This is a genomic window from Dietzia sp. 111N12-1 (genome assembly GCF_001658045.1).
Taxonomy (GTDB): domain Bacteria; phylum Actinomycetota; class Actinomycetes; order Mycobacteriales; family Mycobacteriaceae; genus Dietzia; species Dietzia kunjamensis.
Window position 1 is genome coordinate 1 of sequence record NZ_LSSV01000049.1, and the last position, 56871, is coordinate 56871.

The following is a 56871-nucleotide window of genomic DNA, read 5'->3' on the forward strand; positions in this document are numbered from 1 at the left end:
GGTTCGAATCCCATCGGGGGTACAGGGGAGATGTCCCGGTTCGTCGGCAACGACGAGCCGGGACATCTCGCATTTGTGGCCGTGGCAGGATCACCGGGGTGACCTCTCGCCGTGACCTCCTCCGCCTGGCCGTCGGTGGCGGGTTGACCCTCGCGGGGCTCACCGCGTGCGGCCCGGGAGGGGGGTCGACGACGACGACACCGGCTCCGACGGCGAGCGACCCGCTGACTCCCCCCAGTCCGATCCGTACCCCCACACCGGACGCTCCGCCACGCCGCCTCATCGCGCTCTCCTCGGCCGACCTCGACGTCCTGCACGCCCTCGACCGTGAGCCCACCGCCGCGTGGGCCGTCGACGGGACGGGCCCGCGACCGTGGCGCGACCACCCGGCACCGCCGTCGCCGGAGTGGGACGGCCCCGGACTGCCGAGCCTGCGGTCGCTGCTGCCGTTCGGGGTGGACGCGTTCGTCCTGGTCGCGGCCGACGTCACCGGGCCCGAGCTCCGTGGGTACGAGCAGCTCGCCACGGTGATCGTCGACCCGCAGGGGAGACCCGGGTGGCGGGACCACCTCGATCTCGTGGCCGGGGCCGTCGACCGCGATCCCACCCCGGCAGCCGAGACGGCCAAGAAGGCGCTCGAGGAGTGGTCGGAGGGGCAGCGTCGCCTCGGGGTGGACGCCCTCGTCGTCGTCATCGGCACCGGCGCGCGGCCCGACACCCCCGTCGCCACCCTCGCGGCGACGTCGCCACTCGGCGCCGAGATCCGTGCGCTGGGCTTCGACGTGGACTCGCGCCCCGACCCCGTTCCGTACCGGGACCTCCGGCGGCCGGGCGTGCAGGTGGTGCGGGTGGACCCGCGCGACGACGATCTCGTGGCCGCGGCGCGCCAACCAAGCGTGGCCAGCCTGCCATGGGCGCTCGAGCGGCTCACCCGCGGCCGGCGGCCCGCGTAGGGCCGGCGCGGCGGCGTCCCTGTCGACTAGAGCCGTTTGTGGATCGCATCGGCGGCGGCGAGCAGATCGGCCGCCCACTTCACGCCGGGGCGGCGACCGATGCGGTCGACCGGGCCCGACACGGAGATCGCGGCGACCACCGTGCCGGCGGCATCCCGGATCGGCGCGGAGATCGAGGCCACGCCCGCCTCCCGCTCGGCGACCGACTGCGCCCAGCCGCGCCGCCGGACGTCGGCGAGCTGGCGCTCGGTGTACGTGGCGTCGGCGAGCAGGGTGCGCTGGGTGGCGGGGTCGGCCCACGCCGCCAACACCTTCGCGCCCGAGCCCCGTGTCATGGGCAGGATCGCCCCGACGGGCACCGTGTCCCGCAGTCCCGTCGGTGGTTCCGCGGAGGCCACACAGATCCGGCGGTCACCGTCGCGCCGGTACACCTGCACGCTCTCCTCGGTCACCTCGCGCAGGCGGGGCAGCACGGAGGACGCGGCCTCGGCCAGGGAGTCCGACACGTGCGCGGCGAGCTTGGCCAGACCGGGCCCCAGGCTCCACACCCCGGCGTCGTCACGGGAGAGGAGTTGGTGGATCTCGAGCCCCACCGCCAGCCGGTGGGCGGTCGCGCGAGGCAGGCCCGTCCGCTCGCAGAGGTCGGCCAGGACGCACGGTTGCTCGGCCACGGCGTGGAGCACCGTCATCGCTTTGTCGAGGACCCCGATCCCGCTATACTGTCTCACAGTTCGACTATATCGTCCTACATGGTGAGAATCCATCGGATCCCATCAGGACGTGGAGTGGAGGCGTGATGAACGAGACCGTGTCCGGCGGCACGCGACCGCGGACCCTGGCCGAGAAGGTCTGGGACGACCACGTGGTGGTCGAGGGCGAGGGCGAGGGCGGGTCCCGGGGGCCCGACCTGCTGTTCATCGATCTCCACCTCGTCCACGAGGTCACCAGCCCTCAGGCCTTCGACGGTCTCCGCCTGGCCGGACGCCGGCTCCGCCGCCCGGACCTGACCCTGGCGACCGAGGACCACAACGTCCCGACCGACATCGTCGGCGGCGCGGTCAATCTCATCGCCGACCAGACCTCGCGGATCCAGATCGAGACGCTGCGTTCCAACTGCGAGGAGTTCGGTGTCCGGCTGTACCCGATGGGCGACCTCGAGCAGGGGATCGTCCACGTCGTGGGTCCGCAACTCGGCCTGACCCAGCCGGGCATGACCGTGGTATGCGGTGACTCGCACACCTCGACGCACGGGGCGTTCGGTTCCATCGCGATGGGCATCGGCACCTCCGAGGTCGAGCACGTCATGGCCACCCAGACGCTGGCCCTGCGCCCGTTCAAGACCATGGCCGTCACCGTCACCGGCGAGCTGCAGCCCGGCGTCACCGCCAAGGACCTCATCCTGGCCGTCATCGCCCAGATCGGCACCGGCGGCGGGCAGGGCTACATCATCGAGTACCGCGGCGAGGCCATCGAGAAGCTGTCGATGGAGGCGCGGATGACCATCTGCAACATGAGCATCGAGGCCGGTGCCAGGGCCGGCATGGTCGCCCCGGACCAGATCACCTACGACTACCTGCGCGGTCGCCCGCACGCGCCCGCGGGTGACGAGTGGGACGAGGCCGTGCGGTACTGGGACGGGCTCCGGACCGACGAGGACGCGGTGTTCGACACCGAGGTCGTCATCGACGGTGCCGCCCTCACCCCCTTCGTCACGTGGGGCACCAACCCCGGCCAGGGCGTGCCCCTGGGTGCGGCCGTCCCCGACCCCGAGTCGTTCACGGACGAGAGCGCGCGCATCGCCGCCGAGAGCGCACTGGAGTACATGGACCTCGAGGCCGGCACCCCCATGCGGGACGTGCCGGTGGACGTCGTGTTCGTCGGCTCGTGCACCAACGGCCGCATCGAGGACCTGCGCGCCGTCGCCGAGGTCGTCGACGGTCACACGGTGGCCGACGGGGTCCGGATGCTCATCGTGCCGGGCTCGATGCGCGTGCGCGAACAGGCCGAGGCGGAGGGCCTGGACAAGGTCTTCACCGCCTTCGGCGCCGAATGGCGCCAACCCGGCTGCTCCATGTGCCTGGGCATGAACCCGGACTCGTTGCTGCCGGGCCAGCGGTGCGCGTCCACATCGAACCGCAATTTCGAGGGCCGCCAGGGCAAGGGGGCCCGCACCCATCTGGTCAGTCCGTCGGTCGCCGCGGCCACCGCGGTGCTCGGACACTTCGCCTCACCCGTCGACCTCGAGCCCGCGAAGGGGGCCTGACACCTCATGGAGCCGATCACCACCCACACCGGCATCGGCGCCCCGCTGCGCCGCTCCAACGTGGACACCGACCAGATCATCCCGGCCGAGTACCTCAAGCGCGTCACGCGCACCGGCTTCGAGGACGGACTCTTCTCCTCCTGGCGGGCGAAGGAGCCCGACTTCGTCCTCAACCGGGCGCCCTACGACCGCGCCTCCGTCCTGGTCGCCGGACCGGACTTCGGCACCGGGTCCTCGCGCGAGCACGCCGTGTGGGCCCTGATGGATTTCGGGTTCCGTGTGGTCATCTCCTCGCGGTTCGCCGACATCTTCCGCGGCAACTCGGGGAAGTCCGGTCTCGTGGCCGCCCAGGTCGAGCAGGAGAACGTCGAACTCCTGTGGAAGGTCATGGACGAGCGACCGGGTATCGAGCTGACCGTCGACCTGGGGTCGCGCACCGTCACGGCCGGTGACGTCACGGTACCGTTCGACATCGACGACAACACCCGGTGGCGTCTCATGGAGGGGCTCGACGACATCGGCCTCACGCTGCGCGAAGCCCACCGGATCGAGGAGTTCGAGAGTCGGCGGCCCGCGTTCAAGCCGGTCACGACCCCGCGCTGATCGTGGGATAAGAAGTCGTTTCGGAGCAACCTCCGAAACACCCCCGTGTGGCGAAACCATGTGAGTATGCTTATGTCTAGTTCGGCGCGGACAGGTACCGCGCCCGCATACCTCACCCGAAGGGGGATCCCCACGTGAACAAAGCCGACCTGATCGCCGAACTGGCGGACCGGATGGGCGGAGATCACCAACTCGCCACCGAGGCCCTGGAGAACACTCTCGACATCATCGTCCGGACCGTCGCGTCCGGGGAATCCATCACCATCATGGGTTTCGGCATCTTCGAGAAGAAGTCCCGTGCGGCCCGGGTCGCCCGTAACCCCCATACCGGCGAGTCGATCCCGGTACCGCCGACCCACTCACCGGTGTTCCGGCCGGGCCAGTACTTCAAGTCCGTCATCCAGGGCACCGAGTCGCTCCCCGAGGACCGGCTCGCCGCGAAGCGCTCCAGCTCCCACCAGTCGTTCGGGGGCCTGCGCAAGAATGGTGTGAACCACCGCGAGAAGGTCAGCTGACCGACCGGCCCGCTACCGCAGCTCAGAACAGCGGTAGCGGGCTGGGGTAGTAGTCGGCGTAGGTCGGCCGCGTGCCGTCGAACCCCAGGGCCCACACGCCGGCCTTTTTGGTGGCGGCCTCGCCGACGTCGATGTCGGTCGAGCCCGCCAGGTCCCGGATCATCCCGGGGATGGCGGTTCCCTGCGAGGACACCACGGCGACGCCGTCGCCCGGGGCGATCGCGGCCAGCCGGGCCACGGCGGCTGCCGGGTCGTCGAGGTACGCCTCGTCGCTCAGCGCCGGTTCGATCGCGATCCCCACCCCGAGCTCGTCCGCCAGTGGCGCGAGTGTCTGTTCGCACCGGACCCTGGGCGCGCTGTACAACCGGGTCACGCCGAACGCCCGGAGCATCGGCACGAGCATCTCGGCCTGCGCCCGTCCGGACTTGTCGAGGGGACGCAGGTCGTCGTTCCCGCTCCACTGGCTCCTGCTGCCGGCCTTGGCGTGCCGGACGACGAGCAGGGTCTTTCCCTCGGGCGGGGCCGCGCAGAAGCGGGTGAGGATCTTACGGTCCAACGGGTAGGAGACCAGATCCTTGGCCTGCTCCACCGGGAGCCACCGGATCTCGTCGACCTCCGAGTTCGGCTCGAAGGTCCCCTCGCGGGCCATCGCCGACCAGTACGTGACCTCCTTGCGGGTGTTCTCCTTGAGGGGGTAGCCGGTGGTGCCGATGCGGGACTGCAGGACGGCGGTGAATCCCGTCTCCTCGGCGATCTCCCGGACAGCGGTGACCGGCAACGATTCGCCCGCGTCGACCTTGCCCTTGGGCAGGGACCAGTCGTCGTAGCGCGGGCGGTGGACCACCGCACACAGGCGCGAGTCGCCGTCCGTGCGGTACAGGACCGCACCCGCCGCCGGCACCACCCGGACCGTGGCCTTCTTGCTCATCGGTCCCGGAATCCCGCGTGCAGTGAGGCCGACCGCTCCTGATGGTCGACCGACTCGGCCCAGTCCTCCGGGGCGGGCATACGGGCCCAGCTGGCGTCGTGCCGGAGATGGAAGCTGCGCGTGGCCGGATCGAGGGCCGAGTCGAAGATGCGGTGGATCTGGGCCTTGAGCCGGGGATCGGTGACGGTGACCATCACCTCTACGCGGCGGTCCAGATTGCGGTGCATCATGTCCGCACTGCCGATGAGGGCCTCGTCGGCGCCCCGGAAGTGCAGGATCCGGGAGTGCTCGAGGAAGCGCCCGAGAATCGAGCGGACGTGGATGTTCTCGCTCAGGCCGGGGACGCCCGCCCGGAGGGAACAGATGCCACGGACCACGATGTCGACCGGAACCCCGGCCTGGGATGCGCGGTACAGGGCATCGATGACCTGCTCGTCGACCAGGGCGTTCGCCTTGAGCCGGATACCGGCCTCGCGTCCCTCGGCGGCCAGCTCGATCTCGCGGTCGATCCGCTCGATGATCCCCGACCGGATGCCCTCCGGCGCCACGAGGAGGCGGCGGTACTTGCTCACGTTGGAGAACCCGGTCAGGTGGTTGAACAGATCCGTCAGGTCCGACACGACGTCCTCGTCGGCGGTGAACAGGCCGACGTCCTCGTACAGGCGCGCCGTCTTGGGGTTGTAGTTGCCGGTACCGATGTGTGCGTAGCGCTGGAGCCGGTCGCCCTCCTTGCGCACCACGAGGCAGGTCTTGCAGTGGGTCTTCAGGCCCAGGAGGCCGTACACGACGTGGACTCCGGCCTGCTCGAGTTCGCGGGCCCACCGGATGTTGTTCTGCTCGTCGAAACGGGCCTTGATCTCCACCAGCGCGACGACCTGTTTGCCGGCCGCGGCGGCATCGACCAGCGCGTTGACGATGGGGGAGTCGCCGGAGGTCCGGTACAGGGTCTGTTTGATCGCCAGGACGTCGTCGTCGGCAGCGGCCTGCTCGATGAACCGCTGGACCGTGGTGGCGAACGACTCGTAGGGGTGCTCGACGAGGACGTCGCCCTCCTGGAGGGAGGCGAAGATGTTGCGGGCCGTCTCCCTCTCACCGAACGCCGGGGGAGTGGCCGGCACCATGGGCGGGTCCTTGAGATCCGGCAGGTCCAGCCCGTGGATCTGCCAGAGCCCCGTGAGGTCCAGCAGGCCCGAGAACCGGATGACGTCGGCCGAGTCCACGTCGAGCTCACGCTGCAGGATGCGGAGCATCCGCGGGGTGGTGTCCTCCGCTATCTCCAGCCGCACGGCCGATCCGAAGCGCCGGCGGGCGAGTTCGCGCTCGAGAGCCTGCAGCAGGTCCTCGTCGCGGTCCTCCTCGACCTCCATGTCCGCGTTGCGGGTCACCCGGAACACGTGGTGCTCGACGACCTCCATGCCCTGGAACAGATCCTGGAGGTGCGCGGCGATGATGTCCTCGGCGGGGACGAACGCGTACTCGTCCGGGCCGCCGCGGTCGACCCGGACGAAGCGCGGGACGTTGTGCGGGATCTTCACCCGGGCGAAGTGCTCCTGGCCCGAGTCCAGGTCGCGGATGATCACCGCGAGGTTCAGGCTCAGCCCGGAGATGTACGGGAACGGGTGGGCGGGATCCACAGCGAGGGGCGTGAGGACGGGGAAGATCGAGTTACGGAACAGCTCCGCGAGGGTGAAACGTTCCTCGGCCGTGAGGTCGGCCCAGGGCAGGATCCGGATCCCGTGCTCCTCCAGCGCCGGGCGGATCTCGTCCTCGAACAGGCGGGTCTGTTCGTCGCACAGTTCCCGCGTCCGTCGGCTGATGCGGCCCAGCTGTTCGGCGGGGGTCTGGCCGTCCGCGGAGCGTACGGACAGTCCCGTCTTGTCGCGGCGCTGGAGACCGGCCACGCGGACCATGTAGAACTCGTCGAGGTTCGAGGCGAAGATCGCGAGGAACTTGGCTCTCTCCAGCAGCGGGAGGTCCTTCTCCCCGGCGAGTGCGAGGACCCGGGCGTTGAAGTCGAGCCAGCTCAGTTCGCGGTTGAGGTAGCGGTCGCGGGGCCGGGGCAATCCCTGGAGGGCGGTCGGTTCGGCGGTCACGGGACCATTGTGGCCGATACCCCGGTCGCGTGGGCGAGGAGGCGGACGGAGGGGTCACGGAGGGCCCCGGCGGTGGCGGGACCGACGGACCGCCCCGGCAACCTCGCGAGATCCTCCGGGACGTCGACATCCCGGGCGGCGGCGGCCAGATCGCCCACCGCCGCGATCTGTACCGCGCCGCCCTCGTCGCGGTACCGGGCGGCCGAATCGACACCGAACCGGCAGACACGGGGAGCGGGCGCGCCCGTCCAGAACGCCATCGTGGTCCCGGCTCCGCGGTGGTCCGTGACCGTGGCGTGCGGGTGCCGGCCGGCGATGTCCAGGATCCGCGCGAGGTGCTCGGGTCGCAGTTCCGGGAGATCCGCCGCGACCACTCCGACCGGACCCGGGACGTCGGCGAGTGCGTTGTCCAGGGCGAAATTGAGGGGGTCACCGTGGCGGGGATCCGTACGGGCGGGTTCGTCGACGAACTCCGCCCCCGCCCCCGAGGCCAGTTCCTCCACACGGGGGTCGGCGGAGACGACGCGAACGCGGGCGACTCCCGGGGTCTCCCGGCAGGCGGCCAGGACGTCCACGGCCATCGCCACCACGAGAGCCCTCCTGCCGTCCGCGGTGAGTGCGGGCACCAACCGGCTCTTGGCGCGCTCGAGCGCCTTGACGGGGACGACGATCGTCCACCCGTCAGCCGTCGACCCGCCGTGCCCCGCTGTGCTCATCGCCCGCCATCCTGCCAGCCGGGCCTCACGAGCGTCCTCCGCCGGGTAGCGTTTGACCACGATCCGCCTGAGGGTGGCGGTCGGGAGCAGGTCGACGGTCGGGAGGCGATGATGGCGCGGATCGCGGTGATGGGTGCGGGGTCCTGGGGGACTGCGGTCGGCAAGGTTCTCGCCGACGCCGGATCCGAGGTCGTGATGTGGGCCCGTCGGGACGAGGTGGCAGCCGGGATCAACGACGCGCACTGCAACTCCAAATACCTCCCCGGCATCGTGCTGCCGGCGACGGTCACCGCGTCGACCGACCCGGCGCGGGTCCTGGCCGGCGCCGAGGAGGTCGTGCTGGCGATCCCGTCCCAGAGTCTGCGGGGCAACCTCGAGCACTGGGTCGACCACCTCGAGCCGGAGGCCGGGGTGATCTCGCTGGCCAAGGGCATCGAGACAGGGACCCTGATGCGCATCAGCGAGGTCGTCGCGGAGGTCACCGGGCTCGACGATCGCCGGATCGCCGCGCTGTCCGGCCCCAACCTCGCGAGGGAGATCGCGGAGGGGCAGCCCGCGGCGACCGTGATCGCCTGCACGGACGACGAGCGCGCGGCCCGGCTCCAGGACGCCTTCTCCACGCCCTATTTCCGCCCGTACACCAACACCGACGTCGTGGGCTGCGAGATCGGTGGCGCCACCAAGAACGTCATCGCCCTCGTGTGCGGCATCGCCACCGGGATGGGGCTGGGCGACAACACCATGGCCACCCTCGTCACCCGAGGGCTGGCCGAGACCACCAGGCTCGGCGTGGCGCTGGGCGCCAACCAGATGACCTTCGCGGGGCTGGCGGGCCTCGGGGACCTCGTGGCGACCTGCACCTCGCCCCTGTCCCGCAACCGGACCTTCGGCGAGCGTCTGGGCAGGGGAGAGACCCTGGAACAGGCCCAGCAGGCCACCAACGGTCAGGTCGCCGAGGGGGTCAAGTCGTGCACGTCGATCCGCGAGCTGTCCCGTAGGGTCGGGGTGGAGATGCCGCTGACGGAGGCGATCCACGAGATCTGTCACGAGGGGGGCGACGCCGTCGAGGTGGCGGTGCGCCTCATGAGGCGGAGCACCAAGCCCGAGTAGCCTCGGCCCGGTGAATCGCATCACCGTTGCCGTCCTCTACGGCGGTCGCAGCTCCGAGCACTCCGTGAGCTGCGTCTCCGCCGGCGCCGTCATGTCGCACCTCGACCCCGCGATCTATGAGGTCATCCCCGTCGGGATCACCGAATCCGGGACGTGGACGCTCGGCCCGGAGGACGTGTCCGACCTGCGGATCGTCGATCGCAACATGCCGGTCGTCGACCCGCACCGCCCCGGGGTCGCACTGGGGCTGTCCACCGACGACCGCGGGGTGCTGCGGTTCTCGGGCGGCGACCGGGCCGGGGAGGAACTCGCTCGGGTGGACGTCGTCTTCCCCGTCATGCACGGCACCCACGCGGAGGACGGGACCGTCCAGGGTTTGCTCGAACTCTCGGGCATCCCCTATGTCGGCCCGGGCGTGTTCGCCAGTGCCGCGGGCATGGACAAGGAGTTCACCAAGGTCGTCCTCGGTGCAGCGGGCCTGCCGATCGGTCAGCAGGTCGTGCTCCGGCCGGGCACCGCGACGCTCCCGGCGCCGGACCTCGACCGCTTGGGGCTTCCCTTGTTCGTCAAGCCGGCCCGCGGCGGCTCGTCCATCGGCATCACCAAGGTGTCGCGGGCGGAGGAACTCGATGCGGCGATCACCGAGGCGCGACGCTTCGACCCGAAGGTGATCGTCGAGGCCGCGATAGTCGGACGCGAGGTCGAGTGCGGGGTCCTCGAGTACCCCGATGGCCGGGTGGAGGCGAGTCTGCCCGCCGAACTGCACATCCCCGGCGAGCCCACCGGCGGGGAGGGTGGGACCGAGGGTGACGCCTTTTACGATTTCGACACCAAGTACCTCGACGACGTGACCACCTTCGACCTGCCCGCCGATCTGTCGGACGAGGAGACCGGGCGACTGCGCGCACTGGCGGTGGAGGCGTTCCACGCGTTGGACGCCCGGGGGCTGAGTCGGGTGGACTTCTTCGTCACCGCCGACGGGCCGGTGATCAACGAGGTCAACACCATTCCCGGGTTCACCCCGATCTCCATGTACCCGCAGATGTGGGCGGCGACGGGCGTCGACTACCCGACCCTGCTCGACACCCTGGTGCGGACCGCACTCGCCCGCGGCTGAGACGGCCGCACCCCGGCCCCGTCGGCCGGGTCAACCGATCGGTGCGGGGTCCGGCTCGACGGCCTCGAGGCTCGCGGTGAGCGCGTCGGAGAGATCCTGGATCGGGCCGGTTCCACTGCCGTCGGGCAGTGTCACCGCGACGAACTGCAGACGGTCGACGGCGACCCAGGTCGACGCGGTGACCGCCGGGTCCGGATCGGGCTCGTTGAACCACTGGACGCCGTTGACCTCCTGCAGGCCCACCCCCACCGTGAAGGTCGGCGGAGCCGGCAGTCCGCAGCGGACGATCACCGGTTCGGCATCGGGCATCCGGTATGCCGCCGTCCCCTCCGGCGCCGGTTCGGCCAGAGCGACGCGGCCGGCCTCCCCGAGGGACTCCGGGAGCGACTCGATCAATGCGGCGCACTCGTCAGACCCGGCTCCGGGCGAGGGGATGGGCACCGCGGCCACCGGCTCGCTCGCGGCCGCCTCCGTGGCCTCCTCACCCACCGAGCGGACCAGCACCAACACGACGGCGAGCATGACCAGCGGGACGACCACCGCGAGGACCACCACGATGGTCGACACGGGGACCGCCCGCGCACCCGGGGTACCGGTGTCCCGCGGGCCGGCGTCATACCGCCCGGCCGGGTCCGAATCCGTCGAAGCCACGTCGTGTCGTCCTTCCTCCCACGATCGGCCGCCGACTCGGGCGGCCGCTAACCTGACGGCAACGCTACAGACCCCCGCCGGTGTGCCCGGCGACGAGACACCACGGGAAGCAGAGGTGGCCGCCGTGTCCGACCGCGCCCTCACCGTCGCCGAGGCGGGCGAGGCCGCGGTGCTCGCCGTCCTGAGCGGCGCGGCCGGGCACGCCGCGGACGACCCGGTCGGCAACGGCGACGACGCCGCGGTCCTGGGACCCGCCGCCGCCACCGTGGTCACCACCGACATGCTCGTCGAGGGCACCCACTTCCGTCTCGACCTCACCGGCTGGGGCGACGTGGGCAGGCGCGCGGTGGCGCAGAACGTCTCCGACGTCCTGGCGATGGGGGCCGAGTGCACACGTGTCCTGGTCGCCCTCGCCGTACCGGCCGCGACGACGATGGGGCAGATCGCGGACCTTGCGGAGGGTGTTCACGGGGAGGCCGCGCGATCCGGCGCCGTCGTGGTCGGCGGGGATCTCACCAGAGCGGACCTCGTCGTCGTCGGCGTGACGGCGATCGGCACCCTCCCGAACGGAGCCCGCCCCCTCCGGATCGACGGGGCGGAGCCCGGCGACACCGTCGCACTCACCGGCGCGCCCGGACGCTCGGCCGCCGGGCTGGCGCTGCTCCTGGCCGGGCACCCCGACGGCCCGCTCCAGCGGTCGCACCGGGTACCCGTACCGCCGATCGGCTCCGGCACCGCCGCCCGACTGGCGGGCGCGCGGGCTCTCACCGACGTGAGCGACGGGCTGCTGCGCGACCTGTCGGGGCTCGCGCGGGCCTCGTGCGTCGCGGCCGACCTCGTCACCGATGCGCTGCCCGTCGACCCGGTCCTGGCCGAGGCCGCGGCAACCCTGGGCGTCGCGGACCCCGGGCGTCAGGTGCTGGACTGGGTCCTCGACGGTGGCGAGGACCACGGACTGCTCGGGACGTTCCCGCCCGGGGCGGTGATCCCGCCCGGGTTCACGGCGATCGGCACCGTCCGGTCGGGAGAACCCGGCCTGGTCACCCTCGACGGTGAGCCCCGCACGCCGGGAGGCTGGGACTCCGCCCGCGGCGCGAACTAGGGTGATCCGCATGGCTGTCTATGCACTGGGAGACCTCGAACCCGACATCGCACCCGACGCCTGGGTGCACCCCGATGCGGTGGTCATCGGCCGGGTGACACTCGGCGCCGGCGCCTCGGTGTGGCCCACCGCCGTCCTGCGCGGCGACTACGGGCGCATCGAGATCGGCGCGATGAGCAATATCCAGGACGGCACGATCGTCCACTGCACGGCCACCGAACCGACGATCATCGGTGAACACTGCGTGGTGGGCCACAACGCGCACATCGAGGGGGCCACCATCGGGAACGGCGTCCTCATCTCGTCGGGCTCGATCGTGCTCAACGGTTCCGTGATCGGTGACGGGGCGGTCGTGGCCGCCGGCTGCCTGGTCCCGCCCCGGTTCGACCTCCCCGCCCGCCGCATGGCGATGGGGACGCCGGCGAAGATCCGCGAGGGCGTCGAGGTGGACCCCGCGATGCTCGAGGGCAACACGCAGATGTACCACGACAACGCCATGCGCTACCGCGCCGACCTGCGTCGGCTCGACTGACCGGTGGACGACCGACACACCCCGCCCGCACCGTTGTCCGACCTTCTCGACCCCGGCTGGGCACGCGCGCTCGCGCCGGTCGAGGAACGGATCCACCGGATGGGTGATTTCCTCCGCGCCGAGAACGCGGCGGGCCGGGGGTACCTCCCCGCCGCCGACCGGGTGCTGCGCGCGTTCACCCAGCCGTTCGACGACGTGCGCGTGCTGATCGTGGGGCAGGACCCGTACCCGACGCCCGGCCACGCGGTCGGACTGAGTTTCGCGGTCGACGGCGACGTGCGTCCGCTCCCGCGAAGCCTGGTCAACATCTATCGCGAGTACACCGACGACCTGGGACTGGCGGCCCCCGGCCACGGCGACCTCGGGGCCTGGAGCCGGGCAGGGGTGCTGCTGCTCAACAGGGTGCTCACCGTCGCGCCCGGGGAGCCCGCCTCCCACCGTCGCAAGGGGTGGGAGGAGGTCACCGGGCGGGCGATCGAGGCCCTGGTCGAGCGGGATCGCCCGATGGTGGCGATCCTGTGGGGGCGCCATGCGCAGTCGCTGGCGCCGATGCTGGGGGACACCCCCGTGATCGCCTCCGCGCACCCGTCGCCGCTCTCGGCGTCGCGCGGGTTCTTCGGCTCACGGCCGTTCAGCCGCGCCGACGAGGAACTGAGGCGACTCGGTGCCGAGCCGATGGACTGGCGACTACCGGAGGATCCGCTACAGATGTAGCGGACCCGGCCGGTCCACGACGTGGCGTTCCCGGCTCAGCCCCGTCCGAACTCCGGACGACGTTTGGCGACGAACGCATCCACGCCCTCGATGCCGTCCGGCGAGACGGCGAGGCGGGCGATCGACTCGCGCTCGGCGTCGAGCTGATCCGACAGCGTGGCGTTCTCGGAGGCACGCAGGAGCGCCTTCGCGGCGGCGTGGGATTCGCGCGGTCCGGCCGCGAGACGCACAGCCAGCGACCGGGCGGCCTCCCGGACGTCGCCGTCGACGAAGGTCGTGAGCACGCCCAACTGGAAGGCGCGCTCACCGTCCATCGGCTCGTTGCCGAGGATGAACGCCCGCGCCGCGGGCTGACCGACCGCGCGCGGCAGGCGCCACGACATCCCTCCGTCCGGCGACAGCCCGATGCCCGGGTAGGCCGCGAGCAGTCGGGTGTCGGGCCCGCCGACCGAGAAGTCCGCGGCCATGGCCAGCGAGGCGCCGGCGCCGGCCGCCCACCCCGCGACCGCGGCGACCACGGGCACGGTCACCTCGTCGAGCATCCGGACGACCCCGTGCAGCCGGTCCGCGAGCTCCCGCACGTGCTCCGAACGGTCCTCGGCCGCGGCGAAGCCCGGGACGTTGCCGCCGTTGCAGAAATTCTTGCCCAGGCCCACCAGCAGGACCGACCCGGCGTCGATCTCGCCGTCGAGGAGCGCACGGAGGGCGATGGCCGCCTGATCGACCGCGTCGGAATCGAGTGAGTTGCCCTTGCCCTCCAGCGAGACCGGGAGCGTGAGTACCCCATCGGTGAGAGTGACGAGGGGGGTGGCGGTGAGGTCTGCGGTCATCGTGGTGCTCCCGGGTCGTGTCGGCCGTCTCGGCTAGTCGGACGGCTGTCGAGTGCAGAGGGTACTAGGCTTGGCCGGGCCGACAGGGAAGATGGCCGCAGGGGTGGGCGCGCGGTGAGGAGGGGTGATGACGCAGGAGTCGACACGTGTCGAGGAACGTCCGTCGACCCTCGACGCGCACGGGCTGCTCACGTGGGCCCGGCGGTGCGTCGAGCAGCTCGCCGCCCGCCGCGAGGAGATCAACGCCCTCAACGTCTTCCCGGTCCCCGACGCCGACACCGGAACGAACCTGCTCTACACCATGCGGGCGGCCGTGGACCGGGCCGAGGGCGAGGACGCGTGGATCTCCGAGGGCGGGGGCACCGCCGGCGCCCGCGAGATCGCCGTCGCGCTGGGCCACGGGGCCGTGCACGGTGCGCGGGGGAACTCCGGCGTGATTTTATCGCAGGTGTTGCGGGCGGTCGGCGAGGCGGCGACCTTCACCGTGGTCGACGCCTCCACCTACCGGCGCGCACTGCGGACCGCGGTGACCCTCGTGGACCACGCGTTGAGCGAGCCGGTCGAGGGGACCATCGTCACGGTTCTGCGGGAGGCCGCGACCGCGGCCGGACGGTCCTCCGCCTCCTCGTTGGTCGAGGTGGCCCGCGTGGCCGCCGACGCCGGCGCCGAGGCGCTCGACGGGACCACGTCACAACTGCCCGCGCTGAGCAGGGCCGGCGTCGTCGACGCCGGCGGGCGTGGGCTGCTCGTCCTGCTGGACGCCATGGTCGAGATCCTGGCGGGTCAGACCCCCGAACGGCCGGACTACTTCATCCCGAAGGACGGCGCAGAGGCGTCGTCAACGCCCGGGCACGATACGGACGAACCGCACGAGGACGCCGGGACCCGCTACGAGGTGATGTACTCCCTCACCCACTCCGACGACGCGCGCGCCGACGAGCTGCGGACCGCACTCCGGATGGTGGGCGACAGCGTGGGTGTCGTCGGCGACGGTGGCTCCGGAGCCAACGCCAGGTGGGCGGTGCACGTCCACACCGACGACATCGGCGCCGCGATCGAGGCGGCCCTGTCGCTCGGGCGGGTCACCGAGATCCGGGTGACCGACATGCTCGACCCCGCGGGCGATCGACCCGGGCAGCACCGGGCCCACGACGCCGGAGACCCGCACGGTTCGGACCAGCGAACCGGCGACCCCGGGCTGCGCAAGGTCGTCGCCATCGTGCCGGAGGGGCCTCTGGCCGACCTGTTCTCCGAGGCCGGGGCGGAGACCGTCGACCCCGGGGACGACGGGGAGGGCGTGATCGACGCGGTGCTCGCCGTCGACGCCGACGAGCTCCTCGTCCTCCCCAACGGCGAACTGTCCCGCGACCAGATCGGCGCGATCGACGCCGCGCTGCGCGACGGCGAGGGTCACGCACTGATCCTGCCGACCGGATCCGTGGTCCAGGGCCTGGCCGCCCTGGCGGTGCACGACCCCACGACCACCCTGTCGCTGGACGGGTTCTCCATGGCCGACGCCGCGGCCGGGACCCGGCACGCCCACCTGATCCGGGCGGAGCAGGACGCGCTGACCCTGGTGGGTCGGTGCACCGCCGGCGACCTGCTCGGCGTGGTGGGGCACGACGTCGCACTGATCGAGTCCGACGCGGTCGACGCGGTGTGTGCGCTCGTCGACCGGGTGCTGTCCTCCGGAGGCGAACTCGTCACCGTACTGTTCGGTGACGCCTACGACGAGGCGGCGACCGAGTCGGCGCTGTCCCGCGTGCGGTCTTCCCACCCCGACATCGAGGTGGTCGGGTACGCCGCCGGCCCCGGGCGGGCCGTGGCCCAAGTCGGGGTCGAATGACCTCTCTGGCCACCACGGACACCCCGCTCGCCGAGGTTCTCGACCCCGGGCTGGCGGAGCGCATCACCGCCGCGTTCGGGCACCGCAGCGTCGGCGACCTGTTGCACACTCTGCCGCGCCGCTACCGGCAGCACGGGCAGCGCTACGACAAGCGGGAACTGGTCGACGGCGAGCGGGTCACGGTGATCGGCAAGGTCACCACCGCGCAGACCCGCACCTACCAGACCAAGCAGCGGCAGACGCGGGAGATGCTCACGCTGACGGTCGAGGACGGCGACACCACGTTCCGGGTCGTGTTCTTCGCCGGGCGCAAGATCAAGTTCATGCTTCCGGTGGGGACGCTGGCGATGTTCGACGGCACCGTTTCCCGCTTCCGCCGGTCACTGGACCTCAAGCATCCCGAGTTCCTCGTCCTGCGTCCGGTGACCGGCCCCGGCGGCCAGCTCAAGGGGTCCGGCGACCTCGCGGCGCTGGCCCGCCTGGCCGCGGAGATCGACGCCGAGGGCGGACCGAGCCTGTTCGACCGGCCACTGCTGCCCGTGTACGCGGCCAAGGAGGGGGTCACCTCCTGGGACCTGCTCGGCGCGGTGGTCATCACCCTGCGGGCGTTGGTGCCGGTGGTCGACCCGCTCGACGCCACGGTCCGGTCGGTGGCGGGCCTCATGGACCTCGACGAGGCACTGCGTAAGGCTCACCTGCCCGAGAACTCCCGGGACAAGGATCGGGCCGGGTACCGGCTGCGCTTCGACGAGGCGCTCGCGCTGCAGTTGCTGCTCGGCGCCAGGCGCCGGTTCGTCGCGCGGGACCCGGCGCCGGCCAGTCCGGTGCGCGGGGACGGGCTCCGCGCGGCCATGGAGGCCCGGATGCCGTTCGAGCTCACCGGCGGACAGTCGGCGGTACTGGAGGAGATCTCGGCGGACCTGACCCGTGATGAGCCCATGAACCGGCTCCTGCAGGGCGAGGTCGGGTCGGGCAAGACAGTGGTGGCGTTGTTGGCGATGCTCCAGGTGGTCGACGCCGGCCGGCAGTGCGTGATGCTGGCCCCCACCGAGGTCCTGGCGGTCCAGCACCACCGTTCACTGACGGCGATGCTCGGCGATCTCGGTGAGCGCGGCAGGTTGGGCGCGGCCGAGCAGGCCACCCGCGTGGTGCTGCTCACCGGGTCGATGTCCACGGCCCAGCGGCGCGCGGCCCTGCTCGACATCGTCACCGGGGAGGCCGGGATCGTCGTGGGGACGCATGCGCTGATCCAGGACTCGGTGGACTTCTTCGACCTCGGCCTGGTGGTGGTGGACGAGCAGCACCGCTTCGGCGTCAGACAGCGTGATCGCCTGCGCGCCAAGGGGCGGGCGGGGTTGGTGCCGCACCTGTTGGTGATGACCGCGACCCCGATCCCGCGGACCATCGCCATGACCGTGTTCGGGGACCTGGAGGTGTCCGAGCTCCAGGAGCTCCCCGGGGGGCGTCGCCCCATCTCCACCTCCGTCGTCCCGGCGAGGGAGAAGCCGCGATGGCTCCAGCGGACCTGGGAGCGGGTGCGCGAGGAGGTGGAGGCCGGCCACCGTGCGTACGTGGTGTGCGCGCGGATCGACGCCGACGACACCGAGAAGGGCGGCGGCGCCGACAAGGGCGGCGACAACAAGGGGGGCGACGACAAGGGCGGCGACAACAAGGGCGACGACGACAACGGCAGCGACCGACCACCGTTGGCCGCGGCCGTGGACCTGCACGAGCACCTCTCCACCGGGCCCCTGGCCGGACTGAGGATCGGACTCATGCACGGCCGACTCCCGCCGGAGGAGAAGGACGCCACCATGGCGGCGTTCGCGGCCGGCGCTCTCGACGTCCTCGTCTCCACGACCGTGATCGAGGTCGGTGTGGACGTTCCCCAGGCCACCGTCATGGTGGTCATGGACGCCGAGCGCTTCGGCGTGAGTCAGCTGCACCAGCTGCGTGGCCGTGTCGGTCGGGGCGGACTGCCCGGCCTGTGCCTGCTGGTGACCAACTCCCGCACCGGGGGTCGCTCGATGGAGCGGCTCGATGCCGTGGCGGCCACGACGGACGGCTTCGTGCTGGCGCAGTTGGACCTGGTGCAGCGCCGCGAGGGCGATGTCCTCGGGGACGCCCAGTCCGGTGCCCTCTCGGCGTTGCGGTTGCTGTCGGTGGTGGACGACGGTGAGGTGATCGAGATAGCCCGGCGCCACGCCGAACAGATCCTGGAGACCGACCCGGGGCTGCACGCCCACCCGGCGCTCGCGGAGCGGGTCCGCCGATTGGCCGGTTCCGAGGAATCCGACTACCTGTTCAGATACTGACCCACGACCACAGGGAAGACATGACCCGCATCATCTCCGGCCGCCTGCGCGGGCTGTCGATCACCGTGCCGCCGGCCGGCACCAGGCCCACCACGGACCGTGTCCGCGAGGCGCTCTTCAGTGCCATCGGAAGCCGGGTGGACCTGGACGGCGCCGCCGTTCTCGACCTGTTCGCGGGCTCCGGCGCACTCGGGCTCGAGGCGGTCTCCAGGGGAGCCGACGTGGCGTGGTTCGTCGAGGAGAACCAGCGCGCGGTGGCGTGCCTGAAGAAGAACACGGCGGGCGCGTCGTCGTCGTCGTCGTTGTCGTCGTCGTCGTCGTCCTCATCGTCGTCGTCCCCGCTCCGTCTCACAGTGAAGCGCGCGGCGTTGCCAGCCGCTGTCCGTGGCGGGTGCCCCGTCGAGGGCGGATTCCACCTCGTCCTGGCCGACCCCCCGTACGAGCGGTCCGCCGAGCTGGACGAACCGGTGCTGGACGCCCTGCTCGCCGGGGGGTGGCTCGCGGAGGACGCTCTCGTCGTCTGGGAGCGGTCGAAGCGGGACCCGGCCGTGCGGTGGCCGGGCGGGTACGAGGTCGTGTTCGAGCGCACCTACGGCGAGACCGCCGTGGAGATGGCCCGGCCTGTTGATACGGTCGCCCCATGACCACCGTCGTGTGCCCAGGCTCCTTCGATCCGGTGACCCTCGGGCACCTCGACATCATCCGGCGAGCCGCCGCGCTGTTCGACGACGTGATCGTGTGCGTGGTCGCCAACCCCAACAAGCAGGGCACCTTCTCGATCGACGAGCGCAAGGCGATGATCGACGAGGTCTGCGCCGACATCCCCGGGGTGCGGGTGGACAGCTTCTACGGACTGCTCGTGGACTACTGCCGCGATCAGGGTGCCACCGCGGTGATCAAGGGTCTGCGCGACTCCACCGACTACGACTACGAGTTGCCGATGGCCCACATGAACCGCTCGATCGCGGGGATCGACACCGTCTTCCTGCCCACCCGGGCCGACCTGGCGTTCGTCTCCTCCTCGCTGTGCCGCGAGGTCACCCGACTCGGCGGCGACGTGTCCCACCTGCTTCCGGAGCCGGTCGCCCGGGCCCTGAGGGAGCGCCTGGGCTGACGGGGAGGGGCGGGTCGCGGGCGTCGGCCCGCCGGACCTGCCGGACACACCGCCCACGCACCGGCCCGGCGACCTGTGTTGCGGGCACACTGGTGGGACAAGAGTGACGATCCGGTGAAGGGACGAGCGTGTACCGAGTGTTCCAGGCCCTCGACGAGCTGAACGCGATGATCGAGGACGCCCGCAGTCTGCCCATGACCGCGAACTGCGTGGTGCCCCGGCACGAGTCCCTGCTGTTGCTCGACGACATCCGTGACTCGTTCCCCGGCGAACTCGACGACGCCCAGGACGTGCTGGACCAGCGCGACAGGGTGCTCGCGGAGGCCGATGCCACCGCCCGCGAGACGGTCGCCGCCGCCGACGCCGAGGCGGACCGCACCCTGCGCGAGGCGCGCGAGGACGCGGATGCCATGCTCGCCGACGCCAAGGCCCGCGCCGACCGCATGGTCGCCGAGGCGACCACCCACGCCGACGGGCTGGTGGGCGACGCCCGCGCCGAGTCGGCGGAGCTCCTCGACCGCTCGCGTCGGGATGCCGAGTCCACCATGAGCCGCGCCCGCGCGGAGGCCGACCGGCTCGTCGAACAGGCCAACATCCTCTACGACCGCACGATCACCGAAGCCCGGCAGGAGCAGCAGCGGATGCTGTCCGAGTCCGAGGTCGTCCGCATCGCCGACGAGGAGGCCGCGCGGGTGCGAGACGCCGCGCACGCCGAGAGCGAGCGTCGGCGCGAGGAATGCGACGCCTACATCGACGAGAAGATGGCCCGGTTCGAGGAGTTCCTCGGCACCACCATCCGCACCGTCAGCCGGGGTCGCGAGGAGCTGCACGGTGTCGCCCCGGTCGGGCGACGGGAGCCCACCGGCCGGCGGGGGGTCCGCGAGGACGAGCGCCCGGGCGACGGGTACGGGGACTACTGACCCCGGCGGGTAGTCTGCTGGGCGTGTCCACCACCTCCCGTACCCCCCGCCACGGCCGGCCCGCCGCCGATTCGCTCGTCCTCGACACCCGCGTCCTCGGACGCGCCCCCGGCTCGATGGTGCCGGTGCAGCGTGCCGCCGTCCTCCCCTCGGCCATCGGCGTGGAGTTCATCCGGATCCCCGAGGGCTCCGAGGTGGACCTCGACCTCATGCTGACCTACGTCGACGAGGGCGTGCTCGTCACCGGCTCGGTCACCGGTCGGGCCGAGGTCGAGTGCGCGCGCTGCCTGGGCGAGTTCTCCGCCCCGGTGGGCGTGGACCTGACCGACATGTACGCGGCCGAGGGCACCGCCGCGGCCGAGGCCGCCGAGCAGGACGAGGTCCGCCTGCTGGACGGCGACCTGCTCGACCTCGAGCCCGCGCTCGTCGACGCGTTCGGTCTGGAGTTCCCCATGTCGCCGACGTGCACCGACTACGGCCACGACGAGTGCATCAACCCGGACACCCCCGCTCCCGACGGCGTCTCCGGCGACGCCGAGGGCCGGATCGATCCCCGGTGGGCCGGGTTGGCGGAGAAGTTCGGGTCAACCGGAGCCGGCGACGCCGGTGAGGACCGCGCGTGACGGAGCAGCCGTCGCCACTGGACTCCGTCCTGGGGGTCGCCCTCCCCGTCGACCTCGCCACCCAGGCTCTGACCCACCGCTCGTACGCCTATGAGCACGGCGGCCTGCCCCACAACGAGAGGTTGGAGTTCCTCGGCGACGCGGTGCTCGAGTTGGTCGTGACGGAGTACCTCTACACGGCGTACCCGGACCGTCCCGAGGGGGACCTCGCCAAGATCCGCGCGAGCCTGGTCAACACCTACGTCCTGGCCGACATCGCGCGCGAGATCGGCCCCGGCGGCCTGGGAGATCACCTGCGGCTCGGCCGCGGTGAGGAACTGACGGGCGGTCGCGACAAGCACTCGATCCTCGCCGACACCCTCGAGGCGGTGTTCGGGTCGGTCTATCTGACCCACGGGCTCGAGACGGCCCGGGGTCTGATCGAACGGATCATCGGCGACCGACTGCAGGTGGTCCCGCATCTGGGGGCGGCCCTCGACTGGAAGACCAGTCTGCAGGAGAAGTGCGCGTCGACGGGCAGGCCCAGGGTGCGGTACGAGATCACCTCCACCGGGCCGGACCACGACAAGACCTTCTCCGCGGTGGTGTTCGTGGGCGACGAGTCCCTGGGCGAGGGGACCGGTCGCACCAAGAAGGAGGCCGAGCAGAAGGCCGCCGAGCAGGCGTGGGCCGCCCTGGACGGGACCACACGCTGACGTGCCCGAGCTACCCGAGGTCGAGGTCGTCCGCAGGGGCCTGGCCGATCACGTCGTCGGTCGTGTGATCACGTCCGTGGAGGTCACCGGCGCCCGCACCGCGCGCCGGCAGCCGGGCGGCGCCCCTGAGATCGTCGCGCGTCTGACCGGCCGCACCGTCAGCGGCGCCCGGCGTCGCGGCAAGTACCTGTGGCTCACCCTGGACTCCGACCACGCGGCGGGGGCGGACTGCCTGCTCGTACACCTGGGGATGAGCGGGCAGATGTTGGTCGCCGAGGGCGGTGCGCCACCGGTACGCCATCTGCACGCGCGAGCCGAGCTCGACGACGGCAGGGAGCTGCGTTTCGTCGATCAGCGGACGTTCGGCGGGTGGGCCGTCGTACCACTGGCGGAGGCACTCGACGGCACGGGGCAGCTCCTGCCCGCGCCGGCCGCGCACATCGCGGCGGACCCGTTCGAGCCCGGGTTCGACCCCCTCGCCGCCGCCCGGACGATCCGACGCCGGGACACCGAGATCAAGCGCCTCCTGCTGGATCAGACCGTGGTCTCGGGGATCGGCAACATCTACGCCGACGAGGCCTTGTGGCGCTCCGGTCTCCACGGCCGCCGGCGGTCCGGCGCAGTGACACTCCGCGCCGTGACCGGGGTCCTCGAGCACGCCCGCGAGGTGATGGCGGACGCGCTGGCGGCCGGCGGCACCTCGTTCGACGCGCTGTACGTCAACGTCAACGGCGCGTCGGGCTACTTCGATCGCTCGTTGGACGTGTACGGCCGGGCGGGCCTACCGTGCGCTCGATGCGGGACGGCCGTCGTGCGGGAGGACTTCATGAACCGCGGTTCGCACTTCTGCCCGGTCTGCCAGCCCGCCCCCCGGCTGTCCCGCGCACCGCGGCGGGGCCGAACGACCCGCGGGCCGGTCGTACGATGACCGCATGACAGAGTCGATGCCGCCCACCTCCTCGCAGATGTCCACGCCGGCAGCCCCGCAGGCAGCGCGGCCCGCCCCCGACCTCCGGGTCGAGCGGACCGGTACCCGCCGCTACGTCGGGTCGTCCTCCCGGGGGGCCCGGGTCGAGATCGGCTCGGCCGACGTCGAGGGGGTGTTCACCCCGGGGGAGTTGCTCAAGATCGCTCTCGGGGCCTGCACGGCCATGGCCTCTGATTTCACGATCTCCCGCCGGCTGGGAGACGACTACGCCGCGGCCGTCCGCGTCTCCGGTGACGCCGACCGCGAGAACGAGCGGTACCCGCTGCTGCAGGAGACCTACGAGCTCGACCTGTCCGGGCTCGACCCGGCCATGGCCGAACGACTGGTGGCCATGATCCGACGCTCGGTGGACAAGGCGTGCACCGTCGGCCGGACCCTGACCGCGGGGACCGAGATCGCGCTGGGGTTCGAGACCGGCGGCGCCGACGCCGAGACCGGCGGCGCTGACGCCGGAAACGGGGGCGCTGACGCCGGAAACGGGGGCGGCGCGGCATGAGCGCACCGGATCCCGACCAGGTCCGGTTGGTCGCCTGGGTCCACGGCCGCGTCCAGGGCGTGGGCTTCCGCTGGTGGACCCGCAGTCGGGCACTCGAACTGGGCCTGAGCGGGTACGCGGCCAACAAGCCGGACGGTCGCGTCCACGTGGTGGCGGAGGGACCGGAGTCGGCGTGCCGTGACCTGGTGGAACTTCTCCGCGGCGGCGGGACCCCCGGCCACGTGGACCTCGTCGTCGACACCTGGGAGCCGGCCCGGGGCGGACTCCCGGGATTCGTCGAACGCTGACCTAGGATCGACAACCGTGTATCTCAAGTCGCTGACGCTCAAGGGCTTCAAGTCCTTCGCGGCGCCGACGACCCTGAGATTCGAGCCCGGCATCTGCTGCGTGGTGGGGCCCAACGGGTCGGGTAAGTCCAACGTCGTCGACGCCCTGACCTGGGTCATGGGTGAGCACAGCGCCAAGTCGCTGCGCGGCGGCAAGATGCAGGACGTCATCTTCGCGGGGACCGCGGGGAAGCAGCCGCTCGGCCGCGCCGAGGTGACGCTCACCCTGGACAACTCCGACGGCGCCCTGCCGATCGACTACGCCGAGGTGTCGATCACCCGGCGGATGTTCCGCGACGGCGCCGCGGAGTACGAGATCAACGGCGACCGCGCCCGGCTCATGGACGTGCAGGAACTGTTGTCGGACTCGGGCATCGGCCGCGAGATGCACGTCATCGTCGGCCAGGGCAAGCTCGCCGAGATCCTCGAGTCCAAGCCGGAGGAACGCCGGGCGTTCATCGAGGAGGCCGCCGGGATCCTCAAACACCGGCGCCGCAAGGAGAAGGCACAGCGCAAGCTCGCCGGTATGCAGGGCAACCTGGACCGGCTGAACGACCTCACCACCGAACTGCGGCGCCAGCTCAAGCCGCTGGGACGGCAGGCCGAGGTCGCGCGTCGGGCGCAGACCATCCAGGCCGACCTGCGCGACGCCACGTTCCGCCTCGCCGCCGACGACCTCGTCACCCGTCGACGCGAACTCGCGGACGCGGAGAGTGTCCGCGCCCGGTTGGCGGACCAGGTCGCGCAGGCGGTCGACCGCCGGGATGCGCTCACACGCTCCGTGGCCGACACCCAGGCCGAGCTCGATCGGTTGACCCCGGACGCCGACGCTGCGCAGCAGCGGTGGTTCGCCCTGTCGACGTTGGCCGAGCGGGCCCGCGCCACCGCCCGGATCGCCGCCGACCGCGCGCGGTCGCTGGCCGCCGAGGTCGCCGTGCACCACGGCACCGACCCGGACGAGCTCGACCGCCAGGCCGAGCGGGCCGCCGCGCACGAGGAGGAACTCGCCGCTCAGGTCGACGCCGCCGCCGAGAAGGCCCGTCTGGCGACCGAGGCGTTGGGACGGGCCGAGTCGACGCTCGCGGCGCTCGAGGCCGAGCACCTCAAGGCCGTCCGGGCGATCGCGGACCGCCGGGAGGGCGTGGCCAGGCTCGCGGGCAAGGTCGAGACCCTCGCCGCGAGAGTGGAGTCCACCCAGGCGGAGATCGCGCGCGTGGACGCCGAGGCGGAGGTCGCGCGCACCGCCGTGGTCGACGCCGAGGCCGAGTTCGACGCCGTCCACGCCAGGGTGGGGGCGCACGAGCAGAGCGAACGGACCCTCGACGAACACCTGGGGCGGGCCGAGCGCGCCCACCTCGCGGCACGGGCCCGGCTCGCGGAGTTGCAGGGGATCGAGCGGGAGGCCGACCAGCGGATCGCGCGGCTGGCCGCCCGGATCGAGACTCTCGAGCAGAACAAGGGCGCCGGGGACGGCGCCGAGTGGGTCCTGCGGCATCTCGGGGCCGACGCCGTCGCCGGGACGGTGGGGGAGATGCTCGGCGTCCGCGACGGGTGGGAACGCGCCGTGGGGGTCGCCCTCGGGCCGGCCGTCGACGCGGTGGTCGTGGACACCTCCGTGAACCGCCGGCAGGTCCTGGCGGCCCTGCGGGAGGCCGACGCGGGCCGGGCGGGTCTCGTGGGAGCCGGGACGCCGGGTGGCGACTACCGACTGGAGGTCGACCTGGTCGGCGGGGCACGCTGGGCGCTGGACGTGGTGGACGTCCCGGAGGACCTCGTGGCGGCGGTGACCGCCCTGTTGGTCGACGTGGTCGTGGTCGACGACCTCGCCGCCGCCCACGCCCAGGTCGAGGCGGACCGCCGCGTGCGCGCGGTCACCCGCGACGGTGAGCTGGCCGGTGCGGGGTGGACCGTGGGCGGGTCCGCGTCGGGGCGCACCGGGTTGGAGATCCAGTCGGCGATCGACGCCGCGGTCGTCGAGCGCGACGCCGTTCGGGCCGAGATCGAGACCACCCGCGCCGAGTTGGCCGGCGCGGCGGCCGAGGACACCGAGCGGGCGGACCGGTTCTCCGAGACGCTCGCCGCCATCAGCGAGTCCGACGCCGCGATCGAGGAGATCTACGCGGAGCTCGCCCGTATCGGCCAGCGGCGCCGTCGCGCCGAGGCCGAGGTGCGGCGCCTGGAGCAGACCCGCCGGATCTCGGTGGACAAGCTCGACGCCGCGCGCGCCGAACACGCCGAGCTGACCGACCGACTCGCCAGGGCCGGGGACGACGACGACGAGGTCCGGCCACCCGAGGACGACGGGCGTGGTGCCGCGCAGGCCGCGGTGGCCTCGGCCCGGGCCGCGGAACTCGAGGCCAGGCTCGCCCACCGGTCCGCCGAGGAACGGGCCGCCGGCGTCCGCGGCAAGTCGGCGTCCCTGCGGCGGGCCGCGCAGGCGGAGCGCGAGTCCCGGGCCCGGGCCGCCAGGGCGGCGGCGCAGCGGCGCCGCGGCGCGGAGGTCGCCGGCGTGGTCGACGAACTCAGCGGGCGGCTGCTCTCGCGGCTCGACGAACTCATCACCGCCGCCGGAACCGAGCGGGACCGGCTCTCGGCCGCGCGCGCCGAGGCCACCGCCGGTGTCGCCGCGCTGCGCGGTGATCTCGCGGCGGCCGAGTCCGAGGTCTCGAGGCTCGGCGACGCCGCCCACCGCGACGAGATCGTCCGGGCGCAGCTCGAGGTCAAGGTCTCGGAGCTCGAGGCGGCGGTGCTCGAGCGTCACGGTATCGAACCGCAGGCCCTCGTCGAGGAGTACGGCCCGGACGTGGACCTGCCGCCGTCGGCGTTGGAGATGCAGGAGTACGAGGCGGCTCGCGAGCGCGGCGAGGACGTGACCCCGCCGCCGCCGATGCCGTTCGTGCGCGCCGAACAGGAGCGTCGTCTCAGGTCGGCGCAGAAGGACCTGGCCACCCTGGGCAAGGTCAACCCGCTGGCGTTGGAGGAGTTCGCGGCGCTGGAGGAGCGCTACGCGTTCCTGTCCACCCAGCTCGACGACGTGAAGAAGGCCCGGTCCGACCTCGAGGGGGTGATCGACGACGTCGACGAGCGCATCGAGCAGATCTTCACCGAGGCGTGGGTCGACGTCGAGCGCGAGTTCCGGGGTGTCTTCTCCACGCTCTTCCCCGGAGGGGAGGGGCGACTGATCCTCACCGAGCCGGAGGACATGCTCGCCACCGGGATCGAGGTGGAGGCGCGGCCACCGGGAAAGAAGGTGAAGCGGTTGTCGCTGCTGTCCGGCGGCGAGAAGTCGCTCACCGCGGTCGCCATGCTGGTGGCGATATTCAAGGCCCGCCCCAGCCCGTTCTACGTCATGGACGAGGTCGAGGCGGCGCTCGACGACACCAACCTGCGGCGGCTCATCGGGCTGTTCGAACAGCTCAGGGAGACCAGCCAGCTCATCGTCATCACCCACCAGAAGCCCACCATGGACGTGGCCGACGTGCTCTACGGCGTGTCGATGCAGGGCGACGGCATCTCCAAGGTCATCTCCCAACGCATGCGCTGACTCCTCGCGGCGGCCCTGCGGTGTCGGATTCGGCATCATGGGGTCATGCCTCAGAGAGAACTGTTCATGGACCCCAGTCTGGCGCGCGCGGCGCGCGCGTTGTGCCTCGTCTCCACCAAGGTGGTGGCGCTGCGCTCCGGACTGGACGAGCAGCGGATCCGCGAGTACGAACGGGGAGTGGGCGCACTCGACGCGGCCGAGGTGCAGGCGTTGACCAACGCCCTGACCTACTTCGGCGCCCGGTTCATCCCGGAGAGCGACCGAGGGGGAGTGGGTGTGCGTCGCAAGTTCACGCGGACCAAGGTCGAGATGATCGACACGTGGGAGGCAGAGGGCGGCCCGGTCGGGGAGGACGACGTCTAGGTCACGGACGGCCCGGTCGTCGCCCGAGTGCGACGTGCCGGCCTCCGTGCACGTGCCCGAGGCGTCGCCGCTCGCTCACGAGCGCCGGAAGACCGCCCGGAGCCGTTCACGGTTGACCACGCCGATCGCCCGCAGCGGGATCCCCGCCGGGCACACCCGCGAGCACTCCCCGTAGAGCGAGCAGGGACCGAACTCCTCGTCGGCGGCGCTGACCATCTCGCGGGCGCGGGCCGCGCGGTCGGCGCCCGCGACGGGCATGAGGGCGAGGTGCCCGAGTTTGGCCCCCACGAACAGGTTGGCCGAGCCGTTGGGGCAGGCCGCCACACACGCCCCGCACCCGATGCACGCCGCGAAGTCAAGTGCGGTCTCCGCTGTGTCGTGACCCTGGAGGGTCGAGTCCGCGTCCGGGGCGGCGCCGGCCGGGATTCCCACATGGGCCGCGGACTCGACGACCCCGTCCAGAGCGGACCGGTCCACCACCAGATCGCGGATGACGGGGAACACGGCGGCGCGAAGCGGTTCGATGCGCAGGGTGTCCCCGTCGGCGTAGGGGGTCAGCCGCTGGTGACACGACGGGGTGTTCTCCGCGGGACCGTGCGGGCGACCGTCGACGGTGACGCCGCAGGCCCCGCAGATGCCCTCGCGGCAGTCGGAGTCGAACGCCACCGGTTCGATGCCCGCGTCCACCAGGTCGCCGTTGAGGACGTCGAGCAGCTCCAGCACACTCATCTCCGGCCGTGCGTCGCGGACCTCGAACTCCTCGTACCGTCCGGCCTCGTGTGGCCCGGACTGCCGCCAGATGCGCAGGGTCAGTCTCATCGGTAATCCCTCGCGGTGGGGGCGACCGCCGAGAACTCCAGCGGTTCGGCGTGTCGGGTGAAGGACCGGGGCCCGCCACGGTCATCGCCCTCGGAGGCCCAGGCGGAGGCGAAGGCCCACCGACGGTCGTCCCGCCGGGCCTCGCCGTCGGGCGTCTGGTGCTCGTCGCGGAAGTGGGCGCCGCACGATTCGTCCCGGTCCAGCGCATCCACGCACATCAGTTCCGCCAGTTCGAGGAAGTCGGCGACCCGCCCGGCCAGTTCGAGCACCTGGTTGAGGTGACCGCCTGTGCCCGTGACCCGCAGGTCGGTCCAGAACCGGGTCCGCAGGTCACGGATGCGCTCGATCGCCCGGGTCAGGCCGTCGGCCGTCCGTGTGACGCCGCACCCCGAGTAGAGGATCTCGCCGAGCTCACGGTGGAAGTGCTCGGGCCCGGTCGAGCCGCCCACCGCGAGCAGGTTCCGCACCCGCGACCGGGCGCGGGCCACGGCGGTGACGACCACCTCGTCGTCGTCGCCCGGTAGGTCGTCCCCGAGGCGGGTGGCCAGGTGCGCCGGCACCGAGTAGGGAAGGGTGAACCACCCGTCGACGCTCGCGCTGAGCAGGGAGTTGGCGCCGAGCCGGTTCGCGCCGTGATACGCCCAGCCGCATTCGCCGCCGACGAACAGGCCGGGGATCGACGTCTGCAGGTCGAAGTCGCTCCACAGCCCGCCCATCGTGAAGTGGCACGTCGGCGCGATGCGCATGGGTACGGCGTACGGGTCCTCGCCGGTGGCGTGGGCGTACATCTCGAACAGGTTGCCGTAGCGCTCGGTGATCGTCCCCCGGCCGTCGCGGGCCAGGGCGTCACGGAAGTCAAGGTAGACGGAGTTGCGGCGTGGCCCCACCCCTCGCCCGGCTCGGATCTCGGCGGTGATCGCCCGGGAGGCCACGTCGCGGGGCACGAGGTTGCCGAAGGCGGGATAGCGGCGCTCGAGGAAGAAGTCGCGGTCGGCGTCCGGGATCTCACCGGGCGGCCGGTCGTCGCCGTCGTGGAGCGGGACCCAGACGCGGCCGTCGTTGCGCAACGACTCGCTCATGAGGATCGTCTTGGCCTGCCAGTCGTTGTCCTTGGGCAGCGCGGTGGGGTGGAACTGCACGAACGACGGTGAGGCGAACAGGGCCCCCCGCTGGTGCGCGCGCCACACCGCCGACGCGTTGGAGTGGATCGCGAGCGTGGAGTCGTGGAAGACGGTCCCGTAGCCGCCGGTCGCGAGGACGACCGCGTGCGCGGTCTCGGCCCGGATGTGGCCGGACACCAGGTCGCGGACCACCACACCGTGGCACCCCGAATCGTCGACGACGAGGTCGAGCATCTCGTGGCGGGTGTGCAGCGTGACGGCGCCGGCACGGATCTGCCGCTGCAGGGCCGAGACGCCCGCGAGCTGGAGTTGTTGGCCGGTCTGACCGCGGGAGTAGTACGTGCGCGAGACCTGCACGCCGCCGAAGGACCGGGTCGACAGGACGCCGCCGTACTCGCGTGCGAAGGGGGTCCCGATGGCGGAGAAGTGATCGATCACCCGCGCGGATTCCTCGCCCAGCCGGAACGCCTCGGCCTCCCGCCCACGGAAGTCCCCGCCCGAGACGGTGTCGGCGACGAACCGGGCCACGGAGTCTCCGTCCACCCGGCGGCCGCGGGCGGCGTTGATCCCGCCCTGGGCGGCCACGGAATGCGCGCGCCGGGCGGCGTCGTGGTAGGTGAACGCGGTGACCCGGTAGCCGAGTTCGCCGAGGGCGGCCGCCGCGCCGGCCCCGGCCAGGCCCGTGCCGATCACCACCACGTGGAGGTGGCGGCGGTTGGCCGGTGCGACCAGGCGGTAGGCGTCGCGACGCCTCGCCCAAGCGGAGGCCGGGTCGCCCCCGGGTGTGCCGGAGCTCAGCACGTGTCCCTGTCGTGCGTCGGGCACGAGGACGGGGGGCGGGGTGAAGGTCACGTCAGCCACCCGGCCTGTACCGCGATCGGGATAGCGGCGTTGCCCAGCAGCACGGCCACCGCGGCGATCCCGCCCACGGTCGTGATCACCGCCCGGCTCCGGGCGCCGGTCACCCCGAGGTCGCCGGCGGCGGTGCGGACCCCGTGGGCGACGTGCAGGGCCAGCAGCACCATGGTGATGCCGTAGAAGGCCGCGACCCAGGGCCGCGAGAAGCTGGCGACCAGATTGGCGTACGCCGTGCCGGGCTCGAACGCCTCCGACGCCGCGGGGGCGGTGCCCGTGGTCATGTCGAGGACGTGGAAGACGACGAAGAGCAGCAGCACCACGCCGGTGAGCAGCATCGAGCGGGCGCCGAACGAGCCGGCCGTCAGGCCTGTCCGCCGACGGTGCGGGCCCGCGGACGCGTGGGAGCGCCGCACCAGCACGACCGCGCACCAGACGTGCGCCACCAGGCCCAGGACCAGCACGACGCGCAACGCCCACAGGACGCCCTCGTGGGGGACGAGGGGGTACAGCAACGTCCGCAGCCACGCGGCGTAGGCGTCGAAACCCGTGGCCCCGCCGAACACTTTGAGATTGCCGACCATGTGCACCACCACGAAGGCGGTGAAGAGCAACCCCGTCACCGCCATGATGGTCTTGGCGAGCCAGGTGGGCGGGGCCGGGGCCCGGCGGAGGGGGCGCTGGCGTACGGACGTACCCCCTGGCTGGGCGGCGAGCTCGACCACGTGGGCTCCTCCCCGGACGACGACAGGCGCCAGTCTAGCTCCGCCACAGCCCCCCGGGACCGAGATGGCGACGGGTGCGGTCGGCCATACTGGGCACCGTGACTACCACCACCTGGATCATCATCGCCGTCGCCGCGGTGCTGCTGCTGGCCATCATCGCCCTCGTCGTGGGTCTGCAGCTGCGCAAGAAGCGGCAGATCTCCCTCACCAGGGCCGCCGAGCGCAAGGAGCTCACCCGCGAGGAGCGCTCCGGCAACTATCAGGCCGGGACGGGGTTCTCGTTCGCCCAGGGAGGGGGCGGCGCCACGGCGGCCCCGCCCAGGGAGCCGGTGCGCCGTGACCCGACGCCGCGGGAGGACCTGCCGCCGGCGACACCGGCCCCACGGCCCCCCGCGCCGCCGTCCGCTGCGACGGGGGCGGCCCCCGCCGCCGAACCCGCCGCCGAACCCACGGCCGCCCCTGCGACCGCGCCGGACACCGCGCCCGAGACGGCCGTCCCCGCGCCCGAGCCGGACGTCGATCCCGGCCCGACCGAGGCCACCGAGGTCGTCGAGCCCGCCCCGGTCGAGCCCGTCGTGGTCCCGCCCGAGGTGCCCGACGAGGAGATCCCGGCGCCCCCGGAGACGGTGACCGGGACCCCGGAGCCGGTCGCCCCGGTCGAGCGCATCGACCCGGCCGCCGGCCGCCTCGACCGCCTGCGGGGCCGCCTCGCGCGGTCGCAGAACACTGTGGGCCAGGGCCTGCTGGGTCTCCTCGGCGCCGGCGATCTCGACGAGGACGCCTGGGAGGAGATCGAGGACACGCTGATCATGGCCGACCTCGGTTCGGCCACCACCGAGCTCGTCGTGGACCGCCTGCGGGCGGAGATCGCCACCCGACAGGTCCGCACCGAGGCCGAGGTGCGCGATCTGCTGCGGCAGACCCTCATCGACAACCTCCACCCCGAACTCGACCGCTCGCTGCGTGCGCTGCCGAACGACGGGACGCCGGCCGTCCTCCTCGTCGTCGGCGTCAACGGCACCGGCAAGACCACCACAACCGGCAAACTCGCCCGCGTCCTCGTCGCCGACGGTCGCGAGATCCTCCTCGGCGCGGCGGACACGTTCCGCGCCGCCGCGGCGGATCAGCTCCAGACCTGGGCCGAGCGGGTGGGCGCCGAGGTCGTCCGCGGCAAGGAGGGCGCCGATCCCGCCTCCGTCGCCTTCGACGCGGTGACCCGCGGGGTCGAGACCGGCGTGGACGCCGTGCTCGTGGACACCGCCGGTCGGCTCCACACCAAGACCGGCCTCATGGACGAGCTCGGCAAGGTCAAACGAGTGGTGGAGAAGAAGACCCCCGTCGACGAGGTCCTGTTGGTGATCGACGCCACCACCGGACAGAACGGGCTCATGCAGGCGCGCGTGTTCAAGGAGGTCGTCGACATCACCGGCGTCGTGCTCACCAAGCTCGACGGCACCGCCAAGGGCGGCATCGTGTTCCAGGTCCAGCACGAGTTGGGGGTGCCCGTGAAGCTCGTCGGACTGGGCGAGGGCGCCGACGACCTCGCGCCGTTCACCCCCGAGGCGTTCGTCGACGCACTGCTCGGCACGTAGGTCCCCGGATACGCGCCCGGGATACGCGACCGGGCGGCCAGGACACACGACCGGAACCTGGGACCCGGGCGCGTTACAGCCCCGAAACATCACGGCGCATCCGGTGCAACACGACCAAGGAAATCTTCATGTCGACGGGGAGCGAAGAGTCGCTCACCACGTACGAGACGAGGAGGACCGCACCGTGATAGGTGACAGTGTCGCGTTGCTCGCCCAGGAGGCGACGCCGGAGATCGATACGGGAGACACGGCCTGGATGCTCATCGCAGCATCCCTGGTACTGCTCATGACGCCCGCCCTGGCGCTCTTCTACGGCGGCATGTCCCGGCAGAAGTCCGTGCTGAACATGATGATGATGTCGTTCGGCGCGATGGGCGTGGTCGGCGTGATCTACCTGCTGTGGGGATGGTCGATGTCCTACGGCAGCGAGTCGGTCCTGGGGCTGTTCGCCAACCCCTTCGAAATGTTCGGGCTCTCCGGGGTGATCGGTGACGCGACCGAATGGGCGGTCTCCGGCTCCGGCGCCTACCCGCAGGTCGTCGACGTCGCCTTCCAGGTGACCTTCGCGATCATCACCGTCGCGCTCATCTCGGGCGCGATCGCCGAGCGCGCCCGGTTCGGCACCTGGCTGGCGTTCGTCGGCGTCTGGGTGACCCTGGCCTACTTCCCCCTTGCCCACATGGTGTGGGGCGGCGGACTGCTCTCCCACTCGGACAGCGGACTGGCGGCCATGATCTTCGGGACCGTCGACGACGGCGAGGGCGGGCTGACCGCCGCCGTCGCGCCCGTCGACTTCGCCGGCGGAACCGTCGTGCACATCAACGCCGGTATGGCCGCGCTCGTCCTGGTCCTGCTCATCGGCAAGCGGCTCGAGTTCGGTCGCACCGCCTACCGCCCGCACAACCTGCCGCTGGTCATGCTCGGCGCCGCCCTGCTGTGGTTCGGCTGGTTCGGGTTCAACGCGGGCTCCGCGTTCGGTGCCAACGGTGCGGCGGGCCTGGCGTGGGTCAACACCACCGCCGCCACCGCCGCCGCGATGCTCGGCTGGCTCCTCGCGGAGCGTATCCGTGACGGCCACGCCACCAGCCTCGGTGCCGCATCCGGCGTGGTCGCCGGCCTCGTGGCCATCACCCCCGCCGCCGGTTCCGTCCACCCGCTCGGCGCGATCGCCCTCGGTGCGATCGCGGGCGTGCTGTCCGCGCTCGCCGTCGGCCTCAAGCACCGCTTCGGCTACGACGACGCCCTGGACGTGGTGGGCGTGCACCTGGTCGCAGGACTCTGGGGCACCATCGCCATCGGCCTGTTCGCCACCGGCACCTTCGGAACGGACGCGGGAATGTTCTACTCCGCGGACGGCTGGCGACTCCTGGTGGTCCAGATCGTGATCGCCGTGGCCGCCCTCGTGTTCACCGCGATCATGACCGCGATCGCCTGGGCGATCTGCCGGCCGCTCGGCTGGAGGATCGACAAGGCCGACGAGCAGGCGGGCATCGACGGTGCCCAGCACGCCGAGAGCGCGTACGAGGCCTCCACCAACGCGCTCATCCGCTGAGCCGACCCCTTCGAAAGGAACCCACGACATGAAGCTCGTCACCGCGATCGTCAAACCGTTCACTATCGACGACGTCAAGGCAGCACTGGAGCAGGCCGGTATCCACGGCCTCACCATCAGCGAGGTCCAGGGATACGGACGCCAGAAGGGCCACACCGAGGTCTACCGCGGCGCCGAGTACGCCGTGGACTTCGTCCCCAAGATCAGGGTGGAGGTGGTGGTCGACGACGAGACCGCCGGCACCGCGGTCCAACTGATCGTCGACGCTGCCCGGACCGGAAAGATCGGCGACGGCAAGGTCTGGGTGACCCCCGTCGAGAGCATCGTGCGCGTCCGCACCGGTGAGGAGGGCACCTCCGCGATCTGACCCTCGGGCAGAACCCGGCGCGCGGTCGCCCCGTCACAGGGGCGGCCGCGCGCCGTCGTGTACTGCGGACGCCACCCTCGCCCGGTCCCGCGCAGACCGTGCGCAGCCGTTCACAAAGGTGAAACCTGTACGCCCCGAGGCGGTGACACGGAGGCGACATTCTGGACCCGACGGATGAGGGAAGGGGAGTGCCATGGCGGTCACGGCCGACGGCGAGCGCGCCACGGCGCTGCGGGCGGGACGCGAGCGGATCCTCTCCGCCCCGCGTGAGAGCCTGCCCGCCGCGCCGTTGAGGGACGCCCTGTGCGAGCTCTACGAGATGGAGCTGGGACGGCTCGCCGACGAGGCCGGGATCGGCCCGGGGTCGGGGTTCGCCCTCATCGCGTTCGGCGGGTTGGGACGCCGGGAGGTTCTGCCACACTCGGATCTGGACCTCGTCCTGGTTCACGAGCGGCGGCCGGACCGTGACGTGGGCGAGCTGGCCGACGCACTGTGGTACCCGCTGTGGGATTCCGGCGTCGGACTCGACCACAGTGTCCGCACGGTCGACCAGTGCCTGGCCGTGGCCGCTGCCGACGTCTCCGTCGGGCTGAGTCTGCTGGACGCGCGCGTGATCGCTGGCGACGCGGATCTGGGAGCGCTCGTCGTGGACGGCGCCCGCCGGCAGTGGCGGGACCAGATCGCCTCCCGCTTCGACGACCTCGTCGACGCGGCGGCCGCCCGGCGCCACCGGGCCGGGGTGATCGCGCACCGCAGCGAACCCGACCTGAAGAACGGGGCCGGTGGGCTCCGCGACGCGCAGCTGGTCGCGGCCCTGGGCCTGGCCCACCTCAGCGACGGTCGGCCCGTGGTCCCCGGTGGGATGGCGCGCGCGCACCGGCTGGTGCTGGACGCTCGGACCGAACTACACCGGGTGAGCGGACGCCCCCGCGAGGTGCTGCACGCCGAGTACGGGGACGAGGTCGGCGAGGCGCTGGGCCTGGGGGACCGGTTCGATCTCGCCCGGGCGCTGAGTGACGCCTCCCGGACGATCGCGTTCACCGCGGACCAGGCGATCCGTGGCTCGTGCGCGGCGCTGTCCTCCCGGGGACTGACCGGCCTGCTGCGGAGGTCGCCTGTCCGTCGGCCCCTCGACGACGGGGTGGTGGAACATGCGGGGGAGGTGACGCTCGCCCGCGCGGCCCGCGTGGCCGACGACCCCTGGCTGGCGCTGCGGGTGGCCGCGGCCGCGGCCCGGTTCGGGCTGCCGATCGCGACCTCCACCCTCGGTGTCCTCGCCGAACGCTGCCCCGTCCCGGACGGTCAGTGGCCGGCGGAGGCCCTGTCGGACCTGCTCGTGCTCCTGGGCTCGGGTGAGGCGCAGATCCCCGTGCACGAGGCGCTCGACCGGTGCGGGTTGTGGGAACGGCTGCTACCGGAATGGGCGGGGGTGCGGGATCTGCCCGCCCGCGACCGGGCGCACATCTACACGGTCGACAGGCACCTGGTGCAGACGGCCGTGGAGGCGTCCCGACTCACCACCTCCGTCGCACGCGCGGACCTCCTGCTGCTCGCGGCGCTCCTGCACGACCTCGGGAAGAGCCGGGACGGCGACCACAGCGAGAACGGGGCGGACATGATCCGTCCGATCTGCGCGCGGATGGGCCTCGGGGGCCGCGACACCGAGACCCTCACGCGCATCGTGAGGCATCATCTGCTGCTCCCCGCGACCGCCGCGAGACGCGACCCCGCCGACCCCGCCACCGCCGAGGCCGTGCTCACCGCGCTGGACCGGGACGCCGTCGCCCTCGACGTGTTGGCCGCGCTCACCGAGGCGGACTCGCTCGCGACCGGGCCGACGGTCTGGACCACAGGCCGTGCCGGGGCCCACGCCGCGCTCGTGGCGGCCTGCGGCAAGGCGCTCGGCCCCCGTCCCGCCGCGGTGCAGGCGCCGACTGTGAACGCCTCTCGGCGGCACGGACCACCGGATGTCGTGGTGGACCTCCGGGCGGCGGACTCCGGGACCACGCACGAGGTCACTCTCGTCGTACCCGGTGGCGGTCGTTCACTGGCGGTGACCGCGGAGGTCCTGGCAGCCCACAGGCTGGAGATCGTGGACGCGGAGATCGACCTGCGTCCTCCGGGCGGGATGCGCGCTCGGATGACGGTTTCCACCCGCTTCGGAGACCCGGTGGACGGACGCGTACTCCGGCAGGATCTGCGCCGCTCGATCGACTCCGGGCTCCCCGCGCCGCTGCGCGCCGCGCTGTCCCGGGGGGCGGCGCTGCCGATCGGGCCCCCGCAGGCCAGATCCTCCGTCCTGATCTCCCACCGGACCGACGCCGACGGTGTGCTGATGGAGGTGCGGTCGGAGGACCGGCCCGGCCTGTTCGCCAGGGTGGTTGCCGCGATCATCGAGGCCGGCGCCCGGATCGACTGGGTGGTGGTGCGCACCAGGGGAGCGGCGGTGGAGGACGTGTTCGCCCTCTCCGGCCCCGGAGCGGTGCTGAGTACGGCCGGTCAGGTGGAGGCGCTACTGCCACGACGTGATCCCACGACGCCCGCCGTGGCGCATGCCGATACCCTGTGATCAGTCGTCGCCGACGACGCCGGGAACCGTGCGCGCTCCCGGGCCGCGAACCAGGGAGCTGTTGCCGTGTTCGAATCCTTGTCCGACCGCCTCACAGGTGCGCTCAAGGACCTGCGCGGAAAGGGTCGGCTCAGCGACGCCGACATCGACGCGACGGCCCGCGAGATCCGCCTGGCGCTGCTCGAGGCCGACGTCGCCCTGCCGGTGGTGCGCGAGTTCATCTCCCGGGTCAAGGAGCGTGCCAAGGGCGCGGAGGTCTCCGAGGCGCTCAACCCCGCCCAGCAGGTCGTCAAGATCGTCGACGCCGAACTCACCGCCATCCTCGGCGGCGAGGAGCGGCGGATCGAGTTCGCCAAACAGCCCCCGACGGTCATCATGCTGGCGGGCCTGCAGGGCGCGGGTAAGACCACCCTGGCGGGCAAATTGGCGCACTGGCTCAAGGCGCAGGGGCACACACCGCTCCTGGTGGCCTGCGACCTGCAGCGACCCGGAGCAGTCGACCAGCTGCAGATCGTCGGTGAGCGTGCCGGCGTGCCCACCTTCGCCCCGCACCCCGGGACCTCCGTCGGGGGCGACGGTGAGGTGATCGGCGTCCAGGAGCCGGTCTCCGTGGCGCAGCGCGGACTGGCTCACGCCCGCGCCAAGATGCACGACGTCGTGATCGTCGACACCGCCGGTCGACTCGGCATCGACGAGGAGATGATGGCCCAGGCCCGGGGTATCCGGGACGCCGTCCAGCCCCACGAGACCTTCTTCGTCCTGGACGCGATGATCGGTCAGGACGCGGTGGTCACGGCCGAGGCCTTCCGTGAGGGCGTCGGCTTCACGGGTGTCGTGCTCACCAAGCTCGATGGTGACGCCCGCGGTGGCGCCGCGCTGAGCGTCCGCGAACTCACCGGGACGCCGATCATGTTCGCGTCCGACGGAGAGAAGCTCGAGGACTTCGACGTCTTCCACCCCGACCGCATGGCCAGCCGGATCCTCGGGATGGGCGATGTGCTCTCGCTCATCGAACAGGCGGAGACGGTCTTCGATGCGCAGGAGGCGGAGAAGACCGCCGCGAAGATCGGCTCCGGCGAGCTCACGCTCGAGGACTTCCTCGACCAGATGCTGATGATCCGCAAGATGGGGCCCATCGGGAACCTGCTGGGCATGCTGCCCGGCGGCAAGGAGATGAAGGCCGCCGTCGGGGACATCGACGAGAAGTACCTGGACCGCATCCAGGCGATCATCCGCGGCATGACCCCCGAGGAGCGCGCGGACCCCAAGATCATCAACGGCTCGCGCCGTCAGCGCATCGCGAACGGTTCGGGGGTCACGGTCACCGACGTCAACCAGTTGGTCGACCGGTTCTTCGAGGCCCGCAAGATGATGAGCCGCATGGCGGGCCAGATGGGCATGCCCGGGGCGGGACGCAAGAACCAGCGCAAGGGCAAGAAGGGCAAGGGCAAGGGGAAGGGCCGCGGTCCCACCCCGCCCAAGCAGCGGGGGATGATGCCCGGGGGGATGCCGGGGATGCCGCCCGGGATGCCCGGTATGCCGCCCGGCGGGATGCCCGACCTGTCCCAGTTGCCGCCCGGACTCGACCAGCTCCCGCCGGGGCTGGAGGGGATCGACCTCAACGACCTGAAGTTCCCCAAGCGCTGACCGGTCCGCCCGACGCGTCGATTGGTGCGCACGGTCCCGGCCTGTCTAGACTGGTCCGCTGGACGCCGTCACCGGTGGACCCTCGTGGGTCCGTGCCGAACGGCGGTCACCCGGAAGGCGAAACCGGGCCCCGCCAGCAGGGCGGGCGCCGCTGAATCGCCACGTGACCCGCAACAGAAAGCGAGACGCCTCATGGCCGTCAAGATCAAGCTCACCCGCCTCGGCAAGATCCGTAACCCGCAGTACCGGGTCGTCGTCGCCGACGCCCGCACCCGCCGCGACGGGCGCGCCATCGAGACCATCGGTCTCTACCGCCCCAAGGAGGAGCCGAGCTTCATCCAGATCGACTCCGAGCGCGCGCAGTACTGGCTCGGTGTCGGCGCCCTGCCCACCGAGGCCGTCGAGCAACTGCTCAAGATCACCGGCGACTGGCAGAAGTTCAAGGGGATCGAGGGCGCCGAGGGCACCCTGAAGACCGCCGAGCCCAAGCCCTCGAAGCTGGACCTGTTCAACAAGGCCCTCGAGGACGCCCAGGGCGAGCCGTCCGCTGAGGCCATCACCGCCAAGCGCAAGGCCGAGAAGGCGAAGAAGGACGAGGCCAAGAAGGCCGAGCAGGAGGCCGCGAAGGCCGCCGAGTCCGGCGAGGGCGAGGCCGCGTCGGCTGACGCCGAGACCGCCGAGGCCTGAGACAGATGAATGACATGGTCGTCGACGCCGTCGACCACCTCGTCCGCGGAATCGTGTCGGACCCCGACGCGGTGTCCGTCCGGTCGAGTGGTGGTCGGCGCGGCACCGTGATCCGTGTGGCCGTCGCGCCCGAGGATCTCGGCCGTGTCATCGGTCGGGGTGGCCGTACCGCCTCCGCGATCCGGACCATCGTCTCCGCCGTCGGCGGCGACGGTGTCCGGGTCGACGTGGTCGACACCGACCGCTGACCCCGCCCGTACACGTCGGCAATCGGAGGACCTGGACCATCATGGAGCTCGTCGTGGGACGCGTCGTCAAATCGCACGGCGTCCGCGGCGAACTGGTGGTGGAGGTTCGCACCGATTCACCCGAGGAGCGATTCGCCGTCGGGACCCGACTCGTCGGGCGGGTCGGTCGGGGCGATCGGGCCACCGACCGCGACGTCACCATCGAAGCCGCCCGGCAGCATTCCGGGCGGCTTCTGGTGCGTCTGGAAGGCGTCGGCGATCGGGACACCGCGGACGCACTCCGCGGCATGCTGCTGCTCGTCGACTCAGATGCGCTGGAGGATCCGGAGGACCCGGACGAGTACCACGACCATCAACTGGTGGGACTGCGGGTACTCGACACCTCGGGTGCCACCCTCGGCGAGGTGACCGAGATCGTGCACACCGCGGCCGGCGAACTCCTGGCCATCCGGCTGGCCGACGGAGGCGATGCACTGGTCCCGTTCGTCTCCGAGATGGTCCCCGAGGTGGACGTCGTCGCGCGGACGTGCGTCATCGACCCGCCGGAGGGGCTGCTCGACCTGGGGACGTCGTGACCGCTCTCCCCGATGGTGGGGACGGGCCGCTCATGCACCTCGACGTCATCACGGTCTTCCCCGAGTACCTCGCTCCGCTGCAGTTGGCGTTGATCGGTCGGGCCGCCGACCGGGGCATAGTCGACGTCGCCGTTCACGACCTCCGGGGCTGGACCCACGACGTCCACAAGTCGGTCGACGACACCCCGTTCGGCGGTGGGCCGGGCATGGTCATGCGCCCGACGGTGTGGGGCGAAGCGCTGGACGACCTCGTGCCGCCGCCGGGGACGGCGATGAGCGAGCAGGGGGACGGTCAGACCCGCCCACTCCTGATAGTCCCGACGCCCGCCGGACGACCGTTCTCCCAGGCTGACGCGCACCGCTACGCCCGTCGACGCCACCTGCTGTTCGCGTGTGGTCGCTACGAGGGCATAGACCAGCGCGTGGTCGACGAGGCGTCCACGCGGATGGACGTCGAGGAGGTCAGCATCGGCGACTACGTCCTCATCGGGGGCGAGGTGGCGGTGCTCGTCATCGCCGAGGCCGTCATCCGCCTCCTACCCGGGGTGCTGGGGAACCGGCGCAGCCATGAGGAGGACTCCTTCTCCGACGGTCTACTCGAGGGCCCCAGTTTCACCCGGCCCGAGGTGTGGCGCGACCGGCCGGTGCCCGAAGTCCTCAAGAGTGGCGATCACGCCAGGATCGCGCGGTGGCGCCGGGACGAGTCGCTGAGGCGGACCGCCGAGCGGCGGCCGGACCTCCTCGGCCTGGCCGAGCTCGACACGGCGGACCGAGCGACGCTCTCGGCCATCGGTTGGGTTCCCCCGTCCGACTGATTTGGGTCGGCTGCGACGGGGATGGCACACTAGCGAGGTTGACCTTCCGGGCACCCCGCGTGCCTGAGGACGGTCGCGCTGATCCGGGGCACGAACCGGTCGTCCCGCCTGTGGGCGGGCGCCAGGGTCCTCTGTCCTCATTCCTGACATGCAAGGAACACAATGAACACTCTCGACTTCATCGACAACAAGTCACTCCGCGACGACATCCCGGATTTCCGGCCCGGCGACACGCTCGACGTGCACGTCAAGGTCATCGAGGGCTCGAAGGAGCGCGTCCAGGTCTTCAAGGGCGTCGTGATCCGTCGCCAGGGCGGCGGTGTCCGCGAGACCTTCACCGTCCGCAAGGTCTCGTTCGGCGTCGGCGTCGAGCGCACGTTCCCCGTGCACTCGCCCACGATCGACCGCATCGACGTCCTCGTCCGCGGCGATGTGCGTCGCGCGAAGCTGTACTACCTGCGTGCACTCCGTGGCAAGGCCGCGAAGATCAAGGAGAAGCGCTGACCGTGTAGAGCGGGTCGGGCTCGGCCGCCGTCGGCGGTGCGGGATCGACTACGCTCATCCGGGTGAGCAGCACCGATACGCCTGGACATGACGCCGCCGAGCCGGGGTCCCGTAACGACGGGGCCCCGGCTCGCGGCGTCGAGAAGAAGGGCCAGCCCTGGTACATCGAGATCCCGCTACTGGTGGTGATCGCACTGGTCCTGGTGTTCGTCTTCCAGACGTTCGTCGGACGGGTGTACCAGATCCCGTCGGAGTCCATGGAACCCACGCTGCACGGCTGCGCGGGCTGCACGGGTGACCGGATTTTCGTCGACAAGATCACCTACCGCTTCGGCGACCCCGAGCCCGGGGACGTGGTGGTCTTCGAGGGTCCCGACTCGTGGAACGAGGGGTACCAGTCCATCCGGTCGGACAACGAGGTCATCAGGACCCTGCAGAACATCGGCGGTGTGATCGGCATCGTCCCACCCGATCAGAACGACATGGTCAAGCGCGTCGTCGCGGTGGGGGGCCAGACCGTCGGGGGCTGCTCCCCGGATGGTGCACTGCTCGTCGACGGTCAGCCGCTGGACGAGCCGTACCTCAATGAGGCCCCCTCGCCGGCCGGGAACCCGCTCAATTGTGCCTTCGGACCGGTCACGGTCCCCGAGGGCAACTACTGGGTGATGGGGGACAACCGCGGCAACTCCGCGGACTCCCGCTTCCACATGGGTGACGAGTTCCAGGGAACCGTGCCCGAGGAGAACATCATCGGCAAGGTCCGGGCGATCATCCTCCCGTTCAGCCGGATCGGGACGGTGTCCTCCCCGGATATCAACGCGGGGTGAGCCCGGCGCGACCGCAGCGGCCGCGGGGAGTCGCCCTTCCCGGCCGGGTCCGGGTGACCCGTCGCGACGGCCGCCTGGCGTTGGAGGCAGCCCTCGCCCGTCGAGGTCTCGGCCCGGTCGCCGGTGTGGACGAGGCAGGACGCGGTTCCTGTGCGGGCCCACTGGTGGTGGCGGCCTGCGTGTTGGGGGACCGGCTCCACCCCGACCTGGCAGACCTGGATGACTCGAAGAAGCTCACGGCCGCCACCCGTGAGCGACTGCACGACGTCATCCTGCGCAGGGCGTCGGCGGTGAGTGTGGTGGTGATCGAGCCGGACCGGATCGACATGCGCGGGATCCACCGGTGCAACCTGGAGGGGATGCGCCGGGCGGTCGCCGCCCTCGACCCGGCACCCGGTTTCGTGCTGACCGACGGCTTCGCGGTCGACGGGCTCGGATGTCAGTCCACGTCCGTGATCGGGGGTGATGCAGTGGTCGCATCCATCGCCGCCGCGAGTGTCCTCGCGAAGGTCACGCGGGATCGGATTATGGTGGACCTCGACTCGCGGTACCCGGGGTACGGTTTCGCCGCCCACAAGGGGTACAGCACCGTGAGTCACGCCAGGGCGATCGAGCAGCTCGGTCCCAGCGGCATCCATCGGATGTCGTACGCCAACGTCCGTCGCGCCGCGCAGGCGCATTCGAGGAGCAGCACGAGATGAGCGCCGAGGATCTGGAGAACTACGAGACCGAGATGGAGCTCTCGCTCTACCGCGAGTACCGCGACATCGTCGGCCAGTTCACCTACGTCGTCGAGACGGAGCGGCGCTTCTACCTCGCCAACGCCGTCGAGCTGATACCCCGGTCCGCGGACGGTGAGGTCTACTTCGACGTGAGGATGTCCGACGCGTGGGTGTGGGACATGTACCGACCTGCACGTTTCGTCAAGTACGTTCGGGTGCTGACCTTCAAGGACGTCAACATCGAGGAACTCGACAAGCCTGAACTGCGGCTCCCGGAGTAGCACCCGGCCCCCGTTCTCCACAGCCCGCGCCGCTTCCACAGGGCGCCCCCGGCCCGATCCGCGACCAGCGGGTCGGGCCGTGTCCGTCCGGCAGGGTGAGCCCCGGCGGGCCCGGACGGACCGGGCGGCCGGGGAGGGCTGGCGATGACGGGGGACGAGGCGGTGGGCGGCGAGGCGGCCGGGGGCGGTGTGGATCCCCGCCGACGGACGGGGCGACTCGGTGAGGACCACGCTGCGGGGTTGATGAAGGCCCGGGGTGGAGTGGTCATCAGCCGGAACTGGCGGTGCCGGGCCGGCGAGCTCGACCTGGTGGTGCTGGACGCCGCGGGGCGACTGCGATTCGTCGAGGTCCGGGCGCGCACGGGGACGGGCTTCGGCACCCCCGCCGAGTCGGTGACCCCGGACAAGCAACGGCGTCTGCGGCGGTTGGCCGCCCACTGGCTCTCGGAGAACCCGGGCCGGTGGCGCCAGGTCTGCTTCGACGTGGTGGGCGTGGACCTGGCGGACCCGACTCGGCCCCGTCTCGAGCTGTTCGAGGACGTGCTGTAGCCGTGGCGCTCGGTCGGACGTGGGCTGTCACACTGCAGGGAGTCGGTGGACAGCTGGTGGAGGTCGAGGCCGACGTGGGCCGCGGGTTGCCCGGGGTCAGCATCGTGGGGTTGCCGGACTCGGCGGTGTTGCAGGCGCGGGAGCGGATGCGGGCCGCCGTGATCAACAGTGGTTTGACCTGGCCGTCGGGCAAGGTCGTGCTGTCCCTGTCCCCGGCGGCGTTGCCGAAGAGGGGCTCGGGGTTCGACCTGTCGCTCGCGGTGGGCACGTTGACCGCGTCAGGGGAGCTGCCCGGGGCGGGCTTCGACGGCACCCTGCTGGTGGGTGAGCTGGCGTTGGACGGTCGGGTCCGGTCGGTGCGCGGGGTGCTGCCCGCCGTGCTCGCGGCGCGGGACGCCGGACTGTCCCGGGCGATCGTCCCCGCCGCGAACCTCGCGGAGGCCCGGCTGGTCAGCGGTATCGACACCGCGGGGGTCGACTCACTCGCGATGCTCGCGTCATGGTGCCGGGGCCGGGGAGCCCTGGTCACGGACGCCCCGGAGGTCCGCGCCGTGGGCGCGCGGTCCCACACCGACCTGGCGGAGGTGCACGGGCAGGACGATTGTCGGCGGGCTGTCGAGGTGGCTGCCGCCGGGGGGCACGCCGTGCTCCTGCGCGGGGCTCCCGGGACCGGCAAGACCATGCTGGCCCGGCGGCTACCGGGGTTGCTGCCTGATCTGGGGGAGCGGGACGCACTCGAGGCGACGGCCATCCACTCGGTGATGGGACGGCTCGCGGCGCGGGATCCGCTGCTACGTCGCCCGCCGTTCGTGGCTCCCCACCACTCGGCGTCGGTGGCCGCCCTCGTCGGCGGCGGCAACAACGTCGCACGCCCGGGGGCGGTGACGCTGGCGCATCGCGGGGTGCTGTTCCTCGATGAGTGCGCCGAGTTCCCCGGCCGGGTCCTGGACAGCCTCCGCACTCCGCTCGAGGACGGCGAGGTACGGATCGCCAGGCGCGACGGCATTTCCGTCTTCCCGGCCCGATTCCAGCTGGTGCTGGCGGCGAACGACTGCCCGTGTGGCAGTGCACGGCCCGATGCCTGTACGTGCACCCCCGATGCCCGACGGCGCTACGGACGGTCGCTGACCGGGCCGTTGCGCGACCGGATCGACATCGCCGCACGGACGCTGCCGCTCGGGTCCGGGCTGTTCGCCGTGGACGAGGGTGAGGACACCGCCGCGGTACGGACGAGGGTGTCGACGGCGAGGGCGGCCGCCGCCGAGAGGTGGGCGGGTTGCCCGGAGGCCGCCGGTGCGCGGGCGAACGCCGAGGTCCCCGGCCGCGTCCTGCGATCCGTATGGGGGCTCGATCGTCGGGCGCTGCACCCCCTGGACCGGGCACTGGCACACGGGGTGTTGTCACCCCGCGGGGTCGACCGGTGTCTGCGCCTCGCGTGGACGGTCGCCGACCTGGACGGGGCCACAGTGCCGGGGGAGCCGCACGTGGCGGAGGCGCTCGTGCTGAGAGGGGAGGAGTGATGCCGGTGGAACGGGAGCAGGGATCGGTGGTGTCGTCGGAGGTGCGCGCGGCCTACGCCTACCTGGGCGCGGTGACCGAGCGCCCGACCGCGCAGCTGTGGGACCTGGTGGACTCGGTGGGGCCGGTGAGGGCACGGGAGCTGATCCGCGCCGGTCGGGCCGGCGACGCGGTGGCGGCCCAGACCGCGGCACGGCGGGACCTCGTCGACGGGGAGCGGCTGCTCGAGGCAGCCCACGAGGTGGACGCCCGGCTCCTCGTGCCCGGTGACCCGGGTTGGCCGGGGTTCGCCCTCGAACCCCTGGACCGTCCACGCGGACGACGCCGCGCCGGGACGGGCGGGGTGCCCACCGCGTTGCGCCCGCTTGGGCTGTGGTGGCGTGGCCCCGCAGACCCGGGCCGGGTGCTGGGCAGGTCGGTCGCTCTCGTCGGGACCAGGGCGCCGACTCCGTACGGGAGGGCGGTGACCGCCGACCTGGGTGCCGGGGTGTCCGCCGAGGGGTTCACGGTCGTCTCGGGTGGGGCCTTCGGGATCGATGCAGCAGCGCACCGCGCCGTCCTCGGGGTTCGCGGCACCACGATCGCGGTCCTCGCCGGTGGCGTGGATCGGCTCTACCCGCGCGGGAACGACGCGATGCTGCGCGAGATCGCGGAGACCGGCGCGGTGATCTCCGCACAGCCCCCCGGGACCGGGGTGACGCGGTATCGCTTCCTCGACCGGAACCGGATCATCGCGGCGTTGACCGGCGCCTCCGTGGTGGTGGAGGCGGCTGCCCGGAGCGGTGCGCTGAGCACGGCGGCGTGGGCCACCGCGCTGGACCGCCCTGTCGGCGCGGTACCGGGGCCGGTCACGTCGGTCGCGTCGGTCGGGTGTCACCTGCTGCTCCGGGAGCGGGGTGCGGTGCTGGTCTCTCGGACGTCGGACGTGGTCGAGCTCGCAGGTCGGATGGGGGAGACGGCGCCGCCCCCCAGGGGTGAGCCCGGCGCGTGGGACGGGCTGGACGACGCGACCAGGCGGATCCTCGAGGCGCTGCCCACCTCGGGTGGCGCCGAGCCCGCCGAGATCGCGGCCTCGGCGGGAATCGCACCCGTCACGGCGAGGGCCGTCCTCGGCCGGCTCCTGGCCTCCGGGGCGGCCGTACGGGGCCCGGAGGGGTGGCGCAGGTGCCGGGATGGCGGGGTGCAGATGAGTTTCCCCGTGTCGTGACCCCATCGCCCGGCCCGGCTGGCCCGGCCCGGCTGGCCCGGCCCGGCTGGTCTGGCCCGGCTGGTCCGGCCCGACGTGCTTGCGCCGGCCCGACGCGAGGGCGACAATTGGTACCCATGGGACCGGTGAGCATGTCTGAGGATGATGGGGACACTCGGTCCGAGCCGTTCGGGGGCGTGGTCGACGACTTCGCGGACTACCTGCGCACCGGTCGCTCCCGGTCCGAGGCGACGGTCCGCTCCTACCGCTCCGACGTCCGCGGCCTGCTCGCCCACCTCGCCCGGGACACCGACGGACCCTCCACCGCGGCGGACCTGCGCGGGGCACTCACCCTCCCCGCCCTACGCGGGTGGCTCGCCGCCCAGGTCGGTGCGGGGGCCGCCAGGTCGACCGTCGCCCGCCGTGTCGCGGCAGCCCGATCCTTCAGCGGGTGGGCCGCACGGACCGGCCTCGTACCGACCGATGTCGCGGCCCGGCTCGAGGCGCCCCGCGCCCGTCGCCATCTGCCCGAGGTGCTCGACCTCGACCAGGCGGCCGAGACGATCCGTACCACCGAGCTCGGCGCGGCCGAGGGGGACCCGATCGCCCTGCGCGACCGGCTGGTCGTGGAACTGCTGTACTCCTGCGGTATCCGGGTCGCCGAACTGTGCGGGCTCGACGTGGACGACGTCGACACCGAGCGTCGCCTGCTGCGGGTGGTGGGCAAGGGCGACCGGGAGCGCGCCGTCCCGTACGGCCCGCCCGCGGACCGGGCACTGCGTGCCTGGCTCGACGGCGGCCGCCCGGCGTTGGCCACCGCCCGGTCCGGCCCGTCCCTGTTGCTCGGGGCGCGCGGGGGGCGACTCGACCCCCGGGCCGCGCGGCGGATCGTCAACGAGGTCACCGCGGCCACGCCGGGCGCCCCCCGGGTCTCGCCCCACGCGCTGAGGCACAGTTCGGCGACACATCTGCTGGAGGGCGGCGCGGACCTGCGGCACGTACAGGAGCTCCTCGGGCACTCCACCCCGGCGACCACCCAGATCTACACGCACGTCTCGGCGGACCGCCTCCGGGCCGCCTACCGCGGAGCCCACCCCCGCGCCTGAGCGGGGAGTGCGGCCCGGGCGTCAGCCGGCTCCGTCTCCGGGACGTGTGGGCTTGAGGCGGATCGGCCGTTCGGAGTCCGCGAGCAGTGACAGCGGATCGACGTAGTCGTCGTCGTCACCGGACGGGTCACCCGACATCACACGCGCGCCCCAGTGCAGGCACGCTTCGACCGGACACCCGGGGTGGCCGGCGAGGAGCCGGCCCACCTCCACACCCTCGATGACGGGATCTCCGGCCCGGACAGTGGCGCGCACCGGTTCGTACGTGGTGCGCACGCCGCCACCGTGGTCGATCGACAGGACCGGTCGCCCTCCGACGGCCCCCGCGAACAGGACCGTGCCGTCCGCGGGCGCGCGGACCGACGCGAGCACCGTGCCGGCCAGATCCACCCCGCGGTGCCCCGGGAGCCATCGCTGGGCGGGCGGATCGAACGGGGTCGACACGGAGACCGGACCCGGCAGGGGGCTGCTCATGCCCGCCCGTGACCCGACCGGCGCGGCGTCGGCCACGGGGCCGACGGCGAGGACCCCCGCGGCCAGGCCGGCGCAGGCGCGGTTGCGGAGCCGGCGGCGACCGACCCGGAGTGACTGCATACCGCGAGTCCACCGCACGCACCCCGCGTTCGCCACGGGAGATCGGCACCTGTGGACGGAATGGACGACCATCCCCAGACCAGACGTGCACCGGCACTCCCGGGAGCCCCCGCGCACGGGCGGAGCCACGACCGCGGTGCGCGGTGCCCGGATACCGGTCGGTTGGGCCGCCTTGGAGGGGCGCGCCGGAGGGGTTATGCTTCCGGTGCGGTCGACTCTGCGTCGATCGACTTCGCGTGTCCTGCGGCAGCCCGGTTCCCGGGAGTCGCATCCGGGCCCCGGGGCTACGAGCCCCGGCCCCCCGGACGCCGGACCAGCAGGTGCCCCCGCCCGACGGGGGTCCGGCCCGGCGCGGACACCAGGGCCCGCGGCCACCCGGCTCGAGGGCGAAACCCGATACACAGAAAGCGAGGACGAGGGCCTCGCGGTCCGGCTGCTTCCAAGCCGGACGAGCCCTCAACCCATCATGGCAGTCATCTCCATGAAGCAGCTGCTCGACGCAGGTGCCCACTTCGGCCACCAGACCCGCCGCTGGAACCCGAAGATGCGTCGGTTCATCTTCACCGACCGCAACGGCATCTACATCATCGACCTGCAGCAGACCCTGACGTACATCGACCAGGCGTACGAGTTCGTCAAGGAGTCCGTCGCCCACGGCGGCACCGTCCTGTTCGTCGGCACCAAGAAGCAGGCCCAGGAGGCCATCGCCGAGGAGGCCGCCAAGGTCGGCATGCCGTACGTCAACCAGCGTTGGCTGGGTGGCATGCTCACCAACTTCCAGACCGTGCACCAGCGGCTCGTCCGCCTCAAGGAGCTCGAGTCCATGGAGCAGTCGGGCGGATTCGAGGGTCGCACCAAGAAGGAAATCCTCATGCTCACGCGTGAGAAGAACAAGCTCGAGCGCACGCTCGGCGGTATGCGTGACATGAGCAAGGTCCCCTCCGTGGTGTGGGTCGTCGACACCAACAAGGAGCACATCGCCGTCGGCGAGGCCCGCAAGCTGAACATCCCCGTCGTCGCGCTGCTCGACACCAACTGTGATCCGGACGTCGTCGACTACCCGATCCCGGCGAACGACGACGCCATCCGCTCGGTCACCGTGTTGACCCGCGTCATCGCCTCCGCCGTCGCGGAGGGCCTCAAGGCCCGCTCGCAGGCCGGCAAGGCCACCGGCGAAGAGGCCGAGCCGCTCGCCGAGTGGGAGACCGAGCAGCTGGACCAGGTCACCGGCGCCGCCACGGCAGAGGGTGCCGAGGCACCCGCCGAGGTCACCGGCACCGAGTCCCCCGTGGCCGAGGCCCCCGAGGCCGACGCCCAGGAGATCGCGGCCGCCACCTCCGAGGCGCCGGCCACCGAGGCCTGATCCTCACCACCAGCTCGAGCACCGTCGGGCCCGGCCGCCCACGATCCCCACGGGGATCATCCGGGGGCCGGGCCCGAGGTGTCGGAGGCGGTGGGCGGACCATCCACCGACGCCCCGGCGTCTAGGGTGGAGGCGATCGCCCGCCGACCGACTCTTCAACACTTTTCCGACAGATCACGAACCCCTTTAAGGAGGGTCGCCCCACCATGGCGAACTACACCGCTGCCGACGTCAAGCGTCTGCGTGAGCTCACCGGCTCCGGGATGATGGACTGCAAGAAGGCTCTGGAGGAGACCGACGGCGACTTCGACAAGGCCGTCGAGGTGCTGCGCATCAAGGGCGCCAAGGACGTGGGCAAGCGCGCCGAGCGCACCACGGCCGAGGGCCTGGTCGCCATCAAGGACGGCGTCATGATCGAGCTCAACTCCGAGACCGACTTCGTCGCCAAGAGCGCCGAGTTCATCGCACTGGCCGACAAGATCGTCGAGGTCGCCGCGGCCCAGAGCATCTCCGACCTCGACGCGCTGAACGCCGCCGAGCTCGACGGCACCACTGTGGCCGACTCGGTCGTCTCCTTCTCCGCCAAGTCCGGCGAGAAGCTCGTCCTGCGCCGTGTGGGCAAGCTCGACGGTCCCGTGGCCGTCTACCTCCACAAGCGTTCCTCCGACCTGCCGCCCGCCGTCGGCGTCATGGTCGCCTACTCCGGTGAGGGCGAGGCCGCCGAGGCCGCCGCGCGCTCCGCCGCGATGCAGGTCGCCGCTCTGAAGGCCCAGTACGTGTCCCGCGAGGAGGTGCCCGCCGACATCGTCGCCAAGGAGCGCGAGATCGCCGAGGCCACCGCCCGCGAGGAGGGCAAGCCCGAGCAGGCGCTGCAGAAGATCGTCGAGGGTCGCCTCAACGGCTTCTACAAGGACGTCTGCCTGCTCGACCAGCCGTCGGTGACCGACAACAAGAAGACCGTCGGTGCGCTGCTGGACGAAGCCGGTGCCACGGTCTCGGCCTTCCTGCGGTTCGAGGTCGGCCAGGCCTGACCACGGCCCGAACCCGCCGTGGCGGGTTCCCGAACGATGGCGGTACCCGGTACTCCGGGTACCGCCGTCGGCGTTCGTACGGCCGGGTGTGCCCGTACCCGGCGGGCTGGAGTGTGGCGGCCGTGGCGATAGGGCAGAATGAACCCGGTCCCACCACGGACCACACGCCGCTCCGGCCAATCGACGTCGGGGGTGTGAACGCGCGCGACACGGGCTGGATCCGCCCGGGACGAGGAGAGGGATGACCGACCCGCGGGACGGCTACAAACGTGTGATGCTCAAGCTCGGCGGCGAGATGTTCGGCGGCGGCGGCGTGGGGATCGACCCGGACGTCGTGCAGTCCGTCGCCCGGCAGATCGCCGATGTGTCCCGGACGGGGGCGCAGATCGCGATCGTGATCGGTGGAGGCAACTTCTTCCGGGGTGCTCAGCTGCAGCAGCGCGGACTCGACCGGGCGCGTAGCGACTACATGGGGATGCTCGGCACCGTCATGAACTGTCTGGCCCTGCAGGACTTCCTCGAGCAGGAGGGGGTGTCGACGCGGGTCCAGACCGCCATCCACATGGGGCAGGTCGCGGAGCCGTACATCCCCCTACGCGCCGAACGGCATCTGGAGAAGGGACGCGTCGTGATCTTCGGGGCCGGGATGGGCATGCCCTACTTCTCGACCGATACCACCGCAGCCCAGCGTGCACTGGAGATCAAGGCCGACGTGCTGCTCATGGCCAAGGCGGTGGACGGCGTCTACACGGACGACCCCCGTACTAATCCCGACGCCGAGCTCTTCAGCCGGATCGAGCACCGCGAATGCCTCGAGCGGGGCCTGAAGGTAGCTGATGCCACGGCGTTCAGCCTCTGCATGGACAACGACATGCCCATCCTCGTGTTCAACCTCCTCACCGAGGGCAACATCGCGCGCGCCGTCGCCGGTGAGCAGATCGGGACGCTGGTGGCCAGCACGGCCTGACACGTCCTCGACCCGACCACCGACACCGACCCCAACGAAAAGGGACAGACATGATCGACGACACTCTGCTCGAGGCCGAGGACAAGATGGAGAAGGCGATCGAGCACGTTCGCGACGAGCTCTCCGCCATCCGCACCGGCCGCGCCAACCCGGGCATGTTCAACCGCGTGTTCTGTGAGTACTACGGGAGCATGACTCCCATCACCCAGATGGCGACCATCTCGGCACCCGAGCCGCGCATGCTCATCATCAAGCCGTACGAGATGTCGCAGATCGGTCCGATCGAGAACGCCATCCGCAACTCGGATCTGGGCGTCAACCCGACCAACGACGGCCAGGTCCTCCGCGTGACCGTGCCGCAGCTCACCGAGGAACGGCGTCGCGATCTGGTCAAGCAGGCCAAGGCCAAGGCCGAGGACGGACGCATCGCGGTCCGTGGCGTCCGGCGCAAGGCGATGGACGAGCTCAAGCGGATCGACAAGGACGGCGAGGCCGGCGAGGACGAGGTCAACGCCGCGGAGAAGGAGCTGGACAAGCTCACCCAGCGATTCGTCGGCGAGGTGGACGAACTCGTCAAGGCCAAGGAAGGCGACCTGATGGAGGTCTGACCTCCGCGACACCCATCACCCGAGAACCGAGGAGTATGCCGTGGACCCCGCACCCCAGGGCCCGCCCGGGCCCACCGCCGCGGCCGCCGCACCTCCGTCGCGCGCCGGCCGTGACCTGACCCGGGCGATCCCGGTCGGGGTCGGCCTGGGCGCGCTCGTGATCGCCAGTATCGCCTTCACCCCCCGCGCGTGGTATCTGGTCGCCGCCGGCGCCGTCGCCGTCGGCACCTGGGAGGTCTTCAAACGCCTACGGCAGGCCCGGTTCGCGCTTCCCCTGTTCCCGCTGCTCGCAGGCGGGCAGGCCATGGTCTGGGCGGGTTACCTCAACGGGGCGGAAGGCGCGTTCGCCGCGTTCGCCGTCACCGGCGTGGTCGTCCTGGTCTGGCGTCTGCTCATGGCCGGTCTGACCACCGCACCGAAGAACTACATGCGCGACGTGTCGGTCGCGGTGTTCGTGTTGGTGTGGATCGCCGTTCCGGGAGCCCTCGGCGCGATGCTGTCGGACGGTGACTACGGCGCGCAACGGGTCGTGGCCCTCATCCTGCTGGTCGTGTGCTCCGACGTCGGGGGGTACGTGGCGGGGGTGCTCTTCGGTAAGCACCCCATGGCCCCGGCGATCAGCCCCAAGAAGTCCTGGGAGGGATTCGCCGGGTCGATCCTGTTCGCCACGGTCGGTGGCGCACTCGTGGTCGCCCTGCTCTTCGACGACAGCATCTGGAAGGGCCTGTTGCTCGGCGTCCTGACGGTCTTCACCGCGACGCTGGGCGATCTGGTGGAATCCCAGGTGAAGCGGGACCTCGGCATCAAGGACATGGGTACGCTCCTGCCGGGGCACGGCGGATTCATGGACCGCCTCGACTCCGTGCTGCCCACCGCGGTGGTCGTCTGGGTCATCTTCACCTACGTCGTGCCGACCTGAGTCGTCGACCACCTCCGTTGGCACGGGTGACGTCGGCACGGGGCGAAGCCGCGGAGTGAGCGGACCCTCCGACCCGCGCCGGGGGTCGCGCGTCAGTGTCGGGCGGTCAGTTTGCGCGCCTTGCGTGCGCGCATCCGCAGCTGGAGGATCCGGAAACCCGCGAACAGCGCCATGATCAACGCGCCGGCGATCGCGGCGAAGAGGATCAGTACCCCCAGCGGGAGGGTGAACTCCAGCCCGAGAAAACGGAGATCGGTCGAGGTCGTGTTCTGCGCGATGAAGATCAGCAGCAGGATGGTGACGAGCGCACCCAGGACCAGGCCCACCCACGCGGAGCCCAGCAGTCCGCCCGAGGAATCGGTGAGGGGATCGTGCTCATGAGTGCGTGTCGCAGGGCGTGAGTCGTCGGCGGGAACGAGCGTGGAGTCCGCGTGGGTGTCCTCGAGGGGGATCTCGTCGCGACCCTCGACGGGGGCGGCGTGACGACGGTCGGTCGGGTCGTGTGATCGCTGTACCATACCTGGACTGTATGCGCTGGCGGCGACGGACGGCACCGCTCGCGATGTGTTGCGGTCGCCCGTTTCTGACACAATGGCCGCATCATGGCTGAACCTCTCCCGCTCGTTTTTGACGCCCCCCGCCGAGGGCTGCCCCCTCGTCACTTCGCCGACCTCGACGCCGACGGTCGCGAGGCGGCGATGGGTGAGCTCGGAGTTCCCGCATTCCGCGGCAAGCAGCTGGCCAACCAGTACTTCGGGCGCCTCGAGGCGGACACCCGCGAGATGACCGACCTGCCGGCCGGCCTGCGGGAGAAGGTCGGAGAAGAACTGTTCCCCTCGCTGACCTCGTCGCTACGACACGTCACCACCGACGAGGGCACCACGCGTAAGACCCTGTGGAAACTGCACGACGGTTCGTTGGTCGAGAGCGTTCTCATGCGCTACCCCGACCGGGCGACCGTGTGCATCTCGAGTCAGGCCGGCTGCGGGATGGCGTGCCCCTTCTGCGCGACGGGGCAGGGCGGTCTGCAACGCAACCTCTCGGCAGCCGAGATCCTGGAGCAGGTCAGGGTCGCCGCCCGCGCCATGCGCGACGGTGAGATCCCGGGCGGGCCGGGGCGACTGTCCAACGTCGTGTTCATGGGCATGGGGGAGCCGCTCGCCAACTACAAGCGCGTCATGACCGCCGTGCGAGGCATCATCGCCCCGCCGCCGTCGGGATTCGGTCTGTCGCAACGCGCGGTCACCGTGTCGACGGTGGGCCTGGTCCCCGCCATCCACAAGCTGGCCGAGGAGGGGCTCCAGGTCACCCTGGCGGTGTCCTTGCACACCCCGGACGACGAACTCCGGGACACCCTGGTGCCCGTCAACAACCGGTGGCCGGTCTCCGAGGTCATGGACGCGGCCCGTCACTACGCCGATGCCACGGGGCGGCGGGTGTCCATCGAGTACGCGTTGATCCGTGACGTCAATGATCAGACCTGGCGGGGCGAGATGCTCGGTCGACTGCTCGCCCAGCGTCTCGGGCCCATGGCGCACGTGAACCTCATCCCGCTCAACCCGACGCCGGGCAGCGAGTGGGACGCCAGCCCCCGCCATCAGCAGGACGCCTTCGTCGCCGCCGTGCGCGCGGCCGGGGTCTCGTGCACGGTGCGCGACACCCGCGGCCAGGAGATCGACGCGGCGTGTGGTCAGCTCGCGGCCGAGGGGTGAGCGCGGGGGAGTGAGCGCTGGGGAGTGACCACTGGCGAGTGACCACTGGGCCACCCACTGAGAGCTACGGACGACGAGAAGGGCCGCCACCACTCCATCGAGTGGTGGCGGCCCTTCTCGGGTCGACCGGGGTCAGTGCCTGGCCGGCGCCCGGCCCTGCGGGTTCCGGGCGGCCTCGGCCCCTACGTGACCCGAGGCGGCGGCGCCGACCACCGCGTAGTGGTCCGAGGAGACCTCGAAGACACGGTTCCGCTTGAGGGTGTCGTCCTTCTTGGGTCGCAGCGACAGGAACATCCAGATCGCGAGGAACACGGCGACCGCCACCAGCCAGATGTCCTCCACCCGTCCGATGTGGTTGCCGAACAGCATGGCCAACAGGAACAGGACGAAGAAGCCGCCCGTGACGAGGCCGACCTTCCTGCTGTGCTGGTGCCAGCCCCACTCGACCGAGGGCTCGTCGCGGGTGCTGATCCCGTCGACGACGATCTCCTTGCTGGTGTGGTGCCCGTCCGCGCTCATGCTCCCCGGTTCTCCTCACGGCTCGCTGGCAGCCCTGCGGGCCGCCGACATCGTGTCCAGTTTGTCACACGCCCTCCGGCGGTCGACGGGTAACCCGCCGGTCCCCGCCACACCGGGGGCCACTGATGCGGCACCAGTCGCCTCCGGCGTGGACAATGGCGGTGTGACCACGCGCGTTCTCGTCCTCGGCAGTACCGGCTCCATCGGTACCCAGGCTCTCGAGGTGACCTCGGAGGCCGGGCCCGGCCGTTTCGAGGTCGTCGGTCTGGCGGCCGGCGGTGGCCGGGTCGATCTCCTGGCGGAGCAGATCCGCCGGACCGGCGTCCGGTTCGTCGCCGTGTCCGACCCGGCCGCGGCCGAGCGGATCCGGTCGGCGTTCCCGGAGGCGACGGTTCTCGACGGTCCCGGGGCCGCCACCGAGCTCGTGGGGGCGGTGGAGGCCGACGTGGTGCTCAACGGCATCGACGGGTCCATCGGCCTCGGTCCCACTCTGGCCGCATTGCGCACGGGTGCGCGACTGGCGTTGGCCAACAAGGAGTCACTCGTGGCCGGGGGCGCTCTCGTCACCGGCGCCGCGGCCCCGGGACAACTCATCCCCGTCGACTCCGAGCACTCCGCGATGGCGCAGTGTCTGCGGACGGGGACGGCCGACGAGGTGGCGTCGCTGGTGTTGACCGCGTCCGGCGGGCCCTTCCGGGGCCGTACCCGGGCCGAACTGGCAGGTGTCACCGCGGAGCAGGCGCTGCAGCACCCCACGTGGGCGATGGGCAGGATGATCACCCTGAACTCGGCGACGCTGGTGAACAAGTCCCTGGAGCTCATCGAGGCGCACCTGCTGTTCGGGGTCCCCTACGACCGGATCGACGTGACCGTCCACCCCCAGTCGGTCGTGCACTCGGCGGTGACGTTCGTCGACGGCGCGACCGTGGCCAAGGCCTCGCCGCCGTCGATGAAGCTGCCGATCGCGTTGGCTCTGGGGTGGCCGTCGCGGATCCCCGGGGCGTCGACCCCGTTGGACTTCTCGCAGGCACACACCTGGACGTTCGAGCCGGTGGACTCCGAGACGTTCCCGGCGATCTCGGTGGCGCGGGCGGCGGGCGAGGCGGGGGGCCTGCGGACCGCGGTGTTCAACGCGGCCAACGAGGAGGCCGCCCCGGCGTTCCTGGACGGCCGGATCGGGTTCACCAGCATTGTCGACGTCGTGGCGGAGACCGTGGGGGCAGCCGATCAGTGGTCGTCCGATCCCCGGGATCCGGATGACGTCGCGGCGGCGGAGTCCTGGGCGCGGCGGCACGCCGCAGCCCTCGTCACGAGCCTGGAGGGCTGAGCCGTGTTGGTGTTCGGGATCGTGCTGTTCGCCCTGGGGATCATGGTGTCCATCGTGCTGCACGAATACGGCCACATGCGGGTCGCGCTGTGGTCGGGGATGCGGGTCCGTCGGTTCTTCGTCGGGTTCGGCCCCACTCTGTGGTCCGTCCGGCGTGGTGGGATCGAGTACGGGCTCAAGGCGATCCCGCTCGGCGGGTTCTGTGACAT

Annotated in this window: 57 protein-coding genes and 1 pseudogene (1 of these 58 only partly in view); 46 read left to right on the forward strand and 12 right to left on the reverse strand. The window is 71.7% G+C overall.

Annotated features, from left to right (window positions below; genetic code table 11):
• The first annotated feature begins 98 nt into the window (after positions 1–98).
• Positions 99–953 (forward strand): ABC transporter substrate-binding protein, encoded by an 855-nt coding sequence (locus AYO52_RS11875; protein WP_067717509.1) that lies wholly within the window; start codon positions 99–101, stop codon positions 951–953.
• 26 nt (positions 954–979) lie between these two features.
• Here AYO52_RS11875 and AYO52_RS11880 read toward each other — a convergent pair whose 3' ends face one another.
• Positions 980–1681, reverse strand: coding sequence for an IclR family transcriptional regulator (locus tag AYO52_RS11880; protein ID WP_067717512.1), 702 nt, complete (start codon positions 1679–1681; stop codon positions 980–982).
• 68 nt (positions 1682–1749) lie between these two features.
• Here AYO52_RS11880 and leuC point away from each other — a divergent pair, with 68 nt between their 5' ends.
• From leuC to AYO52_RS11895, 3 genes are all read left to right on the forward strand, one after another.
• Positions 1750–3216 carry a 3-isopropylmalate dehydratase large subunit gene (leuC, locus tag AYO52_RS11885; RefSeq protein ID WP_067717515.1) on the forward strand — a complete coding sequence of 489 codons (1467 nt, stop codon included), beginning with the start codon at positions 1750–1752 and terminating at the stop codon, positions 3214–3216.
• Between the two features lie 6 nt (positions 3217–3222).
• On the forward strand, positions 3223–3819 hold the full coding sequence (gene leuD / locus AYO52_RS11890) for a 3-isopropylmalate dehydratase small subunit (protein WP_067717524.1): 597 nt from the start codon (positions 3223–3225) through the stop codon (positions 3817–3819).
• 134 nt (positions 3820–3953) lie between these two features.
• A complete protein-coding gene (locus tag AYO52_RS11895) occupies positions 3954–4334 on the forward strand; it encodes an HU family DNA-binding protein (RefSeq protein ID WP_067717527.1) in 381 nt (126 codons plus the stop codon).
• A gap of 22 nt (positions 4335–4356) precedes the next feature.
• Here the strand turns inward: AYO52_RS11895 and AYO52_RS11900 are convergent, their stop codons facing one another.
• Genes AYO52_RS11900 through cofC form a run of 3 tightly spaced genes read right to left on the reverse strand, consistent with a single transcriptional unit; the run spans position 4357 to position 8071 of the window.
• Complete coding sequence (locus tag AYO52_RS11900; protein WP_067717529.1) at positions 4357–5262, reverse strand: NUDIX hydrolase; 906 nt, start codon at positions 5260–5262, stop codon at positions 4357–4359.
• On the reverse strand, positions 5259–7355 hold the full coding sequence (locus tag AYO52_RS11905) for an RNA degradosome polyphosphate kinase (RefSeq protein ID WP_067717532.1): 2097 nt from the start codon (positions 7353–7355) through the stop codon (positions 5259–5261). Before AYO52_RS11905 ends, AYO52_RS11900 begins: the two co-directional genes overlap by 4 nt.
• Positions 7352–8071 (reverse strand): 2-phospho-L-lactate guanylyltransferase, encoded by a 720-nt coding sequence (gene cofC / locus AYO52_RS11910; RefSeq protein WP_067717535.1) that lies wholly within the window; start codon positions 8069–8071, stop codon positions 7352–7354. Before cofC ends, AYO52_RS11905 begins: the two co-directional genes overlap by 4 nt.
• 111 nt (positions 8072–8182) lie before the next feature.
• Between cofC and AYO52_RS11915 the strand changes: the two genes are divergently transcribed.
• Positions 8183–9181: an NAD(P)H-dependent glycerol-3-phosphate dehydrogenase gene (locus tag AYO52_RS11915; RefSeq protein ID WP_067717977.1), complete on the forward strand. Its 999-nt coding sequence runs from the start codon at positions 8183–8185 to the stop codon at positions 9179–9181.
• A gap of 10 nt (positions 9182–9191) precedes the next feature.
• Positions 9192–10298, forward strand: a complete 1107-nt coding sequence (locus AYO52_RS11920) for a D-alanine--D-alanine ligase family protein (RefSeq protein WP_067717538.1) — start codon at positions 9192–9194, stop codon at positions 10296–10298.
• Between the two features lie 30 nt (positions 10299–10328).
• Here the strand turns inward: AYO52_RS11920 and AYO52_RS11925 are convergent, their stop codons facing one another.
• Positions 10329–10949: a DUF3515 domain-containing protein gene (locus AYO52_RS11925; protein WP_067717540.1), complete on the reverse strand. Its 621-nt coding sequence runs from the start codon at positions 10947–10949 to the stop codon at positions 10329–10331.
• 124 nt (positions 10950–11073) lie between these two features.
• On the opposite strand from AYO52_RS11925, the gene thiL reads away from it, so the two are divergent.
• The 3 genes from thiL to AYO52_RS11940 are packed head-to-tail and all read left to right on the forward strand — an operon-like array spanning position 11074 to position 13297.
• Positions 11074–12051 (forward strand): thiamine-phosphate kinase, encoded by a 978-nt coding sequence (thiL, locus tag AYO52_RS11930; protein WP_253702114.1) that lies wholly within the window; start codon positions 11074–11076, stop codon positions 12049–12051.
• Positions 12052–12061: 10 nt separating this feature from the next.
• Positions 12062–12583: a gamma carbonic anhydrase family protein gene (locus AYO52_RS11935; RefSeq protein ID WP_067717980.1), complete on the forward strand. Its 522-nt coding sequence runs from the start codon at positions 12062–12064 to the stop codon at positions 12581–12583.
• 3 nt (positions 12584–12586) lie between these two features.
• Positions 12587–13297, forward strand: a complete 711-nt coding sequence (locus tag AYO52_RS11940) for a uracil-DNA glycosylase (protein WP_067717544.1) — start codon at positions 12587–12589, stop codon at positions 13295–13297.
• 35 nt (positions 13298–13332) lie between these two features.
• On the opposite strand, the gene AYO52_RS11945 is transcribed toward AYO52_RS11940, so the two are convergent.
• Complete coding sequence (locus tag AYO52_RS11945; protein ID WP_067717547.1) at positions 13333–14127, reverse strand: enoyl-CoA hydratase/isomerase family protein; 795 nt, start codon at positions 14125–14127, stop codon at positions 13333–13335.
• 127 nt (positions 14128–14254) lie between these two features.
• Between AYO52_RS11945 and AYO52_RS11950 the strand changes: the two genes are divergently transcribed.
• The 12 genes and pseudogenes from AYO52_RS11950 (at position 14255) to AYO52_RS12005 (ending at position 27357) form a co-directional block, all read left to right on the forward strand.
• On the forward strand, positions 14255–15973 hold the full coding sequence (locus AYO52_RS11950) for a DAK2 domain-containing protein (protein ID WP_067717550.1): 1719 nt from the start codon (positions 14255–14257) through the stop codon (positions 15971–15973).
• Positions 15970–18288: an ATP-dependent DNA helicase RecG gene (recG, locus tag AYO52_RS11955; RefSeq protein WP_082923972.1), complete on the forward strand. Its 2319-nt coding sequence runs from the start codon at positions 15970–15972 to the stop codon at positions 18286–18288. The genes AYO52_RS11950 and recG overlap by 4 nt, the downstream gene beginning before the upstream one ends.
• A 20-nt stretch (positions 18289–18308) precedes the next feature.
• The gene (gene rsmD, locus AYO52_RS11960; RefSeq protein ID WP_067717553.1) at positions 18309–18932 is read left to right on the forward strand and encodes a 16S rRNA (guanine(966)-N(2))-methyltransferase RsmD; all 624 of its coding nucleotides are present in this window, start codon (positions 18309–18311) and stop codon (positions 18930–18932) included.
• Entirely contained in the window at positions 18929–19402 is a 474-nt protein-coding gene (gene coaD / locus AYO52_RS11965) for a pantetheine-phosphate adenylyltransferase (protein WP_067717556.1), read from the forward strand. The genes rsmD and coaD overlap by 4 nt, the downstream gene beginning before the upstream one ends.
• 128 nt (positions 19403–19530) lie before the next feature.
• On the forward strand, positions 19531–20322 hold the full coding sequence (locus AYO52_RS11970) for a DivIVA domain-containing protein (protein ID WP_082923973.1): 792 nt from the start codon (positions 19531–19533) through the stop codon (positions 20320–20322).
• Between the two features lie 23 nt (positions 20323–20345).
• Complete coding sequence (locus tag AYO52_RS11975) at positions 20346–20945, forward strand: DUF177 domain-containing protein (protein WP_067717567.1); 600 nt, start codon at positions 20346–20348, stop codon at positions 20943–20945.
• The gene (rnc, locus tag AYO52_RS11980) at positions 20942–21640 is read left to right on the forward strand and encodes a ribonuclease III (protein WP_067717569.1); all 699 of its coding nucleotides are present in this window, start codon (positions 20942–20944) and stop codon (positions 21638–21640) included. Before AYO52_RS11975 ends, rnc begins: the two co-directional genes overlap by 4 nt.
• Before the next feature lies 1 nt (position 21641).
• The gene (gene mutM, locus AYO52_RS11985) at positions 21642–22568 is read left to right on the forward strand and encodes a bifunctional DNA-formamidopyrimidine glycosylase/DNA-(apurinic or apyrimidinic site) lyase (protein WP_067717571.1); all 927 of its coding nucleotides are present in this window, start codon (positions 21642–21644) and stop codon (positions 22566–22568) included.
• A 37-nt stretch (positions 22569–22605) separates the two neighbouring features.
• Positions 22606–23043 (forward strand): annotated as a pseudogene (locus tag AYO52_RS11990) (OsmC family protein); the annotation flags it as partial.
• Positions 23044–23120: 77 nt separating this feature from the next.
• Positions 23121–23411, forward strand: coding sequence for an acylphosphatase (locus AYO52_RS11995; protein WP_067717574.1), 291 nt, complete (start codon positions 23121–23123; stop codon positions 23409–23411).
• Between the two features lie 16 nt (positions 23412–23427).
• Positions 23428–26994 carry a chromosome segregation protein SMC gene (gene smc, locus AYO52_RS12000; protein WP_067717577.1) on the forward strand — a complete coding sequence of 1189 codons (3567 nt, stop codon included), beginning with the start codon at positions 23428–23430 and terminating at the stop codon, positions 26992–26994.
• Between the two features lie 45 nt (positions 26995–27039).
• The gene (locus AYO52_RS12005; protein WP_067717580.1) at positions 27040–27357 is read left to right on the forward strand and encodes a helix-turn-helix transcriptional regulator; all 318 of its coding nucleotides are present in this window, start codon (positions 27040–27042) and stop codon (positions 27355–27357) included.
• A 75-nt stretch (positions 27358–27432) separates the two neighbouring features.
• On the opposite strand, the gene AYO52_RS12010 is transcribed toward AYO52_RS12005, so the two are convergent.
• The 3 genes from AYO52_RS12010 to AYO52_RS12020 are packed head-to-tail and all read right to left on the reverse strand — an operon-like array spanning position 27433 to position 30781.
• On the reverse strand, positions 27433–28176 hold the full coding sequence (locus AYO52_RS12010; RefSeq protein ID WP_067717583.1) for a succinate dehydrogenase/fumarate reductase iron-sulfur subunit: 744 nt from the start codon (positions 28174–28176) through the stop codon (positions 27433–27435).
• Positions 28173–30149, reverse strand: coding sequence for a fumarate reductase/succinate dehydrogenase flavoprotein subunit (locus tag AYO52_RS12015; protein WP_067717585.1), 1977 nt, complete (start codon positions 30147–30149; stop codon positions 28173–28175). Before AYO52_RS12015 ends, AYO52_RS12010 begins: the two co-directional genes overlap by 4 nt.
• On the reverse strand, positions 30146–30781 hold the full coding sequence (locus AYO52_RS12020) for a succinate dehydrogenase cytochrome b subunit (protein WP_082923992.1): 636 nt from the start codon (positions 30779–30781) through the stop codon (positions 30146–30148). Before AYO52_RS12020 ends, AYO52_RS12015 begins: the two co-directional genes overlap by 4 nt.
• Positions 30782–30975: 194 nt before the next feature.
• Between AYO52_RS12020 and ftsY the strand changes: the two genes are divergently transcribed.
• The 17 genes from ftsY (at position 30976) to AYO52_RS12105 (ending at position 47622) form a co-directional block, all read left to right on the forward strand.
• Positions 30976–32469 (forward strand): signal recognition particle-docking protein FtsY, encoded by a 1494-nt coding sequence (gene ftsY / locus AYO52_RS12025; protein ID WP_067717986.1) that lies wholly within the window; start codon positions 30976–30978, stop codon positions 32467–32469.
• Positions 32470–32725: 256 nt separating this feature from the next.
• Positions 32726–34021: an ammonium transporter gene (locus AYO52_RS12030; protein WP_067717988.1), complete on the forward strand. Its 1296-nt coding sequence runs from the start codon at positions 32726–32728 to the stop codon at positions 34019–34021.
• A gap of 28 nt (positions 34022–34049) precedes the next feature.
• Positions 34050–34388, forward strand: a complete 339-nt coding sequence (locus tag AYO52_RS12035; protein ID WP_067717588.1) for a P-II family nitrogen regulator — start codon at positions 34050–34052, stop codon at positions 34386–34388.
• 193 nt (positions 34389–34581) lie between these two features.
• On the forward strand, positions 34582–36957 hold the full coding sequence (locus tag AYO52_RS12040) for a [protein-PII] uridylyltransferase (RefSeq protein ID WP_067717590.1): 2376 nt from the start codon (positions 34582–34584) through the stop codon (positions 36955–36957).
• Positions 36958–37023: 66 nt separating this feature from the next.
• Positions 37024–38604 carry a signal recognition particle protein gene (gene ffh / locus AYO52_RS12045; RefSeq protein WP_067717592.1) on the forward strand — a complete coding sequence of 527 codons (1581 nt, stop codon included), beginning with the start codon at positions 37024–37026 and terminating at the stop codon, positions 38602–38604.
• Between the two features lie 192 nt (positions 38605–38796).
• Positions 38797–39291, forward strand: a complete 495-nt coding sequence (rpsP, locus tag AYO52_RS12050) for a 30S ribosomal protein S16 (RefSeq protein WP_067717594.1) — start codon at positions 38797–38799, stop codon at positions 39289–39291.
• A 5-nt stretch (positions 39292–39296) separates the two neighbouring features.
• Positions 39297–39539, forward strand: a complete 243-nt coding sequence (locus AYO52_RS12055; RefSeq protein WP_067717596.1) for an RNA-binding protein — start codon at positions 39297–39299, stop codon at positions 39537–39539.
• Positions 39540–39580: 41 nt separating this feature from the next.
• Positions 39581–40114 (forward strand): ribosome maturation factor RimM, encoded by a 534-nt coding sequence (gene rimM / locus AYO52_RS12060; protein WP_067717598.1) that lies wholly within the window; start codon positions 39581–39583, stop codon positions 40112–40114.
• A 32-nt stretch (positions 40115–40146) separates the two neighbouring features.
• Positions 40147–40929, forward strand: coding sequence for a tRNA (guanosine(37)-N1)-methyltransferase TrmD (gene trmD / locus AYO52_RS12065; protein WP_067717991.1), 783 nt, complete (start codon positions 40147–40149; stop codon positions 40927–40929).
• 162 nt (positions 40930–41091) lie between these two features.
• A complete protein-coding gene (gene rplS, locus AYO52_RS12070) occupies positions 41092–41433 on the forward strand; it encodes a 50S ribosomal protein L19 (RefSeq protein ID WP_067717600.1) in 342 nt (113 codons plus the stop codon).
• Between the two features lie 62 nt (positions 41434–41495).
• The gene (lepB, locus tag AYO52_RS12075; protein WP_067717603.1) at positions 41496–42260 is read left to right on the forward strand and encodes a signal peptidase I; all 765 of its coding nucleotides are present in this window, start codon (positions 41496–41498) and stop codon (positions 42258–42260) included.
• Positions 42257–42961, forward strand: coding sequence for a ribonuclease HII (locus tag AYO52_RS12080; protein WP_067717606.1), 705 nt, complete (start codon positions 42257–42259; stop codon positions 42959–42961). Before lepB ends, AYO52_RS12080 begins: the two co-directional genes overlap by 4 nt.
• On the forward strand, positions 42958–43263 hold the full coding sequence (locus tag AYO52_RS12085; RefSeq protein WP_007632861.1) for a DUF2469 domain-containing protein: 306 nt from the start codon (positions 42958–42960) through the stop codon (positions 43261–43263). The genes AYO52_RS12080 and AYO52_RS12085 overlap by 4 nt, the downstream gene beginning before the upstream one ends.
• Before the next feature lie 144 nt (positions 43264–43407).
• On the forward strand, positions 43408–43812 hold the full coding sequence (locus tag AYO52_RS12090) for a YraN family protein (RefSeq protein WP_082923974.1): 405 nt from the start codon (positions 43408–43410) through the stop codon (positions 43810–43812).
• 2 nt (positions 43813–43814) lie between these two features.
• Positions 43815–45332: a YifB family Mg chelatase-like AAA ATPase gene (locus tag AYO52_RS12095; RefSeq protein WP_067717609.1), complete on the forward strand. Its 1518-nt coding sequence runs from the start codon at positions 43815–43817 to the stop codon at positions 45330–45332.
• Positions 45332–46537 (forward strand): DNA-processing protein DprA, encoded by a 1206-nt coding sequence (dprA, locus tag AYO52_RS12100; RefSeq protein WP_082923975.1) that lies wholly within the window; start codon positions 45332–45334, stop codon positions 46535–46537. The genes AYO52_RS12095 and dprA overlap by 1 nt, the downstream gene beginning before the upstream one ends.
• Before the next feature lie 131 nt (positions 46538–46668).
• Complete coding sequence (locus AYO52_RS12105; protein WP_067717999.1) at positions 46669–47622, forward strand: tyrosine recombinase XerC; 954 nt, start codon at positions 46669–46671, stop codon at positions 47620–47622.
• A 21-nt stretch (positions 47623–47643) separates the two neighbouring features.
• On the opposite strand, the gene AYO52_RS12110 is transcribed toward AYO52_RS12105, so the two are convergent.
• Complete coding sequence (locus AYO52_RS12110) at positions 47644–48096, reverse strand: M23 family metallopeptidase (RefSeq protein WP_082923993.1); 453 nt, start codon at positions 48094–48096, stop codon at positions 47644–47646.
• A 586-nt stretch (positions 48097–48682) separates the two neighbouring features.
• Between AYO52_RS12110 and rpsB the strand changes: the two genes are divergently transcribed.
• The 5 genes from rpsB to AYO52_RS12135 all read left to right on the forward strand — a co-directional run bounded on the left by rpsB (position 48683) and on the right by AYO52_RS12135 (position 53104).
• On the forward strand, positions 48683–49579 hold the full coding sequence (gene rpsB / locus AYO52_RS12115) for a 30S ribosomal protein S2 (protein WP_067717612.1): 897 nt from the start codon (positions 48683–48685) through the stop codon (positions 49577–49579).
• A 206-nt stretch (positions 49580–49785) separates the two neighbouring features.
• Positions 49786–50610: a translation elongation factor Ts gene (gene tsf / locus AYO52_RS12120; protein WP_067717615.1), complete on the forward strand. Its 825-nt coding sequence runs from the start codon at positions 49786–49788 to the stop codon at positions 50608–50610.
• Positions 50611–50851: 241 nt separating this feature from the next.
• The gene (gene pyrH, locus AYO52_RS12125) at positions 50852–51577 is read left to right on the forward strand and encodes a UMP kinase (protein ID WP_067717617.1); all 726 of its coding nucleotides are present in this window, start codon (positions 50852–50854) and stop codon (positions 51575–51577) included.
• A gap of 50 nt (positions 51578–51627) precedes the next feature.
• Positions 51628–52185, forward strand: a complete 558-nt coding sequence (gene frr / locus AYO52_RS12130) for a ribosome recycling factor (protein WP_067717618.1) — start codon at positions 51628–51630, stop codon at positions 52183–52185.
• Between the two features lie 40 nt (positions 52186–52225).
• Entirely contained in the window at positions 52226–53104 is an 879-nt protein-coding gene (locus tag AYO52_RS12135) for a phosphatidate cytidylyltransferase (RefSeq protein WP_067717620.1), read from the forward strand.
• A 92-nt stretch (positions 53105–53196) separates the two neighbouring features.
• Here the strand turns inward: AYO52_RS12135 and AYO52_RS12140 are convergent, their stop codons facing one another.
• Positions 53197–53622: a lipopolysaccharide assembly LapA domain-containing protein gene (locus AYO52_RS12140; protein ID WP_067717623.1), complete on the reverse strand. Its 426-nt coding sequence runs from the start codon at positions 53620–53622 to the stop codon at positions 53197–53199.
• Between the two features lie 84 nt (positions 53623–53706).
• Between AYO52_RS12140 and rlmN the strand changes: the two genes are divergently transcribed.
• Positions 53707–54816: a 23S rRNA (adenine(2503)-C(2))-methyltransferase RlmN gene (gene rlmN, locus AYO52_RS12145; protein ID WP_067717626.1), complete on the forward strand. Its 1110-nt coding sequence runs from the start codon at positions 53707–53709 to the stop codon at positions 54814–54816.
• Between the two features lie 132 nt (positions 54817–54948).
• On the opposite strand, the gene AYO52_RS12150 is transcribed toward rlmN, so the two are convergent.
• Positions 54949–55335 carry a DUF2631 domain-containing protein gene (locus tag AYO52_RS12150; RefSeq protein ID WP_067717628.1) on the reverse strand — a complete coding sequence of 129 codons (387 nt, stop codon included), beginning with the start codon at positions 55333–55335 and terminating at the stop codon, positions 54949–54951.
• Positions 55336–55498: 163 nt separating this feature from the next.
• Here AYO52_RS12150 and dxr point away from each other — a divergent pair, with 163 nt between their 5' ends.
• Together dxr and AYO52_RS12160 are read left to right on the forward strand one after the other, a co-directional pair.
• Positions 55499–56662 (forward strand): 1-deoxy-D-xylulose-5-phosphate reductoisomerase, encoded by a 1164-nt coding sequence (dxr, locus tag AYO52_RS12155; RefSeq protein WP_067717630.1) that lies wholly within the window; start codon positions 55499–55501, stop codon positions 56660–56662.
• A gap of 3 nt (positions 56663–56665) precedes the next feature.
• On the forward strand, positions 56666–56871 hold the start of the coding sequence (locus AYO52_RS12160; protein ID WP_082923977.1) for an RIP metalloprotease. Its footprint extends 1015 nt past the window's final position; only the first 206 of its 1221 coding nucleotides appear in the window; its start codon is at positions 56666–56668; the stop codon falls past the right edge of the window.

What these genes read in the sequence shown, in the direction of transcription:
- leuC (WP_067717515.1), top strand. Translation starts at nt 1,750, where the DNA reads ATGAACGAGACCGTGTCCGGCGGCACGCGACCGCGGACCCTGGCCGAG.
- leuD (WP_067717524.1), top strand. Translation starts at nt 3,223, where the DNA reads ATGGAGCCGATCACCACCCACACCGGCATCGGCGCCCCGCTGCGCCGC.
- AYO52_RS11900 (WP_067717529.1), bottom strand. Translation starts at nt 5,262, where the DNA reads ATGAGCAAGAAGGCCACGGTCCGGGTGGTGCCGGCGGCGGGTGCGGTC.
- cofC (WP_067717535.1), bottom strand. Translation starts at nt 8,071, where the DNA reads ATGAGCACAGCGGGGCACGGCGGGTCGACGGCTGACGGGTGGACGATC.
- AYO52_RS11915 (WP_067717977.1), top strand. Translation starts at nt 8,183, where the DNA reads ATGGCGCGGATCGCGGTGATGGGTGCGGGGTCCTGGGGGACTGCGGTC.
- AYO52_RS11935 (WP_067717980.1), top strand. Translation starts at nt 12,062, where the DNA reads ATGGCTGTCTATGCACTGGGAGACCTCGAACCCGACATCGCACCCGAC.
- AYO52_RS11945 (WP_067717547.1), bottom strand. Translation starts at nt 14,127, where the DNA reads ATGACCGCAGACCTCACCGCCACCCCCCTCGTCACTCTCACCGATGGG.
- AYO52_RS11950 (WP_067717550.1), top strand. Translation starts at nt 14,255, where the DNA reads ATGACGCAGGAGTCGACACGTGTCGAGGAACGTCCGTCGACCCTCGAC.
- recG (WP_082923972.1), top strand. Translation starts at nt 15,970, where the DNA reads ATGACCTCTCTGGCCACCACGGACACCCCGCTCGCCGAGGTTCTCGAC.
- rsmD (WP_067717553.1), top strand. Translation starts at nt 18,309, where the DNA reads ATGACCCGCATCATCTCCGGCCGCCTGCGCGGGCTGTCGATCACCGTG.
- coaD (WP_067717556.1), top strand. Translation starts at nt 18,929, where the DNA reads ATGACCACCGTCGTGTGCCCAGGCTCCTTCGATCCGGTGACCCTCGGG.
- AYO52_RS11995 (WP_067717574.1), top strand. Translation starts at nt 23,121, where the DNA reads ATGAGCGCACCGGATCCCGACCAGGTCCGGTTGGTCGCCTGGGTCCAC.
- AYO52_RS12005 (WP_067717580.1), top strand. Translation starts at nt 27,040, where the DNA reads ATGCCTCAGAGAGAACTGTTCATGGACCCCAGTCTGGCGCGCGCGGCG.
- AYO52_RS12010 (WP_067717583.1), bottom strand. Translation starts at nt 28,176, where the DNA reads ATGAGACTGACCCTGCGCATCTGGCGGCAGTCCGGGCCACACGAGGCC.
- AYO52_RS12020 (WP_082923992.1), bottom strand. Translation starts at nt 30,781, where the DNA reads ATGGCGGTGACGGGGTTGCTCTTCACCGCCTTCGTGGTGGTGCACATG.
- AYO52_RS12030 (WP_067717988.1), top strand. Translation starts at nt 32,726, where the DNA reads ATGCTCATCGCAGCATCCCTGGTACTGCTCATGACGCCCGCCCTGGCG.
- AYO52_RS12035 (WP_067717588.1), top strand. Translation starts at nt 34,050, where the DNA reads ATGAAGCTCGTCACCGCGATCGTCAAACCGTTCACTATCGACGACGTC.
- AYO52_RS12040 (WP_067717590.1), top strand. Translation starts at nt 34,582, where the DNA reads ATGGCGGTCACGGCCGACGGCGAGCGCGCCACGGCGCTGCGGGCGGGA.
- rpsP (WP_067717594.1), top strand. Translation starts at nt 38,797, where the DNA reads ATGGCCGTCAAGATCAAGCTCACCCGCCTCGGCAAGATCCGTAACCCG.
- AYO52_RS12055 (WP_067717596.1), top strand. Translation starts at nt 39,297, where the DNA reads ATGAATGACATGGTCGTCGACGCCGTCGACCACCTCGTCCGCGGAATC.
- rimM (WP_067717598.1), top strand. Translation starts at nt 39,581, where the DNA reads ATGGAGCTCGTCGTGGGACGCGTCGTCAAATCGCACGGCGTCCGCGGC.
- trmD (WP_067717991.1), top strand. Translation starts at nt 40,147, where the DNA reads ATGCACCTCGACGTCATCACGGTCTTCCCCGAGTACCTCGCTCCGCTG.
- rplS (WP_067717600.1), top strand. Translation starts at nt 41,092, where the DNA reads ATGAACACTCTCGACTTCATCGACAACAAGTCACTCCGCGACGACATC.
- AYO52_RS12085 (WP_007632861.1), top strand. Translation starts at nt 42,958, where the DNA reads ATGAGCGCCGAGGATCTGGAGAACTACGAGACCGAGATGGAGCTCTCG.
- AYO52_RS12090 (WP_082923974.1), top strand. Translation starts at nt 43,408, where the DNA reads ATGACGGGGGACGAGGCGGTGGGCGGCGAGGCGGCCGGGGGCGGTGTG.
- dprA (WP_082923975.1), top strand. Translation starts at nt 45,332, where the DNA reads ATGCCGGTGGAACGGGAGCAGGGATCGGTGGTGTCGTCGGAGGTGCGC.
- AYO52_RS12105 (WP_067717999.1), top strand. Translation starts at nt 46,669, where the DNA reads ATGTCTGAGGATGATGGGGACACTCGGTCCGAGCCGTTCGGGGGCGTG.
- AYO52_RS12110 (WP_082923993.1), bottom strand. Translation starts at nt 48,096, where the DNA reads ATGAGCAGCCCCCTGCCGGGTCCGGTCTCCGTGTCGACCCCGTTCGAT.
- rpsB (WP_067717612.1), top strand. Translation starts at nt 48,683, where the DNA reads ATGGCAGTCATCTCCATGAAGCAGCTGCTCGACGCAGGTGCCCACTTC.
- tsf (WP_067717615.1), top strand. Translation starts at nt 49,786, where the DNA reads ATGGCGAACTACACCGCTGCCGACGTCAAGCGTCTGCGTGAGCTCACC.
- pyrH (WP_067717617.1), top strand. Translation starts at nt 50,852, where the DNA reads ATGACCGACCCGCGGGACGGCTACAAACGTGTGATGCTCAAGCTCGGC.
- frr (WP_067717618.1), top strand. Translation starts at nt 51,628, where the DNA reads ATGATCGACGACACTCTGCTCGAGGCCGAGGACAAGATGGAGAAGGCG.
- AYO52_RS12140 (WP_067717623.1), bottom strand. Translation starts at nt 53,622, where the DNA reads ATGGTACAGCGATCACACGACCCGACCGACCGTCGTCACGCCGCCCCC.
- rlmN (WP_067717626.1), top strand. Translation starts at nt 53,707, where the DNA reads ATGGCTGAACCTCTCCCGCTCGTTTTTGACGCCCCCCGCCGAGGGCTG.
- AYO52_RS12150 (WP_067717628.1), bottom strand. Translation starts at nt 55,335, where the DNA reads ATGAGCGCGGACGGGCACCACACCAGCAAGGAGATCGTCGTCGACGGG.